50 protein-coding genes and 7 pseudogenes (1 of these 57 running past the window's edge) are annotated in these 57671 nt (G+C 60.5%); 31 read left to right on the top strand and 26 right to left on the bottom strand.

All coding sequences use genetic code 11. The features are described from left to right. The 8 genes from wecB to AC1DS6_RS33830 all read left to right on the top strand — a co-directional run. Positions 1-96, top strand: partial view of a non-hydrolyzing UDP-N-acetylglucosamine 2-epimerase gene (wecB, locus tag AC1DS6_RS33865; RefSeq protein WP_477104079.1) — the 3' end only. 1116 nt of this gene lie to the left of the window's left edge; 96 of the gene's 1212 nt are visible here — the last part of the coding sequence; the start codon falls outside the window, past its left edge; it ends in the stop codon at positions 94-96. Positions 97-195: 99 nt separating this feature from the next. Next, positions 196-525, top strand: a complete 330-nt coding sequence (locus AC1DS6_RS33860; protein WP_441627202.1) for a hypothetical protein — start codon at positions 196-198, stop codon at positions 523-525. A gap of 186 nt (positions 526-711) precedes the next feature. Continuing rightward, a complete protein-coding gene (locus AC1DS6_RS33855; protein ID WP_441627200.1) occupies positions 712-2484 on the top strand; it encodes a polysaccharide deacetylase family protein in 1773 nt (590 codons plus the stop codon). A gap of 392 nt (positions 2485-2876) precedes the next feature. Continuing rightward, the gene (locus AC1DS6_RS33850; protein WP_441627244.1) at positions 2877-4154 is read left to right on the top strand and encodes a glycosyltransferase family 2 protein; all 1278 of its coding nucleotides are present in this window, start codon (positions 2877-2879) and stop codon (positions 4152-4154) included. Between the two features lie 13 nt (positions 4155-4167). Further along, entirely contained in the window at positions 4168-5253 is a 1086-nt protein-coding gene (locus AC1DS6_RS33845; RefSeq protein WP_441627198.1) for a bactofilin family protein, read from the top strand. A gap of 19 nt (positions 5254-5272) precedes the next feature. Continuing rightward, positions 5273-6277 carry a hypothetical protein gene (locus AC1DS6_RS33840; protein ID WP_441627196.1) on the top strand — a complete coding sequence of 335 codons (1005 nt, stop codon included), beginning with the start codon at positions 5273-5275 and terminating at the stop codon, positions 6275-6277. A gap of 248 nt (positions 6278-6525) precedes the next feature. After that, the gene (locus AC1DS6_RS33835) at positions 6526-7359 is read left to right on the top strand and encodes a YaiO family outer membrane beta-barrel protein (RefSeq protein WP_441627194.1); all 834 of its coding nucleotides are present in this window, start codon (positions 6526-6528) and stop codon (positions 7357-7359) included. 2 nt (positions 7360-7361) lie between these two features. Further along, positions 7362-8195 carry a hypothetical protein gene (locus tag AC1DS6_RS33830; RefSeq protein ID WP_477104078.1) on the top strand — a complete coding sequence of 278 codons (834 nt, stop codon included), beginning with the start codon at positions 7362-7364 and terminating at the stop codon, positions 8193-8195. On the opposite strand, the gene AC1DS6_RS33825 is transcribed toward AC1DS6_RS33830, so the two are convergent. The 3 genes and pseudogenes from AC1DS6_RS33825 to AC1DS6_RS33815 all read right to left on the bottom strand — a co-directional run. Continuing rightward, positions 8192-9133, bottom strand: a complete 942-nt coding sequence (locus AC1DS6_RS33825; RefSeq protein ID WP_441627191.1) for an alpha-amylase family protein — start codon at positions 9131-9133, stop codon at positions 8192-8194. The genes AC1DS6_RS33830 and AC1DS6_RS33825 overlap by 4 nt on opposite strands. 55 nt (positions 9134-9188) lie before the next feature. Beyond that, on the bottom strand, positions 9189-11018 hold the full coding sequence (gene glmS / locus AC1DS6_RS33820) for a glutamine--fructose-6-phosphate transaminase (isomerizing) (protein ID WP_441627189.1): 1830 nt from the start codon (positions 11016-11018) through the stop codon (positions 9189-9191). Positions 11019-11941: 923 nt separating this feature from the next. Beyond that, positions 11942-12210: pseudogene (locus AC1DS6_RS33815) on the bottom strand (IS66 family transposase); the annotation flags it as partial. A 614-nt stretch (positions 12211-12824) separates the two neighbouring features. Here AC1DS6_RS33815 and AC1DS6_RS33810 point away from each other — a divergent pair. The 3 genes and pseudogenes from AC1DS6_RS33810 (at position 12825) to AC1DS6_RS33800 (ending at position 17178) form a co-directional block, all read left to right on the top strand. After that, positions 12825-13377: pseudogene (locus tag AC1DS6_RS33810) on the top strand (transposase). 1355 nt (positions 13378-14732) lie between these two features. Continuing rightward, a pseudogene (locus tag AC1DS6_RS33805) lies at positions 14733-15761 on the top strand (rod shape-determining protein). A gap of 229 nt (positions 15762-15990) precedes the next feature. Beyond that, positions 15991-17178 carry a hypothetical protein gene (locus AC1DS6_RS33800; RefSeq protein ID WP_441627187.1) on the top strand — a complete coding sequence of 396 codons (1188 nt, stop codon included), beginning with the start codon at positions 15991-15993 and terminating at the stop codon, positions 17176-17178. A gap of 317 nt (positions 17179-17495) precedes the next feature. Here AC1DS6_RS33800 and AC1DS6_RS33795 read toward each other — a convergent pair whose 3' ends face one another. Next, positions 17496-17756, bottom strand: a complete 261-nt coding sequence (locus tag AC1DS6_RS33795; RefSeq protein WP_441627185.1) for a DUF2188 domain-containing protein — start codon at positions 17754-17756, stop codon at positions 17496-17498. Positions 17757-18187: 431 nt separating this feature from the next. Between AC1DS6_RS33795 and AC1DS6_RS33790 the strand changes: the two are divergent. The 4 genes and pseudogenes from AC1DS6_RS33790 to AC1DS6_RS33775 form a co-directional block, all read left to right on the top strand. Then, a pseudogene (locus AC1DS6_RS33790) lies at positions 18188-18429 on the top strand (redoxin domain-containing protein); the annotation flags it as partial. Positions 18430-18916: 487 nt separating this feature from the next. After that, the gene (locus AC1DS6_RS33785) at positions 18917-19333 is read left to right on the top strand and encodes an organic hydroperoxide resistance protein (RefSeq protein ID WP_477104077.1); all 417 of its coding nucleotides are present in this window, start codon (positions 18917-18919) and stop codon (positions 19331-19333) included. Positions 19334-19399: 66 nt separating this feature from the next. Continuing rightward, the gene (locus AC1DS6_RS33780; RefSeq protein ID WP_477104076.1) at positions 19400-19954 is read left to right on the top strand and encodes a thioredoxin family protein; all 555 of its coding nucleotides are present in this window, start codon (positions 19400-19402) and stop codon (positions 19952-19954) included. Between the two features lie 359 nt (positions 19955-20313). Beyond that, positions 20314-20454: an epoxide hydrolase N-terminal domain-containing protein gene (locus AC1DS6_RS33775; RefSeq protein WP_441627179.1), complete on the top strand. Its 141-nt coding sequence runs from the start codon at positions 20314-20316 to the stop codon at positions 20452-20454. Between the two features lie 347 nt (positions 20455-20801). Here AC1DS6_RS33775 and AC1DS6_RS33770 read toward each other — a convergent pair. Both AC1DS6_RS33770 and AC1DS6_RS33765 read right to left on the bottom strand, forming a co-directional pair. Further along, positions 20802-20971 (bottom strand): annotated as a pseudogene (locus AC1DS6_RS33770) (DUF1059 domain-containing protein). 228 nt (positions 20972-21199) lie between these two features. After that, positions 21200-22240: a GlxA family transcriptional regulator gene (locus AC1DS6_RS33765; RefSeq protein ID WP_441627242.1), complete on the bottom strand. Its 1041-nt coding sequence runs from the start codon at positions 22238-22240 to the stop codon at positions 21200-21202. 109 nt (positions 22241-22349) lie between these two features. On the opposite strand from AC1DS6_RS33765, the gene AC1DS6_RS33760 reads away from it, so the two are divergent. From AC1DS6_RS33760 to AC1DS6_RS33740, 5 genes are all read left to right on the top strand, one after another. After that, positions 22350-22883 carry a tautomerase family protein gene (locus AC1DS6_RS33760; protein WP_441627177.1) on the top strand — a complete coding sequence of 178 codons (534 nt, stop codon included), beginning with the start codon at positions 22350-22352 and terminating at the stop codon, positions 22881-22883. Between the two features lie 86 nt (positions 22884-22969). After that, positions 22970-23353 carry a hypothetical protein gene (locus AC1DS6_RS33755; RefSeq protein WP_441627176.1) on the top strand — a complete coding sequence of 128 codons (384 nt, stop codon included), beginning with the start codon at positions 22970-22972 and terminating at the stop codon, positions 23351-23353. A 478-nt stretch (positions 23354-23831) separates the two neighbouring features. Then, complete coding sequence (locus tag AC1DS6_RS33750) at positions 23832-24374, top strand: MarR family winged helix-turn-helix transcriptional regulator (RefSeq protein WP_477104075.1); 543 nt, start codon at positions 23832-23834, stop codon at positions 24372-24374. A 79-nt stretch (positions 24375-24453) separates the two neighbouring features. Next, positions 24454-25446: a carbon-nitrogen hydrolase family protein gene (locus tag AC1DS6_RS33745; protein ID WP_477104074.1), complete on the top strand. Its 993-nt coding sequence runs from the start codon at positions 24454-24456 to the stop codon at positions 25444-25446. A 37-nt stretch (positions 25447-25483) separates the two neighbouring features. Further along, positions 25484-26539 carry an alpha/beta fold hydrolase gene (locus AC1DS6_RS33740; RefSeq protein ID WP_477104073.1) on the top strand — a complete coding sequence of 352 codons (1056 nt, stop codon included), beginning with the start codon at positions 25484-25486 and terminating at the stop codon, positions 26537-26539. Between the two features lie 211 nt (positions 26540-26750). Here the strand turns inward: AC1DS6_RS33740 and AC1DS6_RS33735 are convergent, their stop codons facing one another. From AC1DS6_RS33735 to AC1DS6_RS33725, 3 genes are all read right to left on the bottom strand, one after another. Continuing rightward, a complete protein-coding gene (locus AC1DS6_RS33735) occupies positions 26751-26873 on the bottom strand; it encodes a hypothetical protein (RefSeq protein ID WP_477104072.1) in 123 nt (40 codons plus the stop codon). A gap of 157 nt (positions 26874-27030) precedes the next feature. Then, positions 27031-27471: a MarR family winged helix-turn-helix transcriptional regulator gene (locus tag AC1DS6_RS33730; RefSeq protein ID WP_477104071.1), complete on the bottom strand. Its 441-nt coding sequence runs from the start codon at positions 27469-27471 to the stop codon at positions 27031-27033. A 42-nt stretch (positions 27472-27513) separates the two neighbouring features. Next, complete coding sequence (locus AC1DS6_RS33725; RefSeq protein WP_477104070.1) at positions 27514-27945, bottom strand: DUF6130 family protein; 432 nt, start codon at positions 27943-27945, stop codon at positions 27514-27516. Between the two features lie 322 nt (positions 27946-28267). Between AC1DS6_RS33725 and AC1DS6_RS33720 the strand changes: the two genes are divergently transcribed. After that, entirely contained in the window at positions 28268-29248 is a 981-nt protein-coding gene (locus AC1DS6_RS33720; RefSeq protein ID WP_441627165.1) for an alpha/beta fold hydrolase, read from the top strand. A gap of 262 nt (positions 29249-29510) precedes the next feature. Here AC1DS6_RS33720 and AC1DS6_RS33715 read toward each other — a convergent pair whose 3' ends face one another. The 3 genes from AC1DS6_RS33715 to AC1DS6_RS33705 form a co-directional block, all read right to left on the bottom strand. Continuing rightward, positions 29511-30986, bottom strand: a complete 1476-nt coding sequence (locus AC1DS6_RS33715; protein ID WP_441627163.1) for an amidase — start codon at positions 30984-30986, stop codon at positions 29511-29513. Between the two features lie 166 nt (positions 30987-31152). Further along, a complete protein-coding gene (locus AC1DS6_RS33710) occupies positions 31153-32499 on the bottom strand; it encodes an MFS transporter (RefSeq protein WP_441627161.1) in 1347 nt (448 codons plus the stop codon). 135 nt (positions 32500-32634) lie between these two features. Continuing rightward, positions 32635-33909 carry a M20 family metallo-hydrolase gene (locus AC1DS6_RS33705; RefSeq protein ID WP_441627159.1) on the bottom strand — a complete coding sequence of 425 codons (1275 nt, stop codon included), beginning with the start codon at positions 33907-33909 and terminating at the stop codon, positions 32635-32637. A gap of 184 nt (positions 33910-34093) precedes the next feature. Between AC1DS6_RS33705 and AC1DS6_RS33700 the strand changes: the two genes are divergently transcribed. Next, complete coding sequence (locus tag AC1DS6_RS33700) at positions 34094-34681, top strand: cupin domain-containing protein (RefSeq protein WP_441627157.1); 588 nt, start codon at positions 34094-34096, stop codon at positions 34679-34681. 179 nt (positions 34682-34860) lie between these two features. Here the strand turns inward: AC1DS6_RS33700 and AC1DS6_RS33695 are convergent, their stop codons facing one another. The 3 genes from AC1DS6_RS33695 to AC1DS6_RS33685 form a co-directional block, all read right to left on the bottom strand. Then, positions 34861-35325: a RidA family protein gene (locus AC1DS6_RS33695; protein ID WP_441627155.1), complete on the bottom strand. Its 465-nt coding sequence runs from the start codon at positions 35323-35325 to the stop codon at positions 34861-34863. A 77-nt stretch (positions 35326-35402) separates the two neighbouring features. Beyond that, positions 35403-36152 carry a creatininase family protein gene (locus AC1DS6_RS33690; protein WP_441627153.1) on the bottom strand — a complete coding sequence of 250 codons (750 nt, stop codon included), beginning with the start codon at positions 36150-36152 and terminating at the stop codon, positions 35403-35405. Positions 36153-36164: 12 nt separating this feature from the next. Next, positions 36165-37451, bottom strand: coding sequence for an MFS transporter (locus tag AC1DS6_RS33685; protein ID WP_441627151.1), 1287 nt, complete (start codon positions 37449-37451; stop codon positions 36165-36167). A gap of 161 nt (positions 37452-37612) precedes the next feature. Here AC1DS6_RS33685 and AC1DS6_RS33680 point away from each other — a divergent pair, with 161 nt between their 5' ends. Then, positions 37613-38536, top strand: coding sequence for a LysR family transcriptional regulator (locus AC1DS6_RS33680; protein ID WP_441627149.1), 924 nt, complete (start codon positions 37613-37615; stop codon positions 38534-38536). A 7-nt stretch (positions 38537-38543) separates the two neighbouring features. On the opposite strand, the gene AC1DS6_RS33675 is transcribed toward AC1DS6_RS33680, so the two are convergent. Further along, positions 38544-38744, bottom strand: a complete 201-nt coding sequence (locus AC1DS6_RS33675) for a molybdopterin dinucleotide binding domain-containing protein (protein WP_441627238.1) — start codon at positions 38742-38744, stop codon at positions 38544-38546. Positions 38745-38816: 72 nt separating this feature from the next. Here AC1DS6_RS33675 and AC1DS6_RS33670 point away from each other — a divergent pair, with 72 nt between their 5' ends. The 5 genes and pseudogenes from AC1DS6_RS33670 (at position 38817) to AC1DS6_RS33650 (ending at position 42881) form a co-directional block, all read left to right on the top strand. Next, entirely contained in the window at positions 38817-39092 is a 276-nt protein-coding gene (locus AC1DS6_RS33670) for a hypothetical protein (RefSeq protein WP_441627252.1), read from the top strand. Further along, positions 39011-39244 (top strand): helix-turn-helix transcriptional regulator, encoded by a 234-nt coding sequence (locus AC1DS6_RS33665; RefSeq protein ID WP_441627147.1) that lies wholly within the window; start codon positions 39011-39013, stop codon positions 39242-39244. Before AC1DS6_RS33670 ends, AC1DS6_RS33665 begins: the two co-directional genes overlap by 82 nt. Positions 39245-39278: 34 nt before the next feature. Then, a pseudogene (locus AC1DS6_RS33660) lies at positions 39279-40156 on the top strand (transposase); the annotation flags it as partial. 564 nt (positions 40157-40720) lie between these two features. Beyond that, complete coding sequence (locus AC1DS6_RS33655) at positions 40721-41536, top strand: cupin domain-containing protein (protein ID WP_477104069.1); 816 nt, start codon at positions 40721-40723, stop codon at positions 41534-41536. A 91-nt stretch (positions 41537-41627) separates the two neighbouring features. Next, on the top strand, positions 41628-42881 hold the full coding sequence (locus AC1DS6_RS33650) for an epoxide hydrolase family protein (protein ID WP_477104082.1): 1254 nt from the start codon (positions 41628-41630) through the stop codon (positions 42879-42881). Positions 42882-42986: 105 nt separating this feature from the next. On the opposite strand, the gene AC1DS6_RS33645 is transcribed toward AC1DS6_RS33650, so the two are convergent. Then, complete coding sequence (locus tag AC1DS6_RS33645) at positions 42987-43379, bottom strand: winged helix-turn-helix transcriptional regulator (RefSeq protein ID WP_477104068.1); 393 nt, start codon at positions 43377-43379, stop codon at positions 42987-42989. A 93-nt stretch (positions 43380-43472) separates the two neighbouring features. After that, positions 43473-45266, bottom strand: a complete 1794-nt coding sequence (locus AC1DS6_RS33640; RefSeq protein WP_477104067.1) for a cytochrome c biogenesis protein DipZ — start codon at positions 45264-45266, stop codon at positions 43473-43475. Between the two features lie 200 nt (positions 45267-45466). On the opposite strand from AC1DS6_RS33640, the gene AC1DS6_RS33635 reads away from it, so the two are divergent. From AC1DS6_RS33635 to AC1DS6_RS33625, 3 genes are all read left to right on the top strand, one after another. Next, entirely contained in the window at positions 45467-46210 is a 744-nt protein-coding gene (locus AC1DS6_RS33635; protein WP_477104066.1) for a response regulator, read from the top strand. Next, the gene (locus tag AC1DS6_RS33630; RefSeq protein WP_477104065.1) at positions 46207-47508 is read left to right on the top strand and encodes an ATP-binding protein; all 1302 of its coding nucleotides are present in this window, start codon (positions 46207-46209) and stop codon (positions 47506-47508) included. Before AC1DS6_RS33635 ends, AC1DS6_RS33630 begins: the two co-directional genes overlap by 4 nt. 269 nt (positions 47509-47777) lie before the next feature. Then, entirely contained in the window at positions 47778-48086 is a 309-nt protein-coding gene (locus AC1DS6_RS33625) for a hydroxyquinol 1,2-dioxygenase (protein WP_441627133.1), read from the top strand. A gap of 113 nt (positions 48087-48199) precedes the next feature. Here AC1DS6_RS33625 and AC1DS6_RS33620 read toward each other — a convergent pair whose 3' ends face one another. From AC1DS6_RS33620 to AC1DS6_RS33585, 8 genes and pseudogenes are all read right to left on the bottom strand, one after another. Continuing rightward, positions 48200-49930, bottom strand: a complete 1731-nt coding sequence (locus AC1DS6_RS33620) for an FAD-dependent oxidoreductase (RefSeq protein WP_477104064.1) — start codon at positions 49928-49930, stop codon at positions 48200-48202. Positions 49931-50614: 684 nt separating this feature from the next. Next, the gene (locus tag AC1DS6_RS33615; RefSeq protein ID WP_441627129.1) at positions 50615-51667 is read right to left on the bottom strand and encodes an alpha/beta fold hydrolase; all 1053 of its coding nucleotides are present in this window, start codon (positions 51665-51667) and stop codon (positions 50615-50617) included. A gap of 460 nt (positions 51668-52127) precedes the next feature. Next, a complete protein-coding gene (locus AC1DS6_RS33610; RefSeq protein ID WP_477104081.1) occupies positions 52128-52946 on the bottom strand; it encodes an NAD(P)H-binding protein in 819 nt (272 codons plus the stop codon). 39 nt (positions 52947-52985) lie between these two features. Then, positions 52986-53456, bottom strand: coding sequence for a RidA family protein (locus AC1DS6_RS33605; RefSeq protein WP_477104080.1), 471 nt, complete (start codon positions 53454-53456; stop codon positions 52986-52988). Next, positions 53448-54931 (bottom strand): annotated as a pseudogene (locus AC1DS6_RS33600) (M81 family metallopeptidase); the annotation flags it as partial. The gene AC1DS6_RS33605 and the pseudogene AC1DS6_RS33600, both read right to left, overlap by 9 nt. 45 nt (positions 54932-54976) lie before the next feature. Beyond that, positions 54977-55990 carry a Bug family tripartite tricarboxylate transporter substrate binding protein gene (locus AC1DS6_RS33595; protein ID WP_477104063.1) on the bottom strand — a complete coding sequence of 338 codons (1014 nt, stop codon included), beginning with the start codon at positions 55988-55990 and terminating at the stop codon, positions 54977-54979. Between the two features lie 424 nt (positions 55991-56414). Further along, positions 56415-56753: a ProQ/FinO family protein gene (locus AC1DS6_RS33590; protein WP_441627121.1), complete on the bottom strand. Its 339-nt coding sequence runs from the start codon at positions 56751-56753 to the stop codon at positions 56415-56417. 276 nt (positions 56754-57029) lie between these two features. Beyond that, on the bottom strand, positions 57030-57671 hold a 642-nt coding region (locus tag AC1DS6_RS33585; RefSeq protein ID WP_477104062.1), incomplete at its 5' end, for a tyrosine-type recombinase/integrase.

The following is a 57671-nucleotide window of genomic DNA, read 5'->3' as shown; positions in this document are numbered from 1 at the left end:
ACCATGCCTGTCGATTATCGGAAATACGACAACTCTCGGTTGCCATGGCTGGGCCAGCAATCTTATAGCTGGGACATAAAGCATTCAAATCCATAACTTACCAAGGCTGGCCGCCCCCCCCCAAACATCGTTGCTCGGCGTTTCTTCAGTCCAGGCACCGAAATACGGCCGGCGCTTTTATGGGAGGAGTGAACGATGAGGTTCGCAACAGTGACAACAGCGCTTCTTGTCGCAAGCGCTCTTGCATCGGCACCGGCCCACGCCGCATTGTCGGAAGAGGCCGCGGCGGTCTCGGCTGAAACGCCACTTTATCTGCCCGCTAGCCCGTCGGATCCTGGTGGGCTGAAGGGCTATGACCATGCCAGCCAGTTAGAGGTGGGTGTCGAAGCCGATGCGGTAGGAAAGAACAAGAAAGAGAAGGATAAGAAGAACGCAAAAAAACCCCCGAACAAGGCCGTAAAGGGCCCCAAGGTCAAAGCAGGCTCGTACGCGCTCGCCCCTGCGCCGGGCGCCGAACCGGACTGACACAAGCTTAGGCATTGCGGCGTTTTGCCGCAAACGAGCGTATAGACCCGCGTCCGAGGTGGCTTGCTTGGACACGCACCCGCGAAGCAGCGGGTTGCGCACGGCGAGGCCAATTCAAATCGCGCTTCGGAGAAGACCGTGTTCCACAATCTCTACTCATTGCTGCAAAGGGGCTGCGTACTGGCAATGCTGGCGGTGGCCCTGGCGTTGCCCGCCAAGACTCATGCCGCCACCAACCAGATTGCATTGCTGGTGCCCGATACGATGACCCTGCCCGATCCGCGGGTTTCGGCCTGGCTCGACGCGGCACTGGAAGAAGGCCTGAAGATCACTGTTATCAACGACACGCAGTTCCTCCAGGGTACGACGCCTGCCCAGTTCCCAGGCTTGATCCTGCCGGACCAGGTCCATGTGAACGCGAGCGATGCGCTGGTCGCAGCACTTGAGAATTACACTACCCAAGGCGGCCAGGTGATGCTGGTCTACGACTTCGGCGCGCTCACCACCACCGGCTTCTATTCGTCGCCGAGGAGTCGCCTCAGCAATCTCGCAGGGGTCGACTACGTGCTCTATGACCAACTGGGCGGCTTCATGATTGGCCTGGGACCGATCACTGGCCTGAGCAGCACGCTACGGACCATTCAGGTGGCTCCCGGCAAGTCAATGGTGTGGGATAACACCTCCACGACCGACCCCGTGGAAGGGGTTTCCGGTTACGTCTATGGCTTCCTGACCTATCCCAGCTTCGTCACGCAGGGAAGTTATACCGGCAGTGCCCTGCTGAGCTCGCCAAACTTCGGGCTGGTGGCAGGCTTACGGACTTTTGGCTCGGGCGGCGTTCTGTTCGTCAACCTGCCGCTTGCGTATCTGAAGGGACAGACAGACGGCATGCTGATGCACGGTTTCCTGCGCTATTTCGGCACCAATCTGATGAAGATGCCCAGGCTTTCCGCGCAGCCGAAAGCCAAGGCCGGGCTTGTGCTGAACATGCACTTCTGCGCCGGGGATCAGATTGCGCCCGCGCAGACGCTGAAGAGCTGGGGGATTTTCAACAACGGACCGTTCTCCATTGTCATTACCGCAGGTCCCGATCAGATTGCCTTCGGCGACGGCAAGGGTATCAATCTGTCTCAGAACGCCACAGCCCAGCAGCTGGTTTTGTACATGCAGGGCAAGGGGCACCAGATCGGAAGTCATGGCGGATGGATTCACGATTACTGGGGTGCTAATGCCAGCGAATCCAACCAGTCCACCTTCGAACAGTATCTGGTCCTTAACAAACAGAGCATTGAAGGGGTAACAGGAAAGCCGAGCATCGAGTACGCCGCACCGGAAGGTAATACCCCGCAATGGTCGATAAACTGGCTGGAAGCCAACGGCAACACTGGCTATTACTTCCTCGGGCATACCGGCATGGCGCCCACCCGAAGCTATCGCAACGGCGCGCTGCTAAACAACACCATCCGGGCATTCCCGGTGATGCCCTTCGGCGAGTATGCGACCTTCGAAGAATTCGAGGAATTCGGTGTTCCCGCTTCCAGCATTACCGCCTGGTACAAGCAGTTGATGGACTTCGTCGTCAAGAATCGCACCAGCCGGCTGATCTATATGCATCCGCTCGGCGCGGTGGATTACAAGGGTGTATTGAACTCGCTCTTTTCGCGAGCCACGACGCTGACGCAGAACGGACAGTTCAGCTGGTACACGATGGACACCTTGGCGAAATTCGCCCAACGGCGTCAGCAGACTACCTGGCAGGCGACTGACACCGGCAACGCGTGGACGTTCCAGGCCAGCAATCCGACCGATTTGACGGACATGACCTGGGTGCTTCCCCGTTCAACGTACAACCAGCCGGCCGTGACGCAAGGCCAGGCTGTCGTCACATGGGATACCACGAACTGGCTGGTAACCGCCGGAGCGGGAACCACATTGACCTTCACCAGTGGAAAGCATTAGCGCGCGCAACGGGGCTTGTGGCGATTTCGCGGGGGCGCACAGGAACTGTGCCCCGTGGTGGGTAAACATGAAACTGAGATTCCTCAAGCATGCGCCAAGCGCTTCGCATATTTTTGACTTTGGGCGAGTTACTCGTTTGCATCGGATCTGTCCCGGATGGGGTAGCCGGCGAAGTTGCCGGCCGTGGCGGTACCCCTGTCCGGGCGGCCACGGCGCCGCAAGCCGCGTCGCGTGTCGCCGCAAGTGCCGCGTCGAGTGCGGCAGCAAGCCCAAGCGGCGATCGACTCTTTGCGCTGATAGCACTCGCCAGCCTATCGACGGACACCCCGGAATCCGATGAGCAGGCCAAGCCAGTGCCGCCCCAGCGTATATGGTCCCAGCCCCCCCCGTCTATGGTCACGGTGCAAGCGGGCAGGCAGCGGCTCGTTATTGCGCTCACCGTGGCCCTATTGCTGATCGTCGGGCTAGTCATCGTCTATGCCACGCGCCACTATCTGTTCACCTTGAACCGGTTGTTCGGCAAACAACGTCACCCCTACCTCGACATCGACATCGCGGATTGGCCCACCTTAACGGTCATGATCGCGGCTCACAATGAGGAGGCAGTGATCGCAGGGTCGCTAGCCTGCCTGCTGCGCGCCGACTATCCTGCCGACCGACTCACCATCATGCCCGTGAATGATCGCTCTAGCGACCGGACCCGAGAGATCATCGACGACTTTGTGGTGCAGTATCCTGGCCGCATTTCCCCGTTTCACCGCTCTGCTGGAAAGCCGGGCAAGGCAGCGGCGCTCAAGGACGCGACCGAACGCATTGCCAGTAACATCATCGTCGTGTTCGATGCCGACTACCTGCCGCCGGTAGGACTGCTTAAGCAACTGGTGGCCCCATTCTTCGATCCCGAAGTTGGCGCAACCATGGGCAGGGTGGTGCCGATGAATCTCGGCACCAATCTGCTTACCCGGCTACTGGACCTGGAACGCTCGGGCGGCTATCAGGTGGACCAACAGGCCCGCATGAACCTGAACCTGGTGCCTCAATATGGCGGGACGGTCGGCGGCGTGAGAGTGCGGGCACTGAAAAGTGTGGGCGGCTGGCACGACGATGTGCTGGCCGAAGACACGGATCTAACCTACCGGCTGCTGCTAAGCAACTGGAAGACGATCTATCAGAACTGGTCTGAGTGTTATGAAGAGGTGCCGGAAACCTGGCCCGTCCGTGTCCGCCAGATCATGCGCTGGACCAAGGGCCATAACCAGGCGCTCTACCGCCACGGGTGGAAAATGGCAACTTGCCGCGATCACAATCTCCTCGAGAAGATCGATGGCGTGGCTTTGCTGGGCATCTACATGATGGCGCCTCTGATGCTGTGCGGCTGGCTGCTAGCCATCGCCCTGTTCTATGCCAGCGGCATGCCGCTGCTCGGCGCGGCCATCTTCCTGTTCGCGCTGATGTCATATGGGACCCTGGGAAACTTCGCGGCGTTCTTCGAGATCGCCGCTGCCGTCTATCTGGATGGCAGCCGCGAGCGTATTCGCCTGCTTCCCCTGAATTACTTTGGCTTCCTGGTAAGCGTGGTGACCGTGTCACGGGCTATCGTCAGCCAGATCGCCTTCGACTTCGTGCTCCGGCGCCAAATCCGCTGGGACAAGACGAGGCGTTACCGCTAGGAGAACTGAGCCGATGTGGGCCTTGCTGCTGAGCTTGCTGACTGTGCTCGTATTCGGCCTTCCGCTGGTGCCAGCCGTACTTGAGTGGCAGCGACGGCGCGATATCCGTCCGCTTGCGATCGACAGCGAGCATACGCTTGACGTCGCGGCCGTGGCCGCGGAGCTCCGTGCCATGATTGTGATGCAAACCGAGCCGACGAGGCACGGTGGTGCAGCCCATTCGATCCGCAGTGTGAATGCGGTTGCCAATGTGACCGGCATATGGTTGCCCACCGGGGCGGAGGCAGCCTCGCGAGTCTGCAAGCGGACCGTCCTCGCCAGTGGATCGCTGATACTGCCCGACAGCTTTACGTTCACGCATGAAATATACGGCCCCCGCGGCATCCGGACCGGAAAGAAGAATCACTTGCAGTCCGTTCTATCCGAAGGAGAACTCGCGATTGGAAGCGGCAGCGAACTGCATCGTTGGGCGCATGCACGCTCCGCGCATATCGCGGCGCACTGCCGCCTCGATGGCCCGCTCTCGGCCACGCACACCATTCGCATTGATGAAGGATGCCATTTTGCTTACCTCAGCGCAGGCGTGATCGGATTCGGGATGCACCATCTTGCAGAATCCAGCGCGCCGCGCAGCGTGCGCCCGCAGAATGGCGAGACCCGGACGGAAGCGATTCCGGCACATGTGCAGGCCGCAGGGGAGGGGCGCTGGCTGGCGACGCGTGATCTAACCATCTCCCCCCAAAGCATGTTTCAAGGGGACCTGGTGGTACATGGCGATCTGTGGATAGGCGCGGGCGCCAGGATTGCCGGCAGCGTCAAGGCCAGCGGGAGTATCCGGCTTGGGGCGGAGGTGCGGATAGACGGGGCCTTGATCGCCGCCGGCTCCATGGTGCTAGCCAAATCGTGCATGGTTGCCGGGCCGGTTTCGGCCGAGCGCGAGTTGGACATCGAGACGCTCTGTGTGATAGGGTCGGCAGAAAGACCAACCACGGTGGTGGCACCCGTGATGCGCGTGAGCGTGGGCGCGGTGGTCTTTGGCGCGGCGTGCGCGCTGGAGAAAGGACGGGTCGTGTCCAAGGGCCATATAGACTCACCGTAGCGCACTTCTCACATATGCGATGAAGAAACTTCTCCTTTTGCTACTGCTGCTTGCCTCCCACGTCAACCAGATGGCCTGTGGAGCCGACCTGGTACTTTCCGGCTATCAGCGCCCCGACGGGGCAATCACCACCTATTTTGGCGGCGACACGATCGATCCGTACTTTGCCGCAAAGGCGCTGCTGGCTGCCCAGGACGCCGGACTGAAAACGAACGCGGCCGCGGGCCGGTGGATAGCGTGGCTACTCCCGCGGCAGCACGACGACGGCAGTTTCGATCGCTATTGCTTGAAAGGCCAGCGCTTTGTCTCCTGTCAGGAAGCCGATGCGGATGATGCGTTGATGGCAGCCTGGATGGAAGTGCTGGTGCGGTCCGTGCCGCCCGCGGGCATGCCGGCGTCCTGGAAGAGGAGCTTCGATAAGGCCAGCCGGAATCTCGACACACTGTACGACAAGCGTTCCGGCGTCTACTATATTTCAACCGATTTGCCGGTCGCATTGCTGATGGACAACGTGGAGGTTTCCAGCGCATTCAAGGCTGTCAGCAGCTATTACTTGCGGATGGGCGACAGGGTGGGCGCAGCCAACTGGATGCGTAAGGCCGAACAGCTCGACAAGGACATTCTGCGTGTGTTCTGGCGACCGCCAGAGCGTTTCCTGGTGAGTACCCAGCCACGCGACAAGTCGGAGTTCTATCCCGATGCTGTGGCCCAGATATTCCCGATTCTGGCCGATATACAGCCTGCCAATCGGACCAACGAAAATGCCTATCAGTCCTGGATGAAGGAACATCGCATGACCTGGTTACAGACGTCCGAGGTCGACTTTCCATGGGGCCTGATAGCCCTTGTCGCGGATAAGATGGGAGACAAGGACGCAATCGCGTGCTGGCGGGTACGATCCGTTCAATTCCGGCACGGGAAGCACTGGAATGTGCTTGAGGAGGCGTTGTATCTGGCGTTTGAAGCGAGGCTAACCCCCGAGCAGTCGCTGGCACCCGTTCAGGCAGGCATGAAATGTCGCTGAGCGTCATGCCGCGGGAACGACCATTATCGATTTCTCCCTGCCAAGGGGGGTGTCGTTTCCATTGACGGGTGTCCGATTTTTTTCAATTGCCTGCTGCCGACCAGTGGCCCGCTGCAGGAGGCGTGGATTCAGACTGATTGCCCTTGAAAGAAGGTTGGTGACCTGACTGTCCGCTTGATTCTCTGCAAAGGCAGCTTATTTGGCAAGAGCGCTGACGGCGGTTTCGAAAAAAATACGATAGGACATCAATGGTGACGCTCTCGGATACCTATAGCAGAGGCTTGTGCGCTCTTCTCGGCTTGCTGATGGTTGGCGCAACCAATCACGCTCGTGCGCAGGCAGAGGCCAACGCGCCAAGAACTTTCGCACCCTTACTCACGGGATTCCTGGAGGGTGGTCTTGGACACGCTAACCTCACTGACAACAATTCGAACTGGAACGACCAGTATCTGAGAGGCGGTGTCCACCTGACCCCAAAAGACTATGTAACCGGCGAAATCAGCCACCAGAACCATTTCGGAGATCAAGGCACGTTCTTCGGTGCGGGGTATACGCGCATATTCAATGAGGACTGGTACGGCTTCCTAAGCGCCGGCACCAGTTCTGGGGGGTTCTTTCTGCCCCGGGTCAGGGTGGACGGACTGCTATTCCGAAAATTCCTTGAAAAAAAGAACTTGGTTGCGAGTGTTGGATTTACCTACTACCGCGCCAAAGAAATCTATACAGACAAGACGCTGCTGCTTGGCGCCACCTACTACTTCGATGGACCCTGGATCATTCAGGCGGGGGCGCGTCTGAACCGAAGCGACCCAGGCAATATCCGCTCCAATCGCGGCATTATCGCGGTGACCTACGGCCGTGACAAGGAGCAATACATTACCCTGAAGTACGACGGCGGAAAGGAAGCCTATCAGTTGACGGGGGAACAGTCGATATTGAGCGACTTCACAAGCCATGAGGTTTCACTGGTCTGGCGGAAATGGATTACCAAGCGCTATGGGTTCAACCTTCGTGCTGTGTACTACGAAAACCCGTCCTACAATCGGAAGCAAGCGGAAATAGGTTTCTTCGTCGAGTTCTAGCCATGTCATCCCGCCATAGGGCCATTCCCGAGCATCCAGACAAGGGGGATGCGCTCGGCCTTAAGGTGCTATGCCGCGCCCGGCATCGATCCCTGGACCACCTGACACTATCGGCCCCTAGGCTGGCGATCATCCTGCTGGTGCCAGTCCTGTTCAATGTGGCCGAATGGATGTTGCGCGGCGCACTCAGCGCCGGGTGGGCGGCCATTTTTGAGTTCTGGATTGGAAAACTAGGGATGGGCGGCACCGTAATTCAAAAGCCAACGCCCTTGGCGTCGCTCGAAATCACCCTACCGCACCTGTATGTACCAGCGATAGCACCCAACTTGCGCACGTGGTGGGTGACGGTAGCCGCCACGATCATCGTCGCCTTGCTTACGCTGCGGCTCCCCGATCGCTTTCTGCCACTAAGGTACTTTTTGCAGTTCGCGATTTTCATACAGACCACGGCGATTCTCTTCTTTGCCGTGGCGCCGGACAGCTTTCCTTATACGGTGAGTGGATATGTTGATAACGGGCTGAAGACCTCATTCGCCTTCCTGTTCCTGCTCCCGTGGGGTCATGCTCTGGTTTACTACATCTTCGATTTTTCTTGGCCAAGCAAGATCTGCCTGACACTGTTCACCCTTGCCTTTGTCGTGATTGCCGTACCGTTGCAATTGACGCTTCACGCGTACCTCTTGTTCCAGTACTCCCTGCTGCTGATGCCCTTACTGTCTTTCGTGCTGGGCCCAACTTGGATCGTGTTTGGCTGCATTGCGCTGTATGGCTGGGCGATGAGCTGGGACCGCCTCAACCCTGAGGCCGAGGCGCCGAGGTCTGCGGAAAAAGACTAGACACGGCAGTCCAACAGATGCACACGCCTCTCCTCAGGAAGGGTGGCACGCACCGTGGCGGCGAGTTCGGAAATCCAGCATTCGGCCGCCGCGCTATCCGCCACAACAAGGTACAACCCGTCGATTTGGAAATCGATGAGCCAGTACAATACATTTTCGGTAAAGTACTGCCGTACCGCGGGATGCTGGAAATTGATGGCGTTGCCCGATCCGTTGTACTGGAAGAATGGACTTGCGTAATGGCCAAGCTGGTTTCCCTCGGAAACGAACTGGTCGTACGCAAGGGTCACCAGCACCATCATGCCTAGACCATGGGCCCGGTCCACCAGTGCACGCAGTTGATTGAGGCCCCCGTACGAGCGCTCGGGGGCGAAGGGCAGCGGCGCGTAGAAGCACTTGCATGCTACCGAATCCTGCGCATGAGGGTTCAGGCTGACCGCAGTGAATCCGCGTGCGGCGAGCGCGGGTAGATGGCTGGCAACTTCCATAAAGCTGCAATGGGAGTCATTGTCTGTCTCATGGATGACTGCCTCCGCCAGAGGGCGACCAAGCCAGTCCGGATTGCACCAGGCATAACTGCTGGCATCGCATACGATGCTTGCGCCTTGGACATCGACCGCCTGCGCGCGCGACGCCGGATCGGGTACCGACATGCCGTTGTCCAGGCGAAACCAGTAGCGACTACCAGCACCGCAAGGGGCCTCCACCTCAAGCCAGCCATGGCTCGATTCGCGCATCAACGTTGGTCCGAGACCAAGCACCTCAAGGCGCACCGCCCAGCCTTGCTCGATGGCGTCAGGCGCCCACAAGCGAAAACGGGTAAGACTATTATCGGACAATTGTGGTCCAAATTGCCATGCCATCATTTGCATCCCTCCTGCTTTGGGCCGACGCCACCACACCGAGAGCAGTGCCACCGCACCGATGCGCCACGCCATATCCGAGCACTCCTTGTCGAGAGTAAATCCAAGACATTTCCCTGGCGGGATTCCTTTATTCGACGGTAACCGATTTCGCGAGATTCCGCGGCTTGTCAACGTCGGTACCCCGCTTGCAGGCAGTGTGATACGCCAGCAATTGCAAGGGAACAACGTGCAGGACGGGGGAGAGCATGCCGTAGTTCTCCGGCATGCGGATAACGTTAAGGCCAACCGAGGAGCCGATCATGGTGCCCGAATCCGCGAAGACATACAGTTCGCCGCCGCGCGCCCGAACCTCCTGCATGTTCGACTTTAGCTTTTCAAGCAACGCATCATTGGGCGCAATGGCCACCACCGGCATCTGGTCTGTCACTAGCGCCAATGGGCCATGCTTTAACTCTCCGGCGGCAAAGGCCTCGGCATGGATGTACGAGATCTCCTTCAATTTTAAGGCGCCCTCAAGGGCAATAGGGAAATGCACGCCACGCCCAAGAAAGAGGGCGTTCTCCTTTTGCGCCAGGACGTCCGCCCAGGCCATGATCAACGGCTCCAGCGCGAGCACCCTGGTGAGCGAGGCTGGCAGATTACGCAGTTGCGTAAGGAGGGCCATCTCCTGCGACGGGGCGATCCTGCCGCGTTGCTTTGCCAATGTAATGGCTAGCAGGAAAAGTCCAACCAGCTGTGTAGTGAAGGCTTTCGTGGAAGCGACGCCGATCTCGGTGCCCGCCCGCGTCAGGTAGTGCGATTCGGCCTGTCGCACAATGGCGCTGCCTGCGACATTGCATATCGCGAGCGTGTGCCGATGACCTAGGGATTGAGCGTGCTTGAGTGCCGCAAGCGTATCAGCCGTCTCGCCGGACTGCGAGACTACGACCACGAGCGCGTTAGGATTCGGTACGCTATCCCGGTAGCGATATTCGCTAGCGAATTCCACGTCGGTCGGCAGTCTGGCAATGGACTCGAACCAGTACTTCGCTGTCAGCGCGGAATGGTAGCTCGTTCCGCAAGCCAGCAGGCGTAGTGCGTCGATCTGGTCGAATGTGCTCTGCGCCATTGGCCCAAACAGCTCGGGACCAATCGCAACGAGCTGTTCCGTTCGATCCGCGATAACGGCCGGCTGCTCAAAAATCTCCTTTTGCATGTAGTGCCGGTAGGGGCCGAGTTCAACACTTCCGGTCCCCGTATCGAGCGCAAGCGCCGCACGCGTGACGACGACACCTCGCCGGTCGAACATCGTTATGCCGGCACGCGACAATGCCACCATATCGCCTTCCTCGAGATAGATGAAGCGACTCGCGCTGCCAGCCAGCGCCATTGCGTCGGATGCCAGGTAATTACCGGCCATCCCCAATCCCACTACAAGCGGTGAGCCACTGCGAGCCCCGATCACCTGGTCCGGCTCGTGAGACGAGAGCACTGCAATTGCATAGGCGCCCTGCAACTCGGCCACCGTGAGGCGGACGGCCTCGAGCAAACTGGTTTTTTGTCCGCGGTGATAGTGATAGTGGACAAGATGTGCAATGGCTTCAGTATCGGTCTGCGATTCGAAGACATAGTCGCGCTCGCACAATGACTTGCGTAGCGCTTCGAAATTCTCAATGATGCCGTTGTGGACAAGGGCGATTTCGCCACACGAGAAAATGGGGTGGGCATTGCAGGTGGCCGGCGGGCCGTGGGTTGCCCACCTCGTGTGGGCAATGCCCAAAGTACCGCGCAAGCCTTCCTCGGCCACCTGTTCCCCAAGCTTGGCCACGCGGGCCACGCTGCGCAGGCGCTGCAGTTTCCCTTCCTTGAGCACAGCGATACCGCATGAATCGTAGCCACGGTACTCGAGACGCCGCAGACCTTCGAGCAAGGCAGTCGTGACGTCATGTTGCGCAATTGCGCCGACTATTCCGCACATGGCATTGCTCCTCAAAATCCGATTGTTTAGCGCGGTGTGAAAAAAATCCAAAATGGATAATCCAGATCGACCATCGGGTTTCTAGCGGGAGTGGGGATCGCTCCTAATGCCGGTATCACTAGCGATTTAAGACGATTTTCATGGTTATGATGGGTGTGGCGATGCGTTGGCATTCCACGCTGCATGTGACTTCCAAGTGCCGTTCGCCGAGTCTGTCTCTGGCATCGATACTTCCATCCGGCAGACGAGGAGAAGCGAGAACTATTACAGATGTTAGGACGGCGACATACGAAAGTCAAAACAACGCGCTTTCAGTGGAGAACGATCGAGCAGCGGGTCTTCTGGAAAACTCGCCGAGGGGGCAAAACGTGAAGAAGAAATGTGGTCTTTCTCTATCAAAATGCTAAATGAAAAATTAATATAGTGGCGTGTTCGGCCACTTTGACCACCACTGCACAGGCTGTGGCTAGCTCAGGGCGCAGGCCGCGGTTAGAGGCTTGTCTGCATAAGCATGTTGCATCAGTTAACCCACTTAAAATGAACCGACCTCCCAGACCTAGTGGCCACGCTCCGATCCAGCGGCGGCGGGAGGGTGAGCCTCACACCCACGGTCGGCCTCGCCGGTTGAACACCGGGGAACATAACAAGGGCAGTGTTAGTCGGTTCAGCAGGCACATCGCAATGACGCGATGAAGACCGACGTCCAAGCCCCGCTATAGTGGGAAGATAATTTGTTTATACAAATGAACGGGTTCATGCATGTGCCTTACGCGCAGAAGCTGACGTCGACGGTTGTAGGTCCTGCCTGGTATGCCCTGACCGGCGATCGTGCTGAGGCGTCCGGCGTCCCATATCTGCGTGGTGCCATGTGTACCTTGCCATGCCCGGTCGCTTCTCCAGATAAAACGGCTCTCGGGATACTGAGCCATACACCCAGCTTCACGCACGGCACCGCCCTCATAGATCTGTCATAGCCGGCAAATGCGTCAGCCTGCAGCGTCCCTTTGAAGCCCTTCAAATGCGCCAGTGGGTGCTCGCCGGAACGACTGGGACTGTATGCGAACCAGGCCGCTGGCGCGTCGCGTGAACCGGCGAGCCGGTGGTCGCGCACGTAGGTCCAGATCCGACCAGTCTTGGTCTTGCCGTTGCCGGGTTCGAACACCGGCACGGGTGTGTCATCGGTGTGGATCTTGTCGACTTGCCTGCCGGCAAGGGGCGGGCCCTGGACCTCAAGCGTCGCTTCATTGATCCGCGTTGCTGCGCACCATCTGGGACGATCCTGTGCGTCCATAAGACGAGCCACTGCGGGACGGAGTCGGCGGCAAGCTGTACTTTTTCCAGCGATGGCGCGGTGCGCGACGCCGAAACGGGATATTTCAAGATCGTGCAGCGCCAGACAGCGGCAAGATCACGTGGCCAGCTGTTCCGGCCTGCCGCCAGATATCGGCAATCGAGCAGCGCGATCCTCCGATATCGCGTAGTAGTACATCCATGCCCTCCCCAGACCAGTAGGCTTCAAGCGATATCTGCTTGGGCGTCCTCAAAAAGTCCGGATAGACACGATCCTAGGGAAGTCACTAATTGGGTTGCCCTCCTGACCATTGCAATCTCATCGCCATTGGTCCGCACAACAGACAAAGAAGCCACACTCAGGCCTGCGTGATCGAATTGCCTATCTTTGAGCCCAATATGGGCGTTGTTGCATAAATCCGGCTGTGCTAGCTGACGTTTACGCGCAACAGCCAAGTTGGCACGTCTGTTAACTTTTCGGGGACTTGCGTAGATTCTCGACTTTTTGCCGAGAAGATGCGCAAGGACGAACACAAGCGAAGCGAGCCGAAAGGTGTCTATCGTGTCAGGAACTGGGCGAGCTACAACGCTGGCTTGATTGCGAGAGGCGACGTGACGATGTGGATTGACGAAAGCGTACTGGGCACGGCGCCCGAGGACACTTCGCCCAGGCGGGGGCGGCCGCACGTCTGCTCGGACGCAGCGAATCAGATGCTGCTTGGACTCAAGCAAGTCTTCCATCTGCCTCTGCGGGCTCTCCAGGGCTTCGCGTGTAGCCTGCGCAAGCTCGCATTCCTCGAGTTGCCGGTACCCAATTACACGACGTTGAGCCGCCGAGCGCAGGAGCTCGCGGTGAAGTTGCCCGCCATGTACAAGGGGAATGGAAGAAGAGCTGCGACTACCACCGTCGCTCGCTGGTCGAGAACCTGATATACGGGCTCAAGACGCTCACGGGCAATCGCCTTTGGGCGCGTGCATCGGCTCGCAAGCAACAGAAGTGGCGATCCGCGCAGGCGTGCTTAACCGCATGGCGGCTCTTGCACGCCCGAAGTCCGTCCGCATCGTCTGAATTTCGGATCACAGGATCCTCTGTGTTTTTAAGTCCGATTTATGCAACAACGCCTCCAATATGTGGAAACATGCAACGGTGTCGATTCTGGCTTTGCTCGCGATCTCAATCGGGAGGGTTAAGGCCGCGGCAGAATCACCTAAGTTGATCGAAAACTCTCTCGGGATGAAGTTCATCTTGGTCCCGTCTGGGGAATTCATGATTGGGTAGTAACGAGTCGTCAGAAGAACTTGCCAAGGCAGTTCCGCAATATGAGTGTGACCGTTTACTGGGAATTGGCTACAAAGCACCGGTGCGCAAGGTTCGCATCACTCGGCAGTTTTACTTGGGGCAACACGAAGTCAGTTTCTTCGAGGAAATTAGACGCGCAAATTTTGTGAAATCTGGGGGAATCGCAAACGCGTCTCGTTAACGATGGGGGGATACGGTGCGCCTTCGGTTTCTTCGAAGAAACTAAGAGCGAGATATATGACAAACGCCAACTGGCGGTGGCGGGAATGTTGCGCCGCTCGCTTTAGGACTTGCTGAACTGCAGACACGAAGGGACGCAACGTCATTGACACCTTCCGAGTCTCCTGGTCAGTGATACCCGCGAGGTGCGTACAAGCTTCAGGCGGAAGCGCGATGCTCACAAGAGTGAACGCAGTTATCAAAATCCAGAAACAGCACCTGGTCCGCCTGTGCCGCCGTCTTCCGAGATCTTCCCATAGTTAACGCTCCAAAAGCACTCGTGCGAACTCCGCTCACTTAATCTCGCTTAATCGGGCTGACTCGTGCGTCGTTCGGTGAGATAAATCATGACGGAATGCTGGTCCGTCATCGACGCATCCAATGCGCGGTACGAGAGTGTGCAATCGGCAGTTAAACATGCGGTGAAAGTCGAGGAGGGCGGTTTTAACGCTGCAGCAGACACGGCTTCGACGACTAGATAGCAGCGCGCAAGGGTAGTCATCTCGGACGCCGCACGTACTTCGCGACGGTGCTGTTTGCACGGGGAGACTGTGAAGCCTAGAGCGGACAGAGTCATAAGGTATCATTCGCTTCCGCTTGACATTCGGGGCTTACCGCCCAGAGTCATGCAAGCCCGGTTCGCGTCACTCGGGGGTATCGAGCCAAGGTGTTTTCCGATTAATCCTTGGAGGTACTTGTGATTCTGGAGTGGTTTTTTACAGGCGATCTAATCAACTTTCTCCTGTGCCACTACACTAGGTGGTCTAAGCTGCCACCGGGGTCGTTGACGGCTCGGACCAGGCTCGACGTGTGACGCTTCCATATCATGCGTGATTTTCAATTGGTTGGCGCCAGAAGTGGCGCCCGCCGTTCTGCATTCCTGCGAATTACCAGAAAGACTCTTGATGTTCGGATTTCTCCGCAGCTACTTCTTCAACGATCTTGCGATCGATCTCGGTACTGCCAACACTCTCATCTACATGCGCGATAAGGGAATCGTCCTGGATGAACCCTCCGTGGTTGCGATCCGCCGGCAGGGTGCTCTCAATCCTCGGAAAACCATCCAGGCGGTCGGCCAGGAAGCCAAACAGATGCTGGGCAAGGTACCGGGAAACACTGAGGCCATCCGTCCGTTGAAAGACGGCGTGATCGCGACTTTACGGTCACGAGCAGATGCTCAAGCAGTTCATCAAGATGGTGCACGACACCAAACTGCTTCGGCCGTCGCCGCGAATCATCATCTGCGTGCCCTGCGGCTCGACCCAGGTCGAGCGCCATGCAATCCGCGAATCCGCACTGGCCGCCGACGCCAGCCAGGTCTACCTGGTCGAAGAACCAATGGCGGCCGCGCTAGGCGCGGGCCTACCGGTGTCAGAGCCGTCCGGCTCGATGGTGGTGGATGTCGGTGGGGGTACGACCGAGGTCAGTATGGATGGTCTATAAGGGCTCCGTACGCGTGGGCGGCGACAGGTTCAATGAAGCCATCGTCAACTACATTCGGCGCAATTACGGCATGCTGATTGGCGAGCGGACCGCCGAGGCCATCGAGAAGGCAATCGGATCGGCCTTCCCAGGCTCCGAAGTCCGCGAAATGGAGGTCAAGGGCCGCAATCTGTCCGAAGGTATCCCGCGCGCATTCACGGTGTCGTCCAACGAAATCCTCGAAGCGCTGACCGATCCGCTTAATCAAATCGTGTCGGCAGTTAAGATCGCGCTCGAACAGATCCCGCCGGAACTCGTTGCCGACATTGCCGAGCGCGGCATGATGCTGACCGGCGGGCGGGGCGTTGCTGCGTGAACTGGATCGCCTCCTGGCAGAGGAAACCGGCCTACCTGTGCTGGTGACCGAAGACCCATTGAGCTGCGTAGTGCGGGGCGCCGGCATGGCGCTCAAACGCAAGGACAAGCTCGGCAGCTTCTTCTCTTACGAGTAACGACTAAGCCGTGAAGCGGTGAATACGTGGCGCTTGATGACGACGCGTAGTCGTATCGGTCCGAAGTTTGACGCAGCGATTTAGTCTAATTCATGGTCCGACTTTACACGACCGCGCCGTCAAATTGAAAATGCTTTGGTAAGCACTCTGTCTTGCGGTCCGAGCCCAGATACGCGGGACATAAATTGTTTCCATGTTTTAATCTAGATTTAAATCAATAAACCACAGTATGGAATTGAAGTCTATTTACCCTTTGTATCGCCTTCCCTCCAGGGGGTTGGTTCTCTTTACCGCTCTCGCGATGGCCCTGGCGGGTTGTGATGGAGGTGGTAACTCTGAAGAGTCCACCGCGGTGATTGGTAATTCAACCACAAAATATCAGCCTGAGAATGCAAATCCAAGCGCAGGTGCGTCCGCCAAATCAGGATTTGATATCCTTGCTAGTCTTGATGCCTTGAAAATTACAACTGGCCCCTTTGCTGGAGCCTATCAAGTTGGCTCTGGAAGTAATTGGCTGAACTGGTATTTTGCAAATATTGGCTTGTTCGGATTCATAAAGGACCGCCAGAATGAGGTGCGGGCTTACATGGATCTGTATATCAAGAATGTCAGTCGCGTGAACTACACAATAAACGACATTAAATTTAACGGGGATTTAAATTCTCCAATACAGTGCCCAGCCGATTCTAACGATTCTTATGCTTCAACATTCTTGTCCCTGGCGGCAGAATATATGAGGGTGACTGGCGACGTCACATGGTTTCGGAACAACTTGTCCATCCTCAAAGCCATCGCCTACGCAAATCTGGCAGTCCCGCAAAAGCCGGGTGGTCTGATTTCTGTATACCGACAAGACTACACACCACCAACCAATACGACACATTGTCCGAGCTTTACTCCATCAAATATTGCTTACACGGAGGACAATACGGAAAATTACCGAGGACTAGTCGATTTTTCGAATGCGCTTAAGGTGCTGGGTGATTCGGACTCGATATATTACAGCCAGGTAGCAAATTCGGTTGCGGTTGGAATTCAGGGGAGATCCAATGGTTCGGCATTTTTTGCCGCGGATTCCGATAGTACTATTAATCCGAATTTCTATCCTGGAACGGTCACGCAAGTATTTCCGCAGCTCAATGAAATTCCCTTATCGTCCGATACTGTTGCGACGCAAAGCCGGTATGATACTGGGTATGCCTATCTGAATGCGCACGCGCCAACCTGGTCCACACAGATCGACCCAAGCGCAAGCTATCCATGGATGCTTTTGGGCTACGTCGCGGCGAAACGAGGGGATACGGCGCGCGCGCAGCAGCAGATGGCATTGCTGCGAGAAAATAGTGGAAAGGCGATCATCAATGAAATCGGCTTTTATAAGCGTATTCTTAATGCAGGCGTTAGCGAGATAAGCTAGCGAACTGGGTGGCACCGTCAACTAGGAACATCGCAGGCGAAGCAAGGCATTGATGTCACTCTGCTCATTAAGCGGCGGATGGATTTTGGGTGAGCTCCGTTAGGCAGGTTTGCCCGGCAATGGGGCTTACTTTCATGGCACTGTTCTGTGGTTTTCGAGAGCTCAGGCGCCAGCGCGGGATGGACGCGCCCGTTCGAAGATTGCCATCCATTCGTCATAGCATTGGGCGATGCGGGAAACGGCGTCCTACTCGTCATCTTCTTTGATTCGTAGTCGGCGATCGCGTCCCAGAAGGAGGCGCCCGACCGGGAAGCCAATCAGCAGCTTTTGCTGATCGTAGAAGGTGCTGCGTGGGAGGCCGGCCACCTCAAGCAGATCCGCGAGTGGTGGCGCACGAGGACTTGGCCCTCCCTGCCAAAGACGACCAACTCGACGCCGGCATGCCGGGCAAGCACTACGCCAAGGGCGATTCTATTCACCAACTCGCTGTGGGGCGAGAGAACGTACTCCGCGACCTCTCGCGTCACGGCCCAACCTTCCCCGTGCGGTGCGACGTGAACATTGGCTTTACCACTCATGGGTGTCTCCCGAAGGTTTGCTCTCCCAGTGTTGGCCGGCCTTCCGGTGTTGAGGATCAGAGATCGTGCGACCGGTGCTCACCATATGCGAGACCAATCACACGGTCCAACCGCTCTGATTTCTATCCGGATTTCGTCCGCAAGTACGCTTTTCGACCGTTGCTGGAAGGCAACAGCAGGGCGAATGATGTTCCGTATTCCTGAGACTACATCGAACTTGCGAATAAAAGCCAGCGGGCGAAACGCCCCACAGGTGCCCTGTTTCGCACTGAAAAGCTATGGTCGCATGAATGATCAGCGCGAGTCGCATGAATGACGATCTTCAACATCCATGGCGAGCATCCCCCTGACGAGATGCAATTAATCGCCAGAAATCTTACCTCAACCTTAAAATGGTGTTTGGCAACACGGGCCACCTGCCAGCGGAGCGCCCGTTGTCGGGCGAGCAGTTGCGGGGCAAGGTCACACTGGTCTACTTCTGGACATACTCCTGCATCAACTGCATTCGCACCCTGCCGTACCTGCGCGCATGGGCGACAAGTACAAGGACCAGGGCCTGACGGTGATCGGCGTGCACACACCCGAGTTCGCCTTCGAGAAGAAGCCCGAAAACGTCCGCCGCGCGATTCCCGATTTCCGCATCGGTTTTCCCGTGGCCATCGACAGCGATTACGACAAGGAGGGAAGGCCGATCATTGATCCGCAGAACAACAAGAAGGCACCGGATCAAGGCGCTGCTACGTCGGTCTGGTGCGCAACGAATCCCAGACTCGACGGCATGGACGGCGTTTACTGCGCCGACTGCGACATTGCCCGTGCACTCCCTCCCGACGATTCGACGGAGCTGCATGGCGTACGTACCCGAGCGACAGACCCCATCGCCGCCGGACGGCTCTGGCAGTTCAGCGAACAGCTGACAGGCGCAAGCATCGACTGAAGGAGCCGGCGGCCTGGAACTTGCCCCCACCGCCACTGCCGCCGGATTTTTGTATGCCTTTGTATCTGGCAGCAAGCGGGATACTTGCCCAGACAGAAGGGCTGTTTCGCGCTACGTGGGGGATACATCGGTCTTCTTTAATCCATAGCGTGGCCCGGCGCCAGACAAGTGCGAAGTAACCGGGACGCGCAATCGAATCCATCTCAGTCCAAGGAGATCCATCATGATCCGTATCGAAAATGTGCTTTACACCGGAAAGGTCCACGTTACTGGCGGCCGCGATGGCCAGGCGCACAGTGACGACGACCGTCTGAACCTTAAGCTGTCGCCCCCTGGCAGCAACGGTCACGGCACGAATCCGGAGCAGTTGTTTGCCGCAGGCTGGTCCGCCTGCTTTATCGGCGCGATGGGCCGTGCCGCCAGTCAGATGAAGATTAAGCTGCCGGCGGACCTGGCACTCGATACCGAAGTGGACCTGGGCACAACCGGCGATGCGTACTTCCTGCAGGCCCGCCTGAATGTCAGCCTGCCAGGCGTGGACCGTGAGGTGGCGCGAGCCGTAGTGGAGGCAGCGCACCAGCTCTGCCCGTATTCGAAAGCGACGCGCGGCAACATCCACGTCGAGCTGAATCTGGTTTGACATGCATCGCGGCCTGCCTGCATCGCCTGGCAGGCCATCGCTTCCAATCTTTCACGTACTCGAACCATGCGCACGTATCTACGCGCCGCCCTGGTGGCCTTGGTCATCGGCGCGGTTTACTTCATTGGGACTGGCGCGCGCACCTTCAGTGCGCCGCCGGCTAACGGCAGTGCCGCGCCCGAGTTCACTGGCATCAGCCAATGGCTGAACTCGCCGCCACTGTCCATGCAGGCCTTGCGCGGCAAGGTAGTGCTGGTGGACTTCTGGACGTACTCCTGCGTGAACTGCATCAACACGCTGCCCTACGTCAAGCAGTGGTACGAGAAGTACAAGGACCGGGGCCTGGTCGTTGTGGGCGTACACACGCCCGAATACACCTTCGAGAAGTCGACGGCCAACGTGCAGGCCGCACTCAGGCGCCTCGACGTCCGCTATCCGGTAGCGCAGGACAACGGGTACGGCACGTGGTCGGCATTCCGCAATGAGTACTGGCCCGCCCTGTACCTGATCGACGCCGACGGCCGCATCGTCTACCAGCACTTCGGCGAAGGCAGCTATGCCGAGACGGAGGCTGTCATCCGGAAACTCCTGGCGGAGCGCAAGCCGTCGCAGCCGGCCTGATGCGAGCAAATCAGGGAGCCCAGTTCACGGGGCCCCAACATCGCTCCGGCCGCTTCGAGGCGGGCGGCAGTTCGGCCATTTAACGGTTATGTCGGGCAGTAAGAGTGGCCGCTTCTTTGACGCAAGCCCACCGACGTGACAGAAGCGCAGTAGCCGACGATGAAGTTGCCTTCAGTGCCGTGTAGGATCAGTCCGAATGTTCGTGTACGGCCGCTGACAAAGACGGCTCGGGCGCACGTCGCCCCGGGTTGCTCAACCACCGGCGGCTCGCAGTAGTGGCTCGGCGTGGGTCCGCTTTGTATTCCAATGTGTCCGCCGCCGCCGCGAGGACAAAAGGTTACAGAAATCCCACCCGACCGATGCATCGCCAATATACGCCTCCGCTGAAATGGGGTTTCTGGCTTCGAAGACAAGGCGTGCAGCTCGCGAAGGTCCAGGCGCTTGTGCGCTACTGGGAGACGGGCTACGACTGGCGCGACTGCAGTGAGAATCCGGCATGAGCTGGATACCAGCGACATCGAGCTCTCACCGTATTACCTCGCCAGCGAAATCCGGGCAATTTATGCCGGCATGATGATCGCAGTGCCGCCCGAGGTGGCAGGCCTATGACCTGCTCACCCCAGCTCAGCTCGGTCGCGAGTTGATCAAGATGGCGACGCACGTTGATCCCCGCGCGATGCGCAAACATGGGTCGACAGCCACGCGCTTGGCTTGGTTGGCTCGGTTTTCATCGCGGTGGCGCCGTTTGTCGCCGAATGGGTGAATCAGCGTATCGCGCGGTCGAGTCAGCAGACCAGCACGGCGGCGCATAGACGTGGCGGTTGGCGGTGCGCCAACCCAGGTTCGTTCAGGCCGGTGGGGAGCCCGCCTTGAGCAATGCCTTTAACGGGGTGTGCAGCTCGGAGGTGTCCTGATGCTGATGCACCGCCACGGCATGCTGGACTCGACTTCGAGTCGTTCGTTTCCACCGTTGACGCTGAGCGCCACGGTGCAGTTGAGGGGCCGCGCTTCCGAGATCGCAACCGAGAGTTGGTAAGACCAATCCCGGCCATGAAGCGCCATGCGCCCACGTCATAGCTCGGACGTTCGGACGTCGGGTCCGCTCAGCAAACGGCCATTCGATTCGTCGCGACGAACATTGCTTCATCGGCCAATCCAGACGGCCAGGCTGTCCATCGATTTGCGCAAACGACTGCTTGCTCGAGCAGATCCAGGGGCATTCGGCCTCAGCGGTTTTCCGGATTGTCAATCAACAATGCCACGCGACTCGCGTTCTATATCGTCCGCGACAGAGGCGCGCGCAAATCGCATTTGATATTCGCTCGGCGAGAGACCGGTCTTGCGCTTGAACAGTTGTCGAAATGTGCTGAGGTCTCCATAGCCGACGCGCTGGCTGACAACATCGAGGCCGATAGGTCTTGACTCCAGCAATTGTTTGGCCACTTCGATGCGCAGGTTCTGCAGATACGCTAATGGCGCAAGGTCTACTGCCTGCTTGAAACGTCGGTTAAGCGTCCGCTCGCTGACAGCGAGCCACGCGGCGAGTTCACTCAGTCGAAACCCCTGATGAAGTGTCGCCTCCATGCGCTGTTGAGCTTGCGCGACGAGCGGATCGGCATGTCCGTGGTCGTCGAGAAGCTTGGCGTAAGAAGCCTGAGAAGTCCGGTTCATGTCGATCAATAGCGACTTGGCGGTCGTCGCGGCAAGTTTCTCACCGGCGAATATTTCGACCAACCGCACGGCGAGGTTGAGATAAGACGTCACTGAACCGCCCGAGATAATGCCATCTTGCCCGGTCAGAACTTCCCGGGCTCGAACTTCGACACGCGGATAGCGTCGGGCAAAGTCAGGCGCTTTGGCCCAGTGTGTCGTGGCGACCCGGCCGTCGAGTAAGCCCGCCTCAGCAAGCAGATAGTTGCCCGTGCAGTATGCGGCCAGCACGGCTCCCGCCTCGCGTTGGCGCCGTAGCGCCGAAGACAGCGCGTTCAACTGCTCCCGGCGGCCGATGAACTCATCCATGTTGGAAAAAAACGGGGCCGTAATCAGAACGGCGTCTGCACGCTTGCGTGGATCGATTTTGCCGTCCACCGCAATGCTCTGGCCCGAAGCAGCCCTGACCGGTTGCCCGTCAAGCGATTCCACGCGCCACGCGAACATGGGTAAAGGGTTGGGCCTACGTGTGCCTTCCCGTGCGCTCAGGTGATTGGCAGCGTTGAGGACGTCGATGGGCCCCGCGACGCCGGATGCCAGAATTCCGTCATAGACCCAGATCCGGATCGTGATCATTTGCGTATGTGTCTGATATTCCTCGAATGATGGCAATACTGCCACTTCCAGATTCTCCCGTAAAGCGCGATGATCGCCAAACCGAAACACATGACGAAGGACTGCGACCATGCCAATGATCGACGCGCTGTGGCCGGACGATGCCTTGACGCCTGAAGCGGAAGCACGTTTGGTTAGAGAACTGACTGACATCCTGATCAAAGCGGAAGGCTATGACCCGGGCAATCCGATTGCGCAGGGAGTCACCGTGCTTCATCTCCATAGACCGGCCGCGGTATTCGTCGGCGGGGAACGCTCGAAGGCACCGCGCTACCGGATCATTCCTTCGGCGCCTGAGGGGCAATACACTGTCGAGTCACGTAGAGCGTTGGTTAAGGCAGTCACAGAAGCGGTAGCCCGCGCCGAGAACCGACCGTTCGAAGAGGTCGCACCGCGCGTCTGGGTTTTCCCGACGGAGATTCCGGACGGTACCTGGGGCAGTCGTGGCGCCATTTACACGCTGCCTGACATTCATGCACTTCTGGCCGGTGAATCCGAACGGAGTGTCGGCGTGGAGCGACTCGCGCGGCGAAGGCGCGAGAAGGCACGAATCGCGCTAGGAGCCGCTGTTGATGCCGCCAGCGCTGGAATTGCCAGGTCTTAGCAGCGTTCCTCGTGATTTGTTCGGCGGGACGGAAGAGGATGCCCGTGTTCGCTGACAACGTTCATACAATCGATTGAGTACCGAACATGAAATTCAACGATACAGCGCCAGTCTTGGCTCCTGTCGGCGGCCCGCCGTTCTGGCTGGCCAGGTTAGCCGAAAATGCGACGCTTGAGGCGACCGTCCTGAAGCGTCCGGTCGAAGGGCGGGCTGACATCCTGTCGGTGATCAAGCACGCAGTCTCGCTCTACGAGTTCCAGCATCACAGCTACAAGGGCGAGACAGGCAACGGACGATACATGGAGTCCTACCGCTCGCAGATTCAGGGCATGCCAATCGAGACTCTACTCGTGGAGCACCTGAACGAACAGGGTGAGGCTGACTCCGTGGTGATCAACCATCGTCCGCTGAATGCCGCGATGCTGTTTTTCGAAACTGATTTGGGAGCGGGTCGACGAGCGGTTCCGTGACCTCTATCTGACCGGACCGGAAGCCGACGCCGTGAATGCAGCCTCGGGTTCGAGTTGATCGTTTCGGCGCGGAATTTATCAATTCTTCCGGAGTATTGACCACTTTTGAATGACTGTTCTCCCTCGATTCGATGTCCCATCGGGCCAGTAGCGCGCCGGACCACTACGGGCGTGCAGGCCCAGAGCGACAACCAGGCTTCAGGGCGAGCATCGACGTCCACGACTCGATCAACGCCAATGTACTGCGAGGGCGGTTGCACATCCTGATCGTCGACTGGCCTGGCGGCGCGCGGTTGAGACAAGAGCGGGTTTACCGTGTGCGCCGACACGGTTCTCCTTGCATCGCAATGTATCTGCTGCGCGCTCTGATACGTGCACTCACAGAAACCATTTTTCCCAGACATATCCCGGATTCGCCGGCGCGCTCAAATACGTCCATACGGTGGTGAGTCCGCACAGCAATGTAGATACCTCGATCATGCTCGCTCAAACGGATGAATCGCTGGCAGTCTGGAATTTGTCCTTCAATGTACTGCATATGCGGCATAAGCCGAGCATGACGTTAGACATTCAGCACAAAGCAGGTAATGACGTGAGCAGCGAGATCGCGCAGAACTGCCTGCTGACGCGTACGCGGCAGATTTCGCGGGTCTTGACAGCGATTTACGACGACGCGCTACGGCCGTTCGGCATCAACGCCCCTCAGCTCAGCCTGCTCGTGCTTATCGCGGAGCATGAACCACTCAGCCGTTCGGATCTCGGTCGCAAGAACCATCATGACCGGTCGACGCTTACAAGGATTTTGCAACCCCTGATCTCGCAGGGGTGGGTCGCCGAAGGCTTCCCCGGAGGCGATGGCCGCAGTCGCCCCCTTTCGCTCACGGAACAAGGCAGAGCATTGCTTAGCAGCGCTGCGTCCGCATGGTCGACTGCGCAGACAAAAGCGAGAGCCCTGCTGGGAGAGGCTGGGGCCGACGCGCTAATGGGCATCGCGGGCGAGTTGCCGCGCCGCACGATTTGATTTTTCTATTCTCAAAGTTGCATATGCAACACCACCAGGGGCGCCTGTGTGCCCGTCTTTATCAGTCAAGGAGTTTGCAATGAAAGTCGTCAAAGCCGCCGCAGTCCAGATCAGCCCTGTCCTCTACAGCCGTGAGGCAACCGTCGAGAAAGTCGTGCAGAAGATCCACGAGCTTGGTGAGAAGGGGGTGCAGTTCGCCACCTTCCCGGAAACCGTGGTGCCTTACTACCCGTATTTTTCCGCGGTCCAGACGGGCATTCAGCTTCTGTCCGGAAATGAGCAGTTGAGGCTGCTTGAGCAGTCCGTGACGGTGCCGTCCCCCGCCACCGACGCAATCGGCGAGGCAGCTCGCAAGGCGCGCATGGTGGTGTCCATCGGCGTGAATGAGCGTGACGGCGGCACCATTTACAACACGCAACTGCTCTTCGACGCAGACGGCACCTTAATCCAGCGCCGCCGCAAGATCACGCCCACGCATTTCGAACGCATGATCTGGGGCCAGGGCGACGGGTCGGGCCTGCGCGCCGTCGACAGCAAGGTCGGCCGCATTGGCCAACTCGCATGTTTTGAGCACAACAACCCGCTCGCGCGCTACGCGATGATTGCCGACGGCGAGCAGATCCATTCGGCCATGTATCCGGGGTCTGCCTTCGGCGAAGGGTTTGCCCAAAGGATGGAAATCAATATCCGCCAGCATGCGCTGGAGTCCGGCTGCTTCGTCGTGAACGCAACGGCCTGGCTGGACGCCGACCAGCAGGCGCAGATCATGAAGGACACGGGCTGCGCGATCGGTCCGATCTCGGGCGGTTGCTTGACCACCATCGTGACACCGGAGGGCATGCTGCTGGGCGAACCTATCCGCTCGGGTGAGGGCGAGGTCATCGCCGATCTTGATTTCTCGTTGATCGACCGACGCAAGGCCTTGATGGACTCGGCCGGCCACTACAACCGGCCAGAGCTGCTCAGTCTCCTGATCGACCGTACGCCCACCGCGCACGTTCACGAACGCGCTGGGCATGCCGTGCCGAGCGCGGAGCAAGGCCCGGAGGATCCGCGCGCCACAGTTGCTTGAGCCCGTTCAGCTAGCCCTATACATCATGGAGATTTCTTTGAACTCGATTGTCAGGATTGGCACTGCGGCCGCTGCATTTGCTGCTCTCATGGTGGCCGCCTCCCCAGGTTACGCAGGGGCGACCTCCAAAGCTCACACGGATGCGGCGGCCGTTCAGAAGACCACCGCCGCAAAGGTTGCCGACGTGTCAGATGCGGCGCTGGTGAAGTCGTTGCCGGGATTCAGGAACGGCTACGCCGAGGTAAACGGTGTACGGCTGCACTACGTCGTCGGCGGCAAGGGCGAGCCGCTCGTGTTGCTGCCGGGCTGGCCTGAGACCTGGTGGACCTTCCACAAGATCATGCCGACGCTCGCCGAGCATCATACCGTCATCGCCGTGGACTTGCGCGGCATGGGCGCATCGTCGAAGCCCGCCGAAGGCTACGACAAGAAGACCATGGCACGGGACATTCACGAGCTGGTGAAATCGCTGGGCTATGACAAGGCCAGTGTCGCAGGTCATGACATTGGCTCTGCGGTGGCCTTCGCGTATGCGGCGAACTATCCCCAGGCCATCGACAAGCTGGTGATGCTGGAGCTGCCGCACCCGGACGAGAGCCTGTTGTCGTTCCAGCTTCTACCCGCGCACAACACCTTCGGCGACAAGCTCGACTTCGCCCATCCGTATCTCTGGTGGTTTGCCTTCAACCAGGTCAAAGGGCTGCCGGAGAAGCTGCTCGCCGGTCGTATCCGGGTCGAGCAGGATTGGCTCTTCAAGTACTTCCTGGTGGACGAGGGTGCGATCGACGCGCGGGACCGAGCCGTATATGAGCGCGCGTACAACAGTGCCGACGCCATTCGTGCAAGCAACGCGTGGTATCAGGCCTTCACGCAGGACGTGGTAGACAACAAAGGTTACGGCAAGCTCGAGATGCCGGTTCTGGCGATGGGTGGCCCGGCCTACCGATGGATGAAGAAGGTCATTGGACAGAAGGTGTCGAACCTGACTACTGTGAATCTGGAGGGCACGGGCCACTTCGTTCAGGAAGAGCGCCCCGAACTCGTCGCCAGGACGATGGTGGACTTCCTGCAGACCATCGGACCGGCGACCTGAGAGACCCCAACACGTAGTGCTCCGCCAGTGACGGCATGATCTTGTGGAAGGTCCACCACGTCTCCGGCCAGCCTGGCAGCAATACCAGCGGCTCGCCCTTGCCGCCTATGACGTAGTGCAGCCGGACGCCGTTGACGTCGGCATAGGCGTTGCGGAATCCGGGCAGCGACTTCACGAGCGTTGTGTCGGACACATCGGTGTGCGAGGCAATTCATTGCCGGGCGTTTTCTGTGCCGGCATGTGCATTGGCTGCCAGCGCAGTGCCGGGCAGGGCGAGGATCAGGCTGGTGGCGAGGGCCGCCCCAGCCGCAATGCGGGTAACGATGGTCTTCAAGATGCGTCCCCTGATACTCATGCGGCGGCGCGCGGTTTGCTCAGCACGGCTGCGGCTTCTACGATGGTCATGGCAAATCTCCTTCTAATTGGATGCGGCATCGTGCGCCGCGATGGTGTTGCGTATGCAACATGAACTGCAAAAAAAGACGGCGCGATCAGGCGCCTCGTTTCGGCAACTCCTTGGCGATGCCCATGATGGTGCCGGCGCCTTGTTCGCCGACCAGCGCTCTGGCCTGGGCCTGCGCCGTCGACCACGCAGGGGCGGCCTTGCGCAGCAATGCCTTTCCCTGCGCGGTGACGGTCAGCGGCCGAGTGCGGCCATCCTTCTCCGGCGCGCCTTCGACGAGCCATCCCTGCGCCAGCAGCGGTTGCAGGTTCCGCGTCAGCGTCGAGCGCTCATGGTGGTTGCGCCGCCCGAGGTCGGCGCGGCTGATCGGGCCCAGCTCATGCACCATCACCAACAGCGTGAACTGCGGTGCATTGATGCCAATTGGCCGCAACGCATCGTCATAGACGGCGGTCAGCACCCGGGAGATCTGCCGGGTGCGCGTCAGGAGGCAGTTACGGAGCATCTCGCTGCCCATCGTGTCGGCCATCTTTTTCCGTGCTGCCGGACTCATATCAGGCAATCCATCGCATCAACGCTTCACGTCCGGCACCGTGACCGGGACGACTTCGCTGGCGAGGATCTTGTGGCTTGGGTCGGCCAGCTCGAGCTTCAGCTTGTGCGGACCGGGTGCAAGGCCTACCACGATGACAGGGTCCTCGCTGGTATGGGCCCAGGTGGCGGGTCCGTTATCGACTGTCACATGCAGGTGCCCGATACGCGGCGAGAGTTCAACGGCCGTCTTGCCGAAAACCGGCATGACGCGGAAATTCTCGGTCCGGAACTGCACGATCACCACCCCCCGGGCCAACGGCTCGGGCAGCGGCGAGTAGGGGATCAGCTTCGGCGGCGGCTCGGAATTGAGCGGAAGTATCGCAGGTGGCGTCTGCGCGAGAGCACTTGCGCAGAGTGCTACCCCAGCCGTGGCCAAGGAGAGTTGTTTGAGTAGAAATCGGGAGCCCATGGTTTTGTCCTTTTTGTCGCAGGCGGTTGCTCGACGCACGAATTCACCTGGATTCACGCGTAAGTACAGAATAGACACGCGATGAAGAAAGGGAGTGGTCTCGTTACAACGACAGCATGACTGCCTGCGAGACGAAGTTTGCGCAATGAAAGCCCCTGCCGCCAGTGGCCGCGTGTATGGGAATGTATTGGGAAGGAAAGCGGATACGTGGCCGTACAAAACTGCGCCGGGCCCGCCACAGGGCAGATACATGCCTGACCTTAAATGTTGCATATACAACGAGAGCGCTCTTGTATTTCTTAAGATCAACGAGGTGAAAGACATGATGAACCAATCCAAAAAGCGCCGACTGCTTGCCGCAGGCGCCGTTGGCGCCATCGGCGCCGTCGCAGTGGCACTGATGGCCGGTTGCGCGAGCATCGGGCATACGACGAAAGCGGAGCCCGAGATCGGGTATTTGCAGATCAATCCCGATATGAAGGTCAGGCGCCTGGTTGTGCACAACACCACGCCGAAAGGCACCGTGCTGTTCCTGCATGGATTCCCGGAGACGATCTACGCTTGGAAAGATATTTCTACGGAGTTGAGCAAGGACTACGAGATCCATGCCTTTGACTGGCCGGGTTACGGCGATTCGTCGCGGCCTTCCGCGGACAAGTTCTCCTATGCGCCGCGTGATTACGCCAAGGTGCTGAAAGACTACATCGAACAGGCTGGGATCGACAAACAGAATCTGGTGATCTATGCGACCGACATTGGCGCGTTGCCCGCCTTGCTCTCGGCCATCGACGATCCCGCGATTGCGAAGCGCATCATCGTTGGCGACTTCGCGCCGTTCAACCGACCGCAATATATGCAGGAGCGACTGCAAGGCCTGAAGGAGCCGAAGTCGGCGGAAGCGGTGCGGGCGGCGTTCAACAAGACGCGCGACGAGATTCTGCAGAATGCCTTCACGCGCGGCTTGCCCGCGGCGTCGCACTATGAGGTGCCACCGGAATTGAAGGCTGATATGGCGCGTGGCTGGCCAAACGGAACACTGACGACCGCCGATGCCTTCTATCACTACTATTCGCACTTCACCCGCGACGAGGACTATTTCGAAAAAAATCTGGCGAAGCTGAAGACGCCCGTCAAGGTGATTTGGGGAGAGCAGGACATCTATGTCCGGAAAGAGATGGGCGAGGAACTGGCGAAGCGCGCCAACCTAGATTTCGAAGTGCTGCCGAACATTGGCCACTATCCACACCTGCAAAGCAAGGAAACGACCATCGCGGAGGTGCGTAGCGCGTTCGATGGCAAGTAATGGCAAGTAAAGGTCGACCAGCCGCCGGGCGCGTTTGATCCGGCGGCTTTGCCAAGTCGTGCGTCGTCGATAAGCGCGGCAGTTCGTTCCGTTGCGCCCTCGTCGGGTGCGAAACGCACGTGACGCAGCCTCAGCGGGCGCGGACCCACGCGCAGGCCGATCGCTTTCACCGATCGCTTCCACCGTTCGCCGGTGCTGTCCAGACACGGGAATCGGATTTCCCGCGTGCAAGTCACTCTGCCAGATGCAGACTGGATAGCTGCTACGTCCTCTCATTGACGATTGACCCTGCCCATACTGGTGGCCGCTGTCCGCGCCAGGGACATGCCGTTTCCAATTGTGCGGCCAGACGGAACAGCGTGTCCTCCCGCCCGAAGCCAGACATAAAATGCGACCCGATTGGCAGACCTGTTTGGGGGTCGATGGAAAGCGGCACTGACATTGCTGGCGTTCCGGTCACGTTCGATAACGCGGTAAACGGTGACTGGCTAAAAACGTGCGCGATCCAGCCAAGCCCATCGACGGATGTTTCTACCCCGTTGTATTCACCAATCCGAGGCGGAAGTCCGGGTAGCGTCGGTGTCAGCAGAATGTCGTAGTCGCCGAAGAACCGCCCCAGCGCCCGTGTGACCGTATTCCTGACCTGCAATGCCGACAGGAGGTCTACGGCGCCAATCTCAATGCCGTATCGATAGAGCGCGAGCGTTGCAGGTTCGAGGTGTTTTTCATCCACCGTTCGTCCGGTGGATGCGGCAATGCCGTTGATCCGGAGCGCCGCGTTGGCAGCCCAGATTTGCGCATTGCATAGCACAAAGGCGTCCCAGCTCACACCCAAATCTGGCGCTACTTCATGGACATGATGACCCAGGGACTCAAGTGTCCTGGCCACCTTGCTCAAGGCATCAGCAACCCCCGTGTCGGTACGCGCGGCATTGAATGGATTCATCATGAACCCGATCTTCAGATTTCCCGGCTGCTGCCGGATCTCCGACAGATAGCTGGCTTTGGGCGGGGCAATGTAGTAGGGCTCGCCCACGCCGCCGCCGTGGATGCCATCAAGCAGCGCCGCACTGTCGCGCACAGTTCGGCTCACGGCAAAATGCACGCCCAGACCATTCCATACTTCGTCCACGTAGGGCCCGTTCGACACGCGTCCCCTGGTCGGCTTCAGACCGAAGAGCCCGTTGCAGGAGGCCGGCACCCGTATCGATCCGCCTCCGTCCGTCGCATGCGCAATGGGAACGATACCGGCGGCCACCGCCGCTCCCGCACCGCCGCTCGATCCGCCCGCGCCATGTTGCAGACTCCAGGGGTTCCTCGTCGGGCCGTACAGCACGGGTTCCGTCGTCGTGCTGACCGCCAGTTCCGGCATGGTTGTTCGCCCAAGCGTGATCAGGCCTGCCTGACGGAAACTCGTCATCACGTACGAGTCTTCCTTTGCGACGGTTCCCATCGCCAAACGACTGCACATTTCGCTCCTGCGTCCCCGCATGGCAACGCCAAGATCCTTGAGGAGAAACGGCACGCCGCCGAGCGGTCTCGGATCGGCGCTCACGATGCCAGCTGACTGTATCTCCACCTCTTCGGGCCAATAATCGAGCACAGCGTTTACCTGGGGATTGACCGCCTTGATGGCAGCCAATGCGGCCTGCGCTACTTCCATTGCGGTCACTTCTCGCGTGGCGATGAGGTGATGCAGGCCCATGCCGTCAAGGGCGGTGTATTCGGCGAGCTTCATTTGGACGTTCTCTTTCAGCGACACATTGGGAGGGCGCGCATCGCAAGGGCTGCGCGCCTGTCTGGTCTGACCGCAGGCAATGGAGGACGTTCGTCCCGCATCGCACTCCCCGGCGGCTTCATAGTTGAGTGACTACTGGCATGCGCGATCACTGGCCAGAGGAGATTTACTTCGCTTGATGCACGCTGGCCGGCATGGGCGACTCGTGGCGAAGCGCGGTATCGGCCCTGGGCTTCAGGCGCAGGAACAGGATGATGAACGCGCACATCGGCAACAGCGCTGCCATCAGCAGGAACCCAGGGTAGATGCTGCCGGTCACGGATTTCGACCAACCGATGATGCTTGGGCCGAAGAAGCCGCCAGACAGGCCAATCGTATTGATCAGGGCAATGGCTCCCGCTCGTGCGTCGCCCTTGATGTACGCGGGCGGAACGGCCCAGAAGACGATGTTGGCCATCCACATCAGGCCGGTAGCGACGGTAACGCATACCAGTGTCACTGCGAGATTTCCGTCGGCAAGGTACCAGCCAATGAAGCAAAGACTGCTTATGGCGGCCGGCACGGCGATGTGAATTCGACGCTCCTGACGCCTGTCGGAGCTACGGCCACCGAAGAAGATGGCAAACGCCGCAGCCACATAAGGAATGGCCGCATACCATCCGAGCGTCTGTGTGTTGGTGACACCGGCGGATCTGATGATCGTCGGCAGCCAGAAGCTCAAGGCGTAGATCGGCGCGATGATGCACAGATAGGCAGCCGCCAGGATATACACCTTGGGATCACGCAGTACCGTGAGGAACGATTCGTGCCGCCGGTCCGCAGCCGTGTTCGTTTCCGCGGCCAGTGCGCGTTTCTCCGCGTCGTTGAGCCATTTCGCATTGGATGGATCATCGACAAGCAGGAAGTAGGCCGCGACGCCAAGCACAAGGGTGGGGGCGCCTTCAATGAGAAACATCCATTGCCATCCGGCGAGGTTCGCCGTACCGGCGAAAGCCGTCATGATCCACGCCGACAGCGGCCCGCCAACAATTCCGCTGAAAGGGCCCGCAAGCCAAACCATCGAAATTGCGCCGGCAATGCGGCTCGGACCATACCAGCGCGACAGGTAGAACAGGACGCCCGGCGCGAAGCCGGCTTCGAAGACGCCCAGCAGAAAGCGCAGGGCGTAGAACACCGGGACGCTATTGACGAACACCATACACATCGAGGTAATACCCCAGAGCACCATGATGCGGCTAAAGGTAAGCCGGGCGCCAACCCTGGGCAGCAAGAGATTGCTTGGCACCTCGAACAGGACATAGCCCACGAAAAATATTCCGGCCCCGATGCCGTAGGCGGCGTCGGAGAAGCCGAGGTCGCTCTGCATCTGAAGCTTTGCAAAGCCTACGTTGACTCTGTCCAGATAGGCGAACATGAAGCCAATGAACAGCAGTGGCAGCAGGCGTAGATCTACCTTTCGATAGAGGGACGCACCGTCCGTCCCGCGCCATGAAATTTGGTCTTTCTGAGACATAGACCTCTCCTTTGGTTGGTGTGTATAGCGTCGCCCCGGCGCGCATCGGCGCCGGGAGGTGTGGTCGAAATGGTTCTGGCGTCATTGCGTGGCAACTTCGCTTCATGTGGACCGACACTTCCCGGTGGCGGTTGCCTATAGTTGTTCGGACATGATCGCCAGCATGGCGTCGCAGAGGACCTGCGCCCCGGCCGCGACATCGACTTCGCGCGCGTTCTCGGCCTCGTTGTGGCTGATGCCCTTTTCGCAAGGCACGAAGATCATGCCGGTGGGGATGTGGTGTGCGGTGTACTTGGCGTCGTGAGTCGCGCCGGATACGATGTCAAGGAATTTCATTGCCCGACCGGCGGCAGCGTTGCGCACGGTTGCCACCACGCGATCGTCGAACGTTATCGGCGTGGACCTCAACAGAACCTTCACCGACACCGGGCAGCCCTCGATCTCGCCGGAGCAAAGCTGAAGGATCGTCTCGCCGGCACGTAGCAGGGAGTCGGGGTCGGGATGCCGCAAATCGATATTGAATGTCACGCGGCCTGGCACGGTGTTAGGCGATCCCGGATAGACCTCCAGCCTTCCGACGGTGAAGCGCAGGATATCCTCGGGGTCGTCTATCGCGGCGCGAATGCGTCCGATGAGCGTGGTGGCGGCCACCAATGCGTCTTTGCGATGCCGCAGCGGCGTGGTGCCCGCGTGGGCCTCAGCGCCTAGCAACTGGATCTCGTAGGCATGAAGCCCCTGAATTCCCGTGACAATGCCCACATCGCATGCCTGGTTCTCGAGCACGGGGCCCTGCTCGATGTGGGCTTCGATATAGGCAAAGCCGCTCATGCCAAGCGGGCGCTTCTCCAGTACCGGCAGCTCCGCGATTTGGGCCTTCAGTGCGCTTTCCACATCGAAACCGTTGACGTCCTTGATCGCCAATGCATTGGCCAGCGGCAGCGCGCCGGCCGCAACGGCGGAACCCATCGTGGGAGGGGGGAACCTTGAGCCCTCCTCGTTCATCCACACAACGAGCTCGATCGGGTGTTCGGTCTCCATACCGTGATCGTCTAGCGTCTCGAGTACCTCGAAACCTGCGAGCACGCCGTAGACACCGTCGAACCTGCCTCCGGTCGGTTGGGAATCGAGATGTGAACCCGTCAATACCGGCCTCAGACCCGGGTTCTTTCCGGGACGGCGGATGAACAGATTGCCGATCGGGTCGATCGAGGTCTGATAGCCTCGCCTCGATGCCCATTGGAGCAACAACATCTTGCCCTGGGTGTCTTCCGCGGTGAGCGCCTGGCGGTTGACACCGCCTTTGGCCGTGGCGCCGATCCTTGCCATGGCGCAGACATGTTCCCAGAGCCGCTGGCTGTTGATGCAAGGACCGATTTGGGTGAGAGAGGAGGAAGGAGTGGGGGCGTTCATCTGGCTGCTTACCTTGTTGTGTTGCGAGCCAGTTTGCCGACTTGATTCCTATTAGTCAAGTAACTTGACTAATAGGAATCATTCTGTCTTTACTTGTGACTCAAGGGTATCATTTGGCGTATGCGCACACGAATGCGGTTATACTTCGCATTTGGCCGAGCCAGATATAATCGTTGTATAATTTATGGAAAATACCGGACAAAATCAGGAAATTGTAATTGGTGGCCGGTTGAAGCATGCCAGACTTAATCGGAAATTGAGTTTGCGCCAACTGGCAGAAAAGGTCGGATGTACCGAAAGTTTCCTTTCGAAAGTCGAGAATAACAAAGTACACCCTTCGCTCCCGATGATTCACAAGATCGCTGTGAATCTGGGAATCAGTGTTGCCAGGCTTTTCTCGGAAGAGACGGATGCGGGCGGCGTGGTCACGGTAATGCGCGAGGGACAGCGGCAGACGCTCCGGACCGAGCACCAACGCGCGGGAAATGGCGTCGCGTTGGAAACGCTACTTCCAAATCAGCTGTGCACGTTGCTGGAGGCGAATATTCATCATATTCCGGTCGGCACCTCATCTCAGGGTTATCTTGAGCACCAGGGTGAAGAAATGGGCTATGTGCTGGAAGGGGAGCTCGAGTTGACGGTGGACCAGCAGAAGACGATTGTGAAGAAAGGCGATTCCTTTTTCTTTCTTTCGCACCTTCCTCACGGCTACAGGAATATCGGCTCCGTCGATGCCCGGGTGCTGTGGGTCAATACTCCGCAAAGCTTCTAGAGCGTCGCCAACGAGGTGGCAGCCGACTGCTCCGAAGCTATCGCCGCTGCCCTGTATTCGGCAAGCGCTCAAGAGCCTGGCCTGTGCCGCTTCGCGTGAGCAACTGGTTGCCGCGCTGAAGATTGTCGCGCGGACCTTGAGAGTTCGTCCGTGCGCACGGTTTGGTTCGATCTTAAGCCTCAGTCCAGTTCGACGCAGACTTCGATCTCCACGCAGGCCCCCAGCGGAATCTGTGCGACACCGAATGCCGACCGCGCATGCTTGCCGGCATCGCCGAACACGTCGACGAACAGTTCCGATGCGCCGTTGGTGACCAGATGCTGCTCGGTGAAGTCGGGCGTTGAATTGACCAGGCTCATGACCTTGACGATGCGTTTGACGCGATTCAGATCGCCGGTGTGGGCCTGTAGCGTCGACAGCAGATCGATCGCGACCGCGCGGGCCGCGGCGCGTCCCTCGTCCGTCGACATCGTGGCGCCGAGCTTGCCAACCCACACGTTGCCGTTCTTCTTCGCAATGTGGCCGGATAGGTAGACAAGGTTGCCGCTCTGCGCGCTCATTACGTACGCGGCAGCCGGCGCGCCTGCGGGGGACAGCTCGATGTCGAGTGCTTTCAGTCTTTGGTGGATATCGTGTGATTGCATGATGTTTATCGATGGAGGGCAAGATGGCTGGCGCCACGGGGAGTCATCGCGAGACATGTGGCGCCGGCGGACCGGTTTCAGTCCGGCATCGGCTCGCGGCCGAAGGCTTCGAGTTCGCGCGCGAGGGACTGCGCGGCCAGTTCGACCAGTGCGCGGCCTTTCTCGCGCGTTGCCAGGCCTGGATCGGAACCGATGCGTCCGTCCGGGAAGCGGGCACGGAAGTCGAGGGCTTCGCGGATCGGGCCGGTCGGGGCAATGGGCGGCGCATAGTCGGCCGCCTTGATCGAATCGGGGAAGGCCCACTGCGTGATCGCAATTTCCGAAGGCGTGGCATGCGCGCCGTGGCCGGTCGGGAACTGGTCTCGTGCCAGTTCGCCCACGCCTTCGAGATCCCACCAGTTGCAGAGCTTCAGTGCGAAGCCGGCACGACGACGCGCAAAGCTTGCTTCGGCGTACAGCTCGGAGAACGCGGCATCGATCGACGAGACATTGCCGCCATGGCCGTTCAGGAACAGGATCTTTTCGAAACCATGCACCACCAGCGAGCGGGTCCAGTCGCCGATCGCGGCGATGAACGTGGACGGGCGCAGCGAGATGGTGCCGGGAAAGCCGAGGTGATGCTGTGCCATGCCGATGTTAAACGTGGGGGCCACGAGGATATCGGCGGTTTTTTCCGATTCACGCGCAATGATTTCGGGACACAGCCAGTCCGTACCCAGCAGCCCTGTGGGACCGTGCTGTTCGTTGGAGCCGATCGGCACGACAATCGTGCGGCTGCGCTTGAGGAACTGCTCGATTTCGGACCAGGTGGAGAGATGTAGAAGCATGACGACTCCTTGTTACTGCTTCGCGGGCAGCTTGTTGGCGAGGATGATCAGTGCGGCGATGATTGGCAGCGCGGCCAGGATCAGCACACCGAGGTGAAGGTTGCCGGTGGCGGTCTTGGTCCATCCGATGATGGCCGGGCCCCAGAAGCCGCCCGATAGCCCGATCGTGTTGATCAGTGCGATGCCGCCTGCTGCCGCCGGGCCCTTGATGTATTCGGAAGGCATGGCCCAGAACACCGTGTAGGTCATCCACAGCGCGCAGGTACCGAGCGTGAGCAACACCAGCGATGCCGCAAGATTGCCGTCGACGAGGATGGACGCGGCGAGCAGCAATCCGCCGACAGTTGCGGGCACGGCACTGTGGAAACGGCGCTCGCCGACCCGGTCCGAGCGGCGGCCCATGTAGTACATGCCGAAGGCCGCGGCGACATAGGGCAGGGCCGAGTACCAGCCGAGTTGCACGGTGTCGTTCACACCCTGGGCCTTGATGAAGGTCGGCAGCCAGAAGCTGATCGCATAGATCGCGGCGATGATGCAGAAGTACGCCAGGGCCAGCACGTAGACCCGGGCATCGCGAGCCACGGCCAGGAAGGAATGATTGTGCGCCGCGCTGGATCCGATTTCGTTGGCGAGCAGGCGCTTTTCCTGCTCGGTCAGCCAGGCGGCGTCGGCGGGACGGTTCGGCACGAAATACAGGGCGAGCACGCCGAGCAGGATGCAGGGCAGGCCTTCGACCAGGAACATCCATTGCCAGCCGGCCAGGTCACCGGTGCCTGACAGCGCAGTGATCAGCCATGCCGAGACCGGGCCGCCGACAATGCCGCCGAGCGGGCCGGCAAGGAACACGATCGCAATGGCGCGCGCCATGCGCTGCGGGCCGTACCAGCAGGAGAGGTAGTAGATCATGCCCGGGGCAAAGCCTGCTTCGAAGATGCCGAGCAGGAAACGCATGGCGTAGAACATCGGCACGTTGCGCACGAACAGCATGCAGGCCGAGGTGATGCCCCAGAGCACGAGGATGCGGCTGAAGGTCTTGCGTGCGCCGATGCGCGGCAGCATTAGGTTGCTCGGTATCTCGAACAGCACGTAGCCGATAAAGAAGATCCCCGCGCCCACGCCATATGCGGCATCGGAGAAGCCGAGGTCGCCTTGCATCTGAAGCTTTGCAAAGCCGATGTTGACGCGATCGAGGTAGGCGAACAGGTAGCAGATCAGCAGGAGCGGCAGAAGTCGCCAGTTGATCTTGTTGTAGAGGGTTGAGGTGCCGTCTACTGCGCTTTCGCTCGGGATCACCAGCATGCCAGTCTCCAATGTCTTTTATGTGGGTACCGCGTTGATGGATCGGATAGTGGCAGCGACAAAGGCAATCGCCAACAGCAACCATGTCCACACTTCGTTGTCTTCCGGGCAACGCATCGGTTATGGTGTGAGTCTTTCATCGGCCAAGTGGATGGTTCGACATGCGTGAAATCAATCAGCAGCGGCTGCGCTACTTCCGCGAAGTGCTCGAGCAAGGCACCATTCGCGGCGCGGCGGAGAATCTCAACACATCGCCATCGGTGATCACCCGGCAGATCCGGCTGCTCGAGGATGAACTTGGCACGACACTGTTCGAGCGGCAGGCGCGCGGCGTCAGGCCGACCGAGGCCGCCGCGCATCTGCTTGAGTTCTGGCGCGGCTACCGGTCACATCAGGAGAAGCTCGAGGACCAGCTCCATGCCCTCAAGGGCCTGCAGCAGGGGCAGGTCCAACTGGTCCTGAGCGAGGGGTACGTGGATGCGCTGGTCAATGAAGTGCTGGCGCCGTTCTGCGCGCAGTACCCGCTGCTCGACATCGGCATGGAGATCCTCGGCGTGGATCAGGTGCTCGACGCCGTGGCCGAGAGTCGCGCGCACATCGGACTTGCCTTCAATCCGCCGCCACATCCGCGCATCGAGTATCTGGCGAGCTCGTCGCAGGCGGTCGGCCTGCTGGTGCGGTCCGACCATCCCTTGGCATTGCGTGGCGGCGCGGCTAGCGTCAAGGACATCTTGTCCTGGCCGCTGGCCATGATGCCGGCGTCATTCGGCGTCGGGCACGCCGCCAAGATGCTCGAATTCGCGGAGAACATTAGGATCCGGCCGACGCTGGTCACCAATTCGCTGACGGCGCTCAAGCAGTTTGTTGCCTACGAAAACTACATGACGCTGATCGGCGGCGAGTTCGCCGCGTATCGCGAAGTCGCTGCCGGAACGCTCACGGTGGTGCCGATCGATCATCCGCTGTTCAGGGGCACCCAGGCGCGCTTGCTGGCCAAGGCCGGGCGGCCGTTACCGGCGGCGGCGCTCAAGCTGCTCGAACATATCCTGCGGAACATGCCGATGTTTGCGCAGGGCGGCCAGTAGCCGCCCGCTACGGCTCACGCGACACCTCGACCAGGCAGCTCATCGCGTTCCGTCCTTGCGTCAGATCCGACGTGCCGATATCGAGCGTCAGGGTATTGGCTGCCCCGGCGCGATCCACGCCATCGGCGTCGGGCGTGTACCATGCGCCGGTTGCCATGACGGCCACGCCGCGCACCACGCCATCGCTGACCGCCAGCCCTGCCGCAATCGCGCCCCGCCGGCGTTATCCGCCGCCGTCCTGCATTACACTGGCCATCCTGTAATCCAGCAGGAGCCCGCTATGGCGACAAAGGACGTGCTCACCGAGGCCATGGCGAAAGCGTTTGAATGGATGCGGCAAGCAATGCCGCTCTTGGACGGCCTCAACTTTGAATCCACGCAACGCAGGCGGGTGGCAATAGCATTCCAGCACCACACCTGGAGTCGCATTGGAACAAGGCAGTTTCGCTGGACGACCTCGCACGTCGGGCGGCGATGTCCCCCGCACATTTTTGTCGCCGGTTCAGTCAAATATACGGATTGCCGCCTCATCGCTATCAGTTGGTCATGCGAATGATAAAAGCCAAACTCATGCTTCATTCGGGCGAAAAATTGGGCGCGTGGCGCTACAGGCCGGATTTGCCGATCACAGTCATTTTGGGAGGCAATTCAAGAGTTGCTTCGGCTTCGCGCCAGGGCAGGCTTATCAAAGGCGCAGTTAATCAGTAATGCAAGGCCGGTGACGAAGCCGGAACCCCCGGGCTTTGTGCCACCCGCCGCCACCCAGGAGGTGCGCAATCTCACGCGCACCCGCAAGCAACTCGTGCGCGAGATTGCCCAGCACAGTCTGCGCATCCAGAAAGTCCTTGAAGACGCCAACCTCAAGCGCGGCAGTGTGCTTTTGGATGTGCGCGGGCGCAGCGGCCGTGCCATGATCAAAGTCATCGTCGATGGCGAGGTCGACCCCGAGCGGCTTGCCGCGCTCGCCCAAGGCAACGCCCGAAAAAAGGACGCCGAATTGCGCGAGGCGCTGAATGCACGCATTACCGAGCACCACCGCACGATGCTGAAACTGCACCTGGATGTCATTGGCGCACTGGAGCACACGCTGGCCGAGCGCGACGCCGTCGTGGGAAAAGCGCTGGCGCCGATCCAACAGCGCGCCCGCCTGCTGACCACGATCCCGGGGTTGGCGACCTGACCGCTCAGGTCCTGTTGGCGGAGATCGGCGTCGACATGACGCGCTTTGCCGATGCCAGCCATCTGGTGTCCTGGGCAGGCCTATGCCCACGCAATGACGAGAGTGCTGGCAAGCGGCGCAGCACCCGAGTGCGCAAGAGCGGCACCTGGCTCAAGACCTTCCTCGTGACGGCTGGCTGGGCGGCTGTGCCGGTCAAGACCAGCTATCCGCATGCCCAGTTCCTGCGCCTCAAGGCGCGCCGCGGCGTCAAGAAGGCCTTCCTCGCGGTGGCTGCTTCCATGCTCACGGCCGCCTGCCACGTGCTCCGGGATGGCGCTGAGTACGCCGACCTTGGCCCCGATTACTTCGACCGTCACGACGTCAACAAAACCATCCGTCGCCTGCTCAAACGCCTCGCCGACCTCGGGTGTCAAGTAGATCCCATGGCTCATGCTGTCTAACGCTTCCTAGTAGGCGGGGCATGGTTCTTCCTCTTCGAAAATCGGTTTCCTTGACGTGCGAGCCAACTCTGGCCTCGCGCGTACATACAGATTGGGCGCGTCATGAGTGCTCAGACGCGATACCCGTGCAGCATGCCGTCACCTTCGCGCGCGTTGTCGAGCAAGTTGGCGGCAAGCTGACTACTGGTGCTTTCGTTCGGCTGGACTACGCCTGCACGCGGCGAGCTCGGGTAGCCATCAACAATGGCCAAGACAAGACTGGCAACGGCGGCAAATCGAAGTGGCGGATGCGTTGTTAAATCAAGTCGAACCGAGCGCAAAGGAACTTGCGCCGAGCACGCCGAAGCTGGCATATGCAGCGGCGTTACTTAGGCAGCACGCCAACGAGTTTTTTGTATGGAAATGTATTGAGCGCGGTCGCGGATACGTAGCGGTACGTCAGAGCTTGTCGCTCGCCACAGAAGAGATACATTTCGATCCTTTAATGCTGCGTATGCAACGGATTCTCTCCAGGTCGGATCGGATCTCCAGTTGCGGATGGTCAAGTAAAGGAGTGAAGCATGAATGTTAATTCCACGACGTACCGGTGGTTTCGGTTCTCTGGTGCTGCGGGTGCCGCAGCACCACTGCTTGTCGCGCTGGAAGCTGGCTGCACGAGCATTGCGTCGCCTTAATCTGGCGGGAGCAGGGTATCTATATCAAGAAGGACATGGGAGGAGAGCTGGCCAGTCGGGCAAACCTGGATCTCCAGATCCTTCCAAATATTGGTCATTATCCGCACGTGCAAGACAAGGCAACGACGATTTTCGAGGTGCGGCCGCATTTGGTGTCAGGTATTCCATGCCCGTGCATAGGGCGTGTGTCGCGCCTGAATCAAACCATGGCAAAACCAATTGCGCGCCACGACCGTTGCTTCATCAATACGACCTTGACCGGCAACTGGATCTTCTCCAGTTCATCAAGGAAAGGGAATTCCAAATGAAATCGACCCGAATCATGGCTGCGGCCATGCTCATCGTCGCCACCGGTTTGCCGCTGCACGCGGCTCAAGCGCAAACGGCGGAGGTACATCGCACCGATCTCGTCCAGCACGATCTTAGCGTGCCGGATCGAGAGGGCGTACAGGTACGCGTCGACTTCGATCCGGGTGCGTTCGCGCCGAAGCATCTGCATCCGGGCGAAGAGATCGCGCATGTCCTGCAGGGGACGCTGGAGTACCAGCTCGGTGACAACCCGCCTGTCACGCTCAAGACGGGCGATTCGCTGTTTATCCCGGCAGGCACCGCACACTCGGCGAGGAATGTCGGCAGTGGCAAGGCATCGGAACTGGCGACCTACATTGTCAAGAAGGGGGCGCCGCTAGTGGTGCCGGCCAAATAAGGACCCAATCAAAAAAGGACGCATCCTCGTGAACTCACACGCATCGAATCAGGCTTCTGACCCGACGCGCCGAACTTTGCTGTTGGGCGGCATGGCGACGGCAGCGCTCTCTATGTTTCCCCCGGTTCTGTCTGCCGCCGCGCAGGCCGATGGTGGGCACCCCGCCGCGGCGGACGCGATCCGTCCGTTCCGCGCCCATGCTCCCCAGGCCGCACTTGCCGACCTGCACCGCCGCCTTGCCGCCACGCGCTGGCCCGATGCGGAAACGGTTGGCGATCGCTCCCAGGGCGTGCAGCTAGCGACGCTTCAGCGGCTCGTGCGCTATTGGGCGACGGACTACGACTGGCGAAAGGCCGAGGCGAAACTCAATGCCTATCCGCAGTTCCTGATGAACATCGACGGTCTGGACATTCATTTCGTCCACGTGCGCTCCCCCCATCCGAACGCGCTGCCGCTCATCATGACGCACGGCTGGCCAGGTTCGGTCTTCGAGTTGCTGAACGTCATCGGCCCGCTGACAAATCCAACGGCGCACGGCGGCACCGCTGACGATGCCTTCCATCTGGTCATTCCGTCGATACCCGGCTTCGGGTATTCACAGAAGCCGAAGGACAAAGGCTGGAACCCAGATCGCGTTGCGCGCGCCTGGGACGTTCTAATGAAGCGGCTCGGCTATACGCGCTACGTCTCGCAGGGCGGCGACTGGGGCGCCATCATTTCCGACGCACTCGGCCGCCAGGCGCCGGAGGGACTGCTTGGCATCCACGTCAACCGGATCGAGCGCGCCACGACCGTGCCACCGGACCTTGCGAAGGCACTGAGGAGCGGCGATCCCGCGCCGGCAAACCTCACGCCCGAAGAAAGGGAGGTGTTTGAGCAAACCAGGGAGTTCCTCAACAAGGGGCTTGGCTACGCCAGCATCATGCAAACGCGACCCCAGACCATCGGCTATGGCCTGGCCGATTCGCCGGTGGGGCTGGCAGCATGGATCTATGACAAACAGGCGGACTGGGTATTCACCCGTGGTGACCCTGAGAAAGCGTTGAGCCGCGGCGCTATTTTGGACAACATCACGCTCTACTGGCTGACCGATACCGGGGCTTCAAGCGGGCGAATCTACTGGGAAGCTGGGGCCGCCCAAGCCAGCACAAGACCCATCACCATTCCGGTGGCGGTGACCATCTTCCCTGGCGAGGTGTACAGGCCGCCAAAGCAATGGGTGGAACGCGCCTATCGGAACCTGACCTACTACAACCGCGTGGACAAGGGTGGCCACTTCGCGGCCTGGGAAGAACCGGAGCTGTTCAGTTCCGAGTTGCGTTCCGCGTTCCGGTCGTTGCGCTGAGCCGGCGCCGTGGCGCCGCCTGTCACGATCAACTGACCGGGGCGGCGCGCGCCTCGATGAGATCGCTATTGGAAAAACACCGCGCAGAACGCGCGGTGGCAACAATCACTCACCCCTTGCCGAGGATGGCCCGGTTGCGTGCCTTGACGATCTCGGACGTATTCTCAGTTGCCGCCCTCGGCGGGCTCGAAACGCACGTCGCGTAAGCCAAGTGTGCGCGGACCCACGCGCAGGCTTACCCGTTCGAGGGGCTGGCCGGTGCTGTCCTCGACAATACGTATCGGCGTTTGGTGTCCACGCCACTCGTCGCCCCATTGCATCAGCGCGACGAGCACCGGGTAGAGCGATCTCCCTTTTCGTCAGCCGATATTCGGTACGCTGCTCGCTGCCTTCGGCCAATACCTTCACCAGCACACCGTTATCGATCAGGCGGTTCAAGCGCGCGGTCAACACGTTGCGCGCGATACCCAAGCGGTGCTGAAAGTCGTCAAAGCGCATCGTCCCCATCGTACACTCACGCACCATTGAGCGTTGTGGACGAACCAGCTCCAGTGCGATTTCATTTGTAAAAGGGGAAATCGGGATGTTTTGCTAGCCGAAGGTGAAGGCATAAGCTTGGGCGCCGGGATCCAGAAAGCGGATCTCGAAAGTGTGCTCGCCTACCGCGCCAGCCTGGCGTACCAACTGGTAGAGCCGCGTCTGCGTGACCGCGCCATTGCCGGCTGCATCGATGTCCGCGCCGTGGCTGGCGCCAGGGGGCTTGCCGTCGACGGTTACCACGAAGCGAGCCGCCCGGCCATCGGCCGCCGGTCCCAGTACAAGGTGCAGGTCGCGCGCATGAAAGCGGTAGGCGATGCGGCCATCGGCGCGATTGAGCGTTGCCTGCTCGGCGCCGACGGTCCATTGGCCTGACAGGCCCCACTTGTTGAGGCGAAGGTTGGCAACGGTGTACTCGCGCGGTGCGTCCTGCCGTATGTCGCCCGGTGAGGCGAAGTTGGACGCCTGCATGTAGCCGATGTAGGTCTCGGTTGAGCGAATGTTGTACAGGTCCGGCGCCGCCTGCGCGCCACCCGCGTCGGGGGTGACCACGTCGCGCGCCACCGGCGGATTGCCCGCTTCCGCCAGCAGCGACTGGATGACGCGCTCGGACTTGGCATAGTCGCCCTCACCGAACTGGTGATGGCGGATGTTGCCGCGGGCGTCGACAAGGTATGTGGCCGGCCAGTAGCTGTTTTGGAATGCACGCCAGATGCGGTAATCGCTATCGACCGCCACGGGGAAGCCGATGCGGAAATCGGAAATTGCGCGGCGCACGTTTTCCGGTGTCTTCTCGAAGGCGAACTCGGGCGTATGCACGCCAACCACCGTCAGGCCCTGATCCTTGTACTTCTCCGCCCAGGCGCGAAGGTAGGGGAGGGTACGGATGCAGTTGATGCAAGAGTAGGTCCAGAAGTAGACCAGTGTGACCTTGCCCTGCAACTGGTCTCTCGACAGTGGCGGAGAGTTGACCCATTGCACTGCACCATCTAGCGGAGGCAGGCGGCCCTCTACGGGCAAGCGGCTCGGGAAGCCCACGGATGTGTCATTGGCAGCCAGCAGCATGCCGCGGTCGTAGTTGGCGTCGTTCATGACTTGTGGCGCGAGTTGTTCTCTGCGCAGCCCATTGATCAGCGCCTGCTCGATGCGCGCCGGCCCGCTTACGGGAAAGTGCGCCAGCAGGCTGGTATCGGCACCGATGCCGATGGCGAGCACCGCGCCCAGTACACCTGCCCCCAGGCCGCGACGCAGCCATTCGCCAGCGCCCATTGACCGCTTCATCGCCGTGAAGACGCGGCCGCCGAGGCCAAGCGCGGTGGCCAGCGAGGTGGCCGCCCCGGCTGCATAGGCAGCCAGCGATACCGACGTCGACAGGTTTGCACCGTCAAGGGCCGTACCCGTCAGGACAAGCCCGAGGATAGGGCCGGCGCACGGGGCCCATAGCATGCCGGTGGTGACGCCAAGCAGCAGCGAACCCCATGGCGAAGCCGACGCGGACGAAGCAGATGTGGACGAACTACTGGTGGTGACCAGACGGTTGCCGAGTGCCACCACAGGCCGAGCGAGGGTGATCGCCAGTTTCGGTAAAAGCAAGGACAGCCCGAAGAGCGCCAACAGCATCAGGGCGGCGAGGCGCCCGTATTCGTTGGCGCGCACTGCCCAAGCGCCACCAGCCGACGCCAGCGTGGCAACTGCGGCAAAGGTCAGTGCCATGCCGGCTAGCATCGGCAGCTTGCCGCGCAGGAACGGCTGGCCGGTGCGGCTGAGGACAAAAGGCAGGACGGGCAGGATGCACGGGCTCAGGATAGTCAGTACACCCCCCAGGTAGGCAAGTATCAGCAGGGCCATGATCGGTGTCCTTTCGCAAAGGTTTGGCTTGCCGTCCATCAGACACCGCCAGCATCGCTGGTATGTGTCGCCATCGGGGGAATATGTGTAGGATTGTCGAGGTGCTGCCGCCGGATACATTGCGGTACACGAAAAATCGCGCCCCATAGATTGCAGGCGAAACAGACTGGTCGTTCTTTTTTATGACAGAGGGGACACCGATGGACACCCATGTCGACCATATCCTGATCGTCGATGACGACCGGGAAATCCGGGAACTGGTCTCGACCTATCTCACCAAGAACGGCCTGCGTGTGACCGTGGCGCCTGATGGCCGGCACATGCGGTCGTTTCTGGAGACCAATGCTGTCGACCTGATCGTGCTCGACGTGATGATGCCGGGCGATGATGGCCTGGTGCTGTGCCGGGAACTGCGCGCCGGCAAGCACAAGGCCACGCCGGTGCTGATGCTGACCGCACGCGACGACGAGACGGACCGTATCATCGGTCTCGAAATGGGCGCTGACGATTACCTTGCGAAGCCTTTTGCGGCGCGCGAGCTGCTGGCCCGCATCAAGGCCGTGCTGCGCCGCACCCGGATGCTGCCGCCCAATCTGCAGATCACCGAGGCCGGGCGGATTCTCGCGTTCGGTGACTGGCGACTGGATACCACCGCGCGGCACCTGATGGACCGCGATGGCATCATTGTCACGCTTAGCGGGGCCGAGTACCGGTTGCTGCGCGTGTTTGTCGACCATCCACAGCGCGTGCTCAATCGCGACCAACTGCTCAATCTCACGCAGGGCCGCGAGGCGGAAATCTTCGAGCGGTCGATCGACTTGCTGGTCAGCCGCCTGCGCCAGCACCTCAATGACGATGCACGCGAGCCACGCTACATCAAGACGGTGCGCAGCGAGGGCTATGTGTTCTCGATGCCCGTGGAGATCAAGGAGGCACGCCAGTGAATGTCCGCACCTGGCCCTGGCCTCGTACGCTGGGATCGCACCTCTTCCTAATCCTGCTCGCGGGTCTGATCGTCGCCCACGGCCTGTCGTTCGGTGTGCTGTTCTCTGAACGTTATATTTCCGCGCGCCGAGTGATGCTCGGCACGCTGGAAACCGACGTGTCCACTTCGATTGCCATCCTGGACCGCGTGCCGGCGGACGAGCGGCCGCAATGGCTGCCACGCGTGAATCGCGGCGCCTATCAATACATATTGGGGCCGGGTCTGTCGGGCGCGCCCGAGATGACCCCGCAGGGCAAGGAAATTGCCGACCGGATTACGGAGGCGAGCGGCGGCCGCTTTCCGGTCAAGGTGGAGTCCATTCCCGGCGACGGCAAGCGGATGCAGGCCCATCTGACGCTGAGCGATGGCAGCCCCCTGACCATTGACGTGCATCCGCGCCCGACGCCGATCGCGCAGTGGCTGCCCTATGTCCTGGTGATCCAGTTGCTGCTGCTGGTCCTGTGCTGCTGGTTCGCAGTGCGGCTGTCGATCCGCCCGCTGGTGGCGCTGGCCGATGCCGCCGATGCGCTCAATCCGAACGCGAAGACGCCGCCGCTCGGCGAGACGGGCCCCACCGAACTGGTGCGTGCGGCGCGCGCGTTCAATGCCATGCGCGAGCGCATCGCCGGGTTCGTCGAGGAACGCGTACAGATCCTGGCCGCAATCTCTCACGACCTGCAGACGCCGATCACGCGGATGAAGCTGCGCGCCGAGATGGCAGAAGACTCCGAGGAAAAGCGCAAGATGGTGCACGACCTGGCCGAGATCGAAATGCTGGTGAAGGAAGGACTGGCGTATGCGCGCACCACGCACGGGGATGGCGAGAAGCCGTCGCGGATCGACATCGGATCGTTTGTCGAGAGCCTGGCGTACGACTACCAGGACACCGGCAAGGCGGTGACGGTCCTGCAGAACATCGGGGGCGCCATCGTCACGCGCCCCAACGCGTTGCGCCGGATACTGACCAATCTGATCGATAACGCCCTGAAGTTCGGCGGGGCGGCGGAACTGAACGTGCGCCGCGAGCGAGACACCGTGGTCCTAGAGGTACTCGATCGCGGCGCCGGCATCCCGGAAGACAAGCTCGAGGTGGTGCTGCAGCCGTTTGTCCGGCTCGAGCATTCACGCAGCCGGGAGACTGGCGGTACCGGGCTCGGGCTGGCGATTGCCCAGCAACTCGCGGTGGCCATCGGCGGAACCCTCAGGCTGCGTAATCGTGAGGGCGGAGGCCTGGCGGCGGAAGTCAGGCTGGGCTGACTGGCCCTGCCACAGGCGCGCTTCGGCAAATGAACGGAAGTGCACCATGAGAGTCCCCGGCTCCATGGCGGTCCGCCCGTTCGCGCAAGACTTTTGTACGCGACTGTATCAAACCGCCGCAACGATACGCGTACTGACAGAAACGGTCATTACGCGCTACTGGCACGATACATCGGTCTCCTTAAATACGTTCCGTAGCCCGCCGGCGAACCGCAACGATGCGATCCCGCGGCTGCCATATCCAATGCAGACTTTCAAGGAAACCGATCATGACTACCAACATCGCCAAGCGTTTTGTGTTCGCCATCGCCCTGGTTGCCGCCGCTGCCGGTGCGCATGCCGCCGGTCTGTCCCATGCAGGCGCCCGGGACCCGTATACCGAGGGTGCTCGTTCGGTGCAGGAGTCGCGCGACGCATACACCGATGGCGCGCGGGCTGTCGATCCGTACACCGACGGTGCGCGCAACGTTGATCCGTTCACCGACGGTGCCCGCACCCTGGCCGGTATGGACCGTACGGGCGTCTCGGCGGACCCGGCGCGCAGTGTTGATCCCTATCTTGACGGCGCCTACGTCTGACGCTCCCCTTGCCGACCAGACAGGGAGCGCGACTGACAGCGCTCCCGCCCCCGATTCATGCGAACGCTTCCTCATACCGCACTAACTGCGGCCGTTCTGGTCGACAGGTGCGTTCACCGGACGCCGGCCGAGAAACGATGAATCTGCGCCACCACGGCCGCGCCTTCGCCTACCGCCGACGCCACACGCTTGGTGGAGCCCGAACGAACGTCGCCGATCGCGAAGACACCCTCCACACTCGTCTGCAAAAGCAGCGTTTGCACGGGAGCTTCGGCAACGTCGGTACCGGTCAATACGAATCCTTTGCTGTCGAGCGACACGCCGCATGTCTTAAGCCAGCTCGTATTCGGTTCGGCGCCGATGAATACGAATAGATGATGTACCGTCATGCTTCCTTCAATGCCGCCGGCACCGCGGTAGTGCACGCGTTCGAGACGCCCATCCCCCTCGAGCGCAGTCAGTTCAATGCGCGTATGAAGCGTTACATTCGGCAGCGAGCCGATACGTTCGATCAGGTAGTGCGACATGCTTTGCTCAAGGCTCGCGCCGCGGATGAACATGTGCACATGCTCGGCGTGCGATGCCAGAAATACCACAGCCTGCCCCGCGGAGTTGCCGCCGCCGACCAGCAGCACCGGCTCCTTGCGGCATAGCCTGGCCTCGATTGGCGTAGCCCAGTAATAGACGCCGCAGCGCTCGAAGCGCGCAAGTCCCTCGACGACGGGACGCCGATACTCTGCGCCGCTGGCGATGACCACGGTGCGCGCGAGGATGCGCCGGGCATCGGCAAGCTCCACGACAAGCGGGTGCTTGTCGCAATACAATGCCTTGACTTCGCACGGAATACCGATATGTGCACCGAACTTCTGCGCCTGAACGAACGCGCGGCCCGCCAGGGCTTGACCCGTGATGCCGGTGGGAAAGCCCAGATAGTTCTCGATGCGCGCACTCGTACCCGCCTGGCCACCGGGGGCACGACAGTCGAACACCGCGACCGACAGCCCTTCGGATGCCGCGTAGACGGCCGTCGCAAGTCCTGCCGGGCCGGCGCCGATGATCGCCACATCGTAGACGTGCGTCGGATCGAACTCAGGAATCAGTCCCAGACAAGATGCGAGCTGTCCCACATCAGGGTTTCGCAGCACAGTGCCGTTCGGACAAACGACGAGCGGGAAGTCATCGGGCTGTGGCGTCAGGCGTTCAAGTAACGCGATGGCGTCGGCGTCCTGCTCCGCATCAAGCGCCATATTTGGAAAAGCGTTGCGGCGCAGAAAATCTTGCAATGCGAGGAGTCGATCATTGCCGGGGGCGCCGACCAGAACGGCACCCTGTCCGCGTTCAATCGCCAAGACGCGCCTCAGAATCAAGGCGCGCATGATCTTTTCGCCAAGATCGGCTTCACTGATCACCATGGCGCTTAGTTGGTTGGGCCGCAGCAACACCGCTTCGACAGCTTCGATGACATGCGCATCTACAACTGCGGGCTTGCTCGAAAGCTGGGTGATATCGGAGGTGAACTCGCCGCGTTGTGTATAGGTGTGGACAATCCGGTGGCCCAGGCCATCACGAATGACTATGCGCACTTTTCCCGACAGCAGGAGGAACATGCCCGGACAGATACTTCCGGCACGATAGAGCAATTCGCCTTTAGCGTAGTGGCACGGGCTGCCGAAGCGACGCACTCTGTCGACTTCAGCCTCCGTCAGGACCGGAAACATCTGGTGGTAGCGCGGATGGTCGCGCACGCTCGGGTCATCGACGATCGCGCCGTCGTCGATATGGCTCGCATCCTCTGCCACCTGATGCGCGAGCTTGTCGCCTTCCAGCCTTGACTCGTTGCTCATCGCCGATTCTCCTTGGTGGCAAATCGGCACCGCCACCGCCAGGTCGACTGTTGCCGATACCTGCAGCCAAAGGCTCCGCCCTGTCAAAAAGAATGGAGCGGCTACTGAATACTTCCGCTTTGCAGTTACCGGTGCGCACGGGACTGTGCGCGACGGCTACCTTATGACGAGAGTAATCGAGTTGTCTCGGCCAGCCAAGAAATCTTGCATTCGCTCTCTTTGGCACCGCGTTGAACGCTACGGAGCGCCACACGGAGTCACAGTACTGTGGTGTGAGAGCTGACAGGCGACCTGCAGACGGACTTGTACAACGCACGACGCAACGATCAATAGAGGTCAAGTCCCTTTTAGATCTGTCCGTCGGGCGGATCTTGCCTAAACACACTTTTTGGCTGGGGCGTTCTTGGGTACGTTTGCTTCAGTCGTCCCCTGCCATGGCAAGAGTAGGCATTAGAGACGCCCTGGTAGTCGTGCATGCCTTCATCGAGGCCAGGCACTTTTCCCGCGATGGGCCCGGGCACCTGATGATCGGCATGTGAATGCGAAAATGCTAGGAGCACCGATACGAGCAGACCGGTCCCTGAGCGGGCGCTTGCTCATTGGACGTCTGGAAGATCTTTCCGCAGCTCCGTGACGCACGCATCGGGCGTTGAGTCCCGATGCCGGCCGGGCTAGTCTGCCGCACTAAAACCTGTTGACGTCGATAACCGCCTGCGCGAATTCCCGCGGTGCTTCCTGCGGGAGGTTGTGGCCGATGCCTCCCTTGAGGTCGCGGTGCTCGTATTTGCTGGCGAACTTGCTGGCATAGGTGCTGGGCGCCGGATGCGGGGCGCCGTTGGCGTCACCTTCCATCGTGATTGTGCGCACGCCTATGGTGGGCGCCGTCGCGAGCCGCTGCTCGAACTCGTCGTACCTCGGCTCGCCTGCGGCAAGACCTTGCCGCCAGCGATAGTTGTGTACGGAAATCTCCACGTGATCGGGATTGTTGAAGGCAGCGGCACTGCGTTCGAAGGTGGCGTCGTCGAACTTCCACTTCGGTGAGGCCTGCTGCCAGATCAGTTTCGCGAAGTCGTGCGTGTACTTCTGATAGCCATCGCGTCCGCGGTCCGTGGCCAGGTAGAACTGGTACCACCACTGAAACTCGGCCTCAGGCGGCAGGGGCATCTTGCCTGCCGCCTGACTGCCAATCAGGTAGCCACTGACGGATACCAGCCCGTTACAGCGCTCTGGCCAGAGGGCAGCAAGGATGCATGCCGTGCGCGCGCCCCAATCGAACCCTGCGATGACGGCTTTCTGCATGCCCAGCGTATCCATCAGCGCGATGATATCGAGCGCAACGGCCGCCGGCTGGCCGTTGCGCATGGTTTCCTTCGACAGGAAGGTCGTCGAACCATAGCCGCGCAGGTACGGAACAATCACGCGGTATCCGCGCGACGCGAGCAGAGGCGCGACGTCGACGAAGCTGTGGATGTCATAGGGCCAGCCGTGTAGCAGAACGACGGCTGGCCCGTTAGCAGGGCCAGCCTCCGCGTAGCCGACGTTGAGTAGCCCTGCGTTGATTTGCTTGATCGATGCAAAGGCCGCATGGGTACCCGGCTTGGTCGAGGGCAGGGGCGCCGGCTTCGATTGATTGGTCTGGGCTTTGGCGGACGTTAAAACGCCAAACTGTACTGTAGCGAGCGTCAAGGCGGCCGTGCCCAGAAAGCCTCGACGAGGCAGATCGATTTTCTCGGTCATTTTTTTCTCCTAGTGCTGATACGGAATCGTTCATCGGGTCAGCGTTTTACTTATCTTGGCGTGGCGGCGATTACCGGTAGCACGGCACCTTTGCGTCATAGCTACCAGAATTGAAACGACGATGTTGCTGCCAGTGCGATCAGACAACTGTTGCTGTTCTTGTATAGCACCGGATTTGCTCGCGTTCATAAAAATAGCCGAGACAAGGCGCCGGCTTGTACACGCCTGGTCGTGCGGCCGGCCCGCGTTGGCGCCTTGGTCAATTGCATGATGCGGCGGCTATGCGTGCCTTTGTGCAATAGGCACGGTGCGTCGCTTTCTCAAGCTAAGGTTCCGTCACGCGAGAACTCGGAGGCATTGAGCTTGACAAAGTCGAGCATGCTGGTTGGCGCCTTGCCCGTAACCTTGTATAGATCGTCAGTCAAGCGATCGTACCGCCCCTCTGCGTGGAGCTCTGCCATCACCGCGAGTGCTTGACGAGGTGGCCAGGGACGCCAGCTTCCCGAAGCTTGTCGGCCCAGGCCGAGAGCGGCACATTGCGGTAGCGAATCGTCCGACCGAGCGCCTCGGAGAAGGCGCGCGCATAGTGTTCAAGGTCGGCGGACTCGGGGCCGGTCAGGTTGTAGATGTTGCCGATATGCGGCGCGGGGTCGTGGAGGATCACGGACACAACGCGCGCCACATCCACAGCCGGGATCGGCGACGTCCGACCGCTACCGAGCGGCAACGCCGGCTCGTCGTTTTCACGTACCGCTGCAGCGGCGAGATGCAGGAAGAAGCCTTCAAGGAAGACTGTCGGGCGAACGGTTACGATCGGCAGCGCCGACCATGCCAATGCTTGCTCGGCAAGCCAGTGCAGCTTGTGCTGGGGGCTGGGGGTGGATTCCATAATGCTCATCTGCGTGACGGTCATCTGTGACATGCTGACGAACGCTTCGACGCTGTAGTGGCGTGCTACCGCGGCGGTGTTGACCGTGGCTTCCAGATACGTGTCCGAGACCGACATACCGAAGTAGATGCGCGAGCAACCCTCCATTGCGCGATGCATTGAGGTGAGGTCGGTCAGGTCGCCCTGCACGACTTCGGCTCCGATCCGGCGCAGGTCCTCCGCGCGTTCATCCTCGCGGCGCACCAGGGCACGCACCGTGTGCCCCTTCTCGAGCCGCATAGCGGTCTTCAGGTCCGACTGCGGCACCACTTCTGGTCCCGCGCTAGCGCAAGCGGATTCGCGCCGGCCATCAGCGCGCCAAGCACGAGCCCCGGCGAACCCCCTCTTCATCGTCAGCACGGAACGGCTCCTTTCAGGCGGCGCATGGAATCAGGCGACCTCGACAATCAGTTCGATTTCCAGGCAGGCGCCGAGCGGCAACTGCGGCACTCCGAACGCGCTGCGCGCGTGCTGGCGGCGCGTGCCAAACACCTCGGCGAACAGTTCGCTGGCGCCATTGGTCACGAGGTGCTGCTCAGTGAAGTCCGCGGTCGAATGGACGAGGCTCGTCAGCTTGACGATCCGCACGATTGCATTGAGGTCGCCGGTGGCGGCGTGCAGCGTCGCGAGCAAGTCGATGGCAACCAGGCGGGCCGCCGCAATACCGTCGGCGGTGCGCAGCTCACCACCGAAGCGGCCGGTTCGAACGTGGCCATTGATGCGGGAGAGATGGCCGGATACGTGGATCAGGTTGCCGGACCGCACGCTCGGCACGTAGGCTGCCGCCGGGCCCGAAGCCTTGGGCAGTTCGATGCCTAGCTGCGTGAGCCTGTCGTAGACCCCAGGCGCCGGGGCGAACACCGGACCGTTCGGTTTCAGGCGCATGCCGGGCTTGAGATGCTTCCATGGCAGCTCCGCCGGATCGGCGATGAACGGACCGGGCGCACGCACCACGAAAATGTCTTCCGCGATTGAGGCGAAGTCGGCGCGGAAATGCACTGAGCTCTTGTTCACGAGGATCTTCATCCCCGCCGGTTCGATGCCGACCGCGCGGTACATATTGCGGTCGAGCAGTTGTGCCTTGGTCGAGCTAACGGCAACGAGCACGCCATCGATCCGCAGTCGCGCCATGGGTCCCATGTCGGCAGCCTTGCCATGCATCATTGGTCCGCCGTAGACGAACTTGCCTTCGGACAGCGCCTCCACCTCGAAGGTCGCGCGCAGTGGGGCATCCTCGCTCACCTGTGGGCAGCCGCCGAGCGCAATATCGATCTTCGCGCCGACACCTGCCTGGTGCGCTGCCGCGGCCGCGGCGGGATCGCAGATGATCCCGATCGCGGCGTTCTGCGCGCCGGCCTTGAGAAGCGCACGCAGCATCCCCATGGTGTTGCCATCGCCGCCGACGCCCGGGTTGTCCTGCGTGTCCGCGAGGATCACCGGCCGCGTGGCCTTTTGCGCGATCCGCATGGCACGCTGCACCGCTGCATCTGGCTCCTCGAACTGCACGGCCCACTGGTTCTCCGGTTCGCAGATGCGCGCGAACAGTGTGTCGACGGCCTGCTCGACGCGCACCTTGTCGAAGCCGTACCCCAAACCACAGGACCACACTCGGCGAAGTCGGCCGCGGGAAAGCCTGGCGTGAACGACAGCGACAGCACGCCTTGCCGCTCCAGTTCTTCGAGTTGCCCGTAGATGCCTTGAGCGGGTTGCATCATCGTGGACATGCCGTTGACCGGAATCATGAACGGCACGCGCCGTGCTACCAGGTGCGCACGCGTCCCCCGCCTGCCAAGTTCCAGGAGCAGTTCGGCCGCGCGCTTACCTGTGGCGGCCATGTCCACATGCGGATAGGTGCGATACGCCACCACGCCGTCCGGTAGAGCGAGCATCCGCTCGGTGACGTTGGCATGCAGGTCCAGCGAGACTACGATCTTCATGTCGGGGCCGGCCACGGCGCGGATGCGCGCCAGCAACTCTCCCTCTCCATCGTCGAGGTGCTGGGCCACCATGGCGCCATGCAGGTCAAGATAGATCGCGTCGTACGAGGCCGTCGTCACCGCCTCCACAATTTCTCCGGCGATGCGCTCGTAGGCATCGGTCGTGACGTGGGCCGAGACACCGGCGGCCGCCCAGATCACCGGCGTGACGGCGTGACCATGCTCGCGCACGTGGTGGATGAAGCCGCTGATCGGCACGTTCACGTTCAGCAGGTCATAAATCGCCTCGCCGCGGACCATGGCGGGATAGTCCTCGCCACGGACGAAGCTCTCGTAGGTGGCCATGGTTGGGGCGAACGTATTGGTTTCGTGTTGGAAACCGGCAACTAGGATATTCAAGGGAGAACTTCCTGGGACTGGATGCTGGGACCGTGCCGGGTGGAATTACTGAGGCGTCAGCTTGATTGAGTGGGCGAGCTTCCTGAACTTTTGGGTCTCGGCGGCGTAGAACGCCGCAGAAGCCTCGAGCGTCTGCGGCTTCATCGGCTGAACGCCGGAGAGCGCAAGGGCCTTGATCAGTTCGGGCGACTGCAGCGCCCGCTGCGAGGCCTCCAGCAATATGCGTGCACGTTCTGCAGGGATGCCGGTCCTGCCCATGACGCCCAGCCAGATCGAATAGACGAACTCGGACCTGCGCGCGACGCTGGTTTCGGAGATCGCCGGCACATCGGGCAGGGTTCGCATGCGCTGCGTGTCCAGCACTGCGATCGCCTTGATCTTGTGTGACTCGAGCAGCTGGGTGGATGCACCGAGGTTTGGCAGGATCGTGATGTCTATCTGGTGACCGGTCAGATCCGCCAGCATCGGCGTGGCGCCCTTGTACGGCACCTGCAGCATCTTGGCGCCGGTCAGCTGCGCCATGTACTCTGCGACGATGTGGTACATCGTCCCATAGCCCGGATTGCCGAAGGTCAGGCTCTGGCTGCCCGGCTGCTTGCCGGCCGCAATGATTTGTTCGAGCGAGTTGTACGGCAGGTCGCTGCGAGCCATGAGCACGAGCGGGTGGATCGAGACCGGCGCCAGCAGCGCAAGGTCCTTCGACTTGTACTTGGCGCTGGCCAGCGCCAGCGGCGTCAGGATGGCTTCGTTGGGCGAACCCATGATCAGCGTGTAGCCATCGGCGGGACGGCTCAGTAGCCGCTGCACCGCCAGCGCGCCGCCGGCACCGGGCAGATTTTCGATGACCACGGGCTGGCCGAGTGCCTTGGCCATCGTCGGCTGCATGGCCCGCGCAAGTACGTCAGCGGGCCCCCCCGGCGGGAATGCGACCAACATCGATATCGGCTTGGTGGGAAACGCGTCGGCGGCGGATGCCGGCGCGCTGGTCAGAGTAATCCCCAGGAGGGCGGCGCTAAGCGCCATCCAGCGTTTGTGGGCGGGTGGTCCTTGGTCTTGCATGTCGTCCTCGACTCTCTTATTGCCTTCGCTTAGATGACGTAAATTAGTTGGTGAGGAACATTGTTGTCTTTGAAGTTCGCTGGAGCAATAGCAACTTTTTTCTAGATCGTTGCTCTATGGGCAACGTTGGCGGGTGGCGGATCAGGACCGCACAGGCGGTGCAGGCAAAGCTGTCGCAAGTGTGTGAACGTCGTGTATCTGATGTATGTCTCGTTGGCGGTCGAATGTACTGTTTTGTGTCTTGTCCGGTATCGGATTCAAATCGTCGGGTCCTCGCCCCGACGCTCTCTCCCGAAAGCCACAATGGGAGCCAATCAGGCGGCACGAAATGAAGAAATCAGACATCGAGCGATGCAGTGGCGTCCGCGGCAGCTCAACAATCATCGGCACATCGGCGCCGAAAGCACGGCATCTCCATCACAGATCAGTTGGGCTTCGGCGCAGTCGCTGGCTGAGACAACGCGCGCGCCACACGACGGGCTTGCAGTTGCTGCGCCCGGTTCGCATCGGCCTTTGAAACCTGTCCCGCCTCCCGCCCCGCCAGATCCACGCGTGCTGCACCTTCCACCAGGCAGGTCCAGTAGCGGGTGCCGCGGCACCAGGTCCGGATCGCGTGGCGCAATACCGGCTCGCTCAGGCCAAGTTCCTGCGCCTGCGGGACGAGATCCTCGAAGTTGCCGATCTTGAGCGGCAACTTGGGCGCAGGATTCTTCGGAAAGGTTTGCGGGAAGCGCTTTTGCAGCGTCGCGATGGCTTGCAGCACCGGATCAACGGGCTTAGCGGGCTCATTAAGGGGCGTCGCTGGGCGGGCCGAAGCCTTCGGGGGGGGCGCGACGCGTCTTGGCCCGTGGCGCGGCCTTGGCTTGCCTTGCCAGTTGTTCCTTCAATGCCGCCAGTTGTTCGAAGCCCATCGTGCCCAGCCATAAAAGAACGTCATGCAAAATTGCAGAGCAATCCGTCGCAATTCGCTTTGGCGCTTACTTGCGGCGTGACATTGGCCAAACCACATACCAGGCATCCTGGCCCGGGTGGGCGCCCATCACCCTTCGCGCGTCCAGCCGATCCGGTGGCGTTCCTGCGTGGCCTCATGGCGCGCATCGTCCTCCGTATGCAGATAAGCGCTGGTCGTGGCGATGGAAGCATGCCCGAAATTGTCCCTCACGAAACGCAGATCCACCTGCTGGTCGGTCATGTGCGACCCTGCGGTATGGCGCAGCCAGTGCGCCGAGGCGCTGGCGAGCACCGCAGCCCGGCTTTCCCACTCGGGGCCGCGCGCGCGCAGGCGCGCGGCGGCCATCCCGAACACCTCCTTCAGCACCAGATGCAGCGCGCCGCGTGACAAGGGTTTTTCCTTGCCGATGATCGGCAGCACGATGGGGCGCGCCTCAACAGGATGCGGTGCCGGCGGCAGGCCGTACGCCTCGCGATAGCGAGCCAGTTCCACGATCAGTTCGTCCGTGGCCGGCACCAGCCGCGTCTTGTTGCCTTTGCCCGTCACCTCCAGCCACCAGCGTTCCTGGCCCTCCCGGTCGCGCCGGCAGAAGAAGGCGCCCATGCGGGTCTCGGCCACCTCGGCCGCGCGCAGGCCGCCGAGATACAGCACCGTGAAGAGCCAGCGGCAGCGCGCCGCGTGCAGCCGCTCGCGCTCGGTGGCGGTGTCGTTCGCACCCGGCATCGCCTC

This window comes from Cupriavidus sp. 05L310 (assembly GCF_056398185.1).
Note: the sequence above shows the minus strand (reverse complement) of the source record. Positions and strands in the feature narration are given on the sequence as shown.

Coding starts and splice junctions, on each gene's coding strand:
- AC1DS6_RS33830 (WP_477104078.1), top strand. CDS start 7,362: ATGTCATCCCGCCATAGGGCCATTCCCGAGCATCCAGACAAGGGGGAT.
- glmS (WP_441627189.1), bottom strand. CDS start 11,018: ATGTGCGGAATAGTCGGCGCAATTGCGCAACATGACGTCACGACTGCC.
- AC1DS6_RS33620 (WP_477104064.1), bottom strand. CDS start 49,930: ATGAGCAACGAGTCAAGGCTGGAAGGCGACAAGCTCGCGCATCAGGTG.
- AC1DS6_RS33850 (WP_441627244.1), top strand. CDS start 2,877: ATGGTCACGGTGCAAGCGGGCAGGCAGCGGCTCGTTATTGCGCTCACC.
- AC1DS6_RS33650 (WP_477104082.1), top strand. CDS start 41,628: ATGGCGACGGCAGCGCTCTCTATGTTTCCCCCGGTTCTGTCTGCCGCC.
- AC1DS6_RS33610 (WP_477104081.1), bottom strand. CDS start 52,946: ATGAAGAGGGGGTTCGCCGGGGCTCGTGCTTGGCGCGCTGATGGCCGG.
- AC1DS6_RS33755 (WP_441627176.1), top strand. CDS start 22,970: ATGAAATTCAACGATACAGCGCCAGTCTTGGCTCCTGTCGGCGGCCCG.
- AC1DS6_RS33710 (WP_441627161.1), bottom strand. CDS start 32,499: ATGTCTCAGAAAGACCAAATTTCATGGCGCGGGACGGACGGTGCGTCC.
- AC1DS6_RS33665 (WP_441627147.1), top strand. CDS start 39,011: ATGTCCCCCGCACATTTTTGTCGCCGGTTCAGTCAAATATACGGATTG.
- AC1DS6_RS33775 (WP_441627179.1), top strand. CDS start 20,314: ATGCATCGCCAATATACGCCTCCGCTGAAATGGGGTTTCTGGCTTCGA.
- AC1DS6_RS33640 (WP_477104067.1), bottom strand. CDS start 45,266: ATGGCCCTGCTGATACTTGCCTACCTGGGGGGTGTACTGACTATCCTG.
- AC1DS6_RS33845 (WP_441627198.1), top strand. CDS start 4,168: ATGTGGGCCTTGCTGCTGAGCTTGCTGACTGTGCTCGTATTCGGCCTT.
- AC1DS6_RS33855 (WP_441627200.1), top strand. CDS start 712: ATGCTGGCGGTGGCCCTGGCGTTGCCCGCCAAGACTCATGCCGCCACC.
- AC1DS6_RS33635 (WP_477104066.1), top strand. CDS start 45,467: ATGGACACCCATGTCGACCATATCCTGATCGTCGATGACGACCGGGAA.
- AC1DS6_RS33625 (WP_441627133.1), top strand. CDS start 47,778: ATGACTACCAACATCGCCAAGCGTTTTGTGTTCGCCATCGCCCTGGTT.
- AC1DS6_RS33670 (WP_441627252.1), top strand. CDS start 38,817: ATGGCGACAAAGGACGTGCTCACCGAGGCCATGGCGAAAGCGTTTGAA.
- AC1DS6_RS33725 (WP_477104070.1), bottom strand. CDS start 27,945: ATGGGCTCCCGATTTCTACTCAAACAACTCTCCTTGGCCACGGCTGGG.
- AC1DS6_RS33840 (WP_441627196.1), top strand. CDS start 5,273: ATGAAGAAACTTCTCCTTTTGCTACTGCTGCTTGCCTCCCACGTCAAC.
- AC1DS6_RS33685 (WP_441627151.1), bottom strand. CDS start 37,451: ATGCTGGTGATCCCGAGCGAAAGCGCAGTAGACGGCACCTCAACCCTC.
- AC1DS6_RS33745 (WP_477104074.1), top strand. CDS start 24,454: ATGAAAGTCGTCAAAGCCGCCGCAGTCCAGATCAGCCCTGTCCTCTAC.
- AC1DS6_RS33705 (WP_441627159.1), bottom strand. CDS start 33,909: ATGAACGCCCCCACTCCTTCCTCCTCTCTCACCCAAATCGGTCCTTGC.
- AC1DS6_RS33700 (WP_441627157.1), top strand. CDS start 34,094: ATGGAAAATACCGGACAAAATCAGGAAATTGTAATTGGTGGCCGGTTG.
- AC1DS6_RS33750 (WP_477104075.1), top strand. CDS start 23,832: ATGCTCGCTCAAACGGATGAATCGCTGGCAGTCTGGAATTTGTCCTTC.
- AC1DS6_RS33680 (WP_441627149.1), top strand. CDS start 37,613: ATGCGTGAAATCAATCAGCAGCGGCTGCGCTACTTCCGCGAAGTGCTC.
- AC1DS6_RS33690 (WP_441627153.1), bottom strand. CDS start 36,152: ATGCTTCTACATCTCTCCACCTGGTCCGAAATCGAGCAGTTCCTCAAG.
- AC1DS6_RS33695 (WP_441627155.1), bottom strand. CDS start 35,325: ATGCAATCACACGATATCCACCAAAGACTGAAAGCACTCGACATCGAG.
- AC1DS6_RS33785 (WP_477104077.1), top strand. CDS start 18,917: ATGATCCGTATCGAAAATGTGCTTTACACCGGAAAGGTCCACGTTACT.
- AC1DS6_RS33795 (WP_441627185.1), bottom strand. CDS start 17,756: ATGAGTGGTAAAGCCAATGTTCACGTCGCACCGCACGGGGAAGGTTGG.
- AC1DS6_RS33720 (WP_441627165.1), top strand. CDS start 28,268: ATGATGAACCAATCCAAAAAGCGCCGACTGCTTGCCGCAGGCGCCGTT.
- AC1DS6_RS33760 (WP_441627177.1), top strand. CDS start 22,350: ATGCCAATGATCGACGCGCTGTGGCCGGACGATGCCTTGACGCCTGAA.
- AC1DS6_RS33730 (WP_477104071.1), bottom strand. CDS start 27,471: ATGGCCGACACGATGGGCAGCGAGATGCTCCGTAACTGCCTCCTGACG.
- AC1DS6_RS33655 (WP_477104069.1), top strand. CDS start 40,721: ATGTTAATTCCACGACGTACCGGTGGTTTCGGTTCTCTGGTGCTGCGG.
- AC1DS6_RS33615 (WP_441627129.1), bottom strand. CDS start 51,667: ATGACCGAGAAAATCGATCTGCCTCGTCGAGGCTTTCTGGGCACGGCC.
- AC1DS6_RS33800 (WP_441627187.1), top strand. CDS start 15,991: ATGGAATTGAAGTCTATTTACCCTTTGTATCGCCTTCCCTCCAGGGGG.
- AC1DS6_RS33825 (WP_441627191.1), bottom strand. CDS start 9,133: ATGGCGTGGCGCATCGGTGCGGTGGCACTGCTCTCGGTGTGGTGGCGT.
- AC1DS6_RS33835 (WP_441627194.1), top strand. CDS start 6,526: ATGGTGACGCTCTCGGATACCTATAGCAGAGGCTTGTGCGCTCTTCTC.
- AC1DS6_RS33780 (WP_477104076.1), top strand. CDS start 19,400: ATGCGCACGTATCTACGCGCCGCCCTGGTGGCCTTGGTCATCGGCGCG.
- AC1DS6_RS33860 (WP_441627202.1), top strand. CDS start 196: ATGAGGTTCGCAACAGTGACAACAGCGCTTCTTGTCGCAAGCGCTCTT.
- AC1DS6_RS33645 (WP_477104068.1), bottom strand. CDS start 43,379: ATGCGCTTTGACGACTTTCAGCACCGCTTGGGTATCGCGCGCAACGTG.
- AC1DS6_RS33715 (WP_441627163.1), bottom strand. CDS start 30,986: ATGAAGCTCGCCGAATACACCGCCCTTGACGGCATGGGCCTGCATCAC.
- AC1DS6_RS33595 (WP_477104063.1), bottom strand. CDS start 55,990: ATGCAAGACCAAGGACCACCCGCCCACAAACGCTGGATGGCGCTTAGC.
- AC1DS6_RS33765 (WP_441627242.1), bottom strand. CDS start 22,240: ATGATCACGATCCGGATCTGGGTCTATGACGGAATTCTGGCATCCGGC.